45 protein-coding genes and 1 pseudogene (1 of these 46 cut by a window edge) are annotated in these 57,671 nt (G+C 66.9%); 24 read left to right on the top strand and 22 right to left on the bottom strand.

All coding sequences use genetic code 11. The annotated features are described in order from the left end of the window. Positions 1–24 precede the first annotated feature (24 nt). A complete protein-coding gene (locus HWX31_RS21435) occupies positions 25–1,605 on the bottom strand; it encodes an amino acid permease (RefSeq protein WP_174963908.1) in 1,581 nt (526 codons plus the stop codon). 636 nt (positions 1,606–2,241) lie between these two features. Here HWX31_RS21435 and amaB point away from each other — a divergent pair. Next, positions 2,242–3,753 (top strand): L-piperidine-6-carboxylate dehydrogenase, encoded by a 1,512-nt coding sequence (amaB, locus tag HWX31_RS21440; protein WP_059611894.1) that lies wholly within the window; start codon positions 2,242–2,244, stop codon positions 3,751–3,753. A gap of 252 nt (positions 3,754–4,005) precedes the next feature. Continuing rightward, complete coding sequence (locus HWX31_RS21445) at positions 4,006–4,377, top strand: hypothetical protein (RefSeq protein ID WP_208456085.1); 372 nt, start codon at positions 4,006–4,008, stop codon at positions 4,375–4,377. A gap of 165 nt (positions 4,378–4,542) precedes the next feature. Here HWX31_RS21445 and HWX31_RS21450 read toward each other — a convergent pair whose 3' ends face one another. Then, complete coding sequence (locus HWX31_RS21450) at positions 4,543–6,990, bottom strand: mechanosensitive ion channel family protein (protein WP_174963910.1); 2,448 nt, start codon at positions 6,988–6,990, stop codon at positions 4,543–4,545. Between the two features lie 386 nt (positions 6,991–7,376). On the opposite strand from HWX31_RS21450, the gene HWX31_RS21455 reads away from it, so the two are divergent. From HWX31_RS21455 to HWX31_RS21470, 4 genes are all read left to right on the top strand, one after another. Continuing rightward, positions 7,377–8,798: an MFS transporter gene (locus tag HWX31_RS21455; RefSeq protein ID WP_174963911.1), complete on the top strand. Its 1,422-nt coding sequence runs from the start codon at positions 7,377–7,379 to the stop codon at positions 8,796–8,798. 175 nt (positions 8,799–8,973) lie between these two features. Further along, a complete protein-coding gene (locus HWX31_RS21460; protein ID WP_415494223.1) occupies positions 8,974–10,047 on the top strand; it encodes a hypothetical protein in 1,074 nt (357 codons plus the stop codon). Positions 10,048–10,204: 157 nt separating this feature from the next. Then, positions 10,205–11,317 carry a porin gene (locus HWX31_RS21465; RefSeq protein WP_174963913.1) on the top strand — a complete coding sequence of 371 codons (1,113 nt, stop codon included), beginning with the start codon at positions 10,205–10,207 and terminating at the stop codon, positions 11,315–11,317. An 8-nt stretch (positions 11,318–11,325) separates the two neighbouring features. Next, entirely contained in the window at positions 11,326–12,378 is a 1,053-nt protein-coding gene (locus HWX31_RS21470; RefSeq protein WP_174963914.1) for a nucleoside hydrolase, read from the top strand. Positions 12,379–12,395: 17 nt separating this feature from the next. Here HWX31_RS21470 and HWX31_RS21475 read toward each other — a convergent pair whose 3' ends face one another. Continuing rightward, positions 12,396–13,307 carry a LysR family transcriptional regulator gene (locus tag HWX31_RS21475; protein WP_174963915.1) on the bottom strand — a complete coding sequence of 304 codons (912 nt, stop codon included), beginning with the start codon at positions 13,305–13,307 and terminating at the stop codon, positions 12,396–12,398. A gap of 118 nt (positions 13,308–13,425) precedes the next feature. On the opposite strand from HWX31_RS21475, the gene HWX31_RS21480 reads away from it, so the two are divergent. From HWX31_RS21480 to HWX31_RS21490, 3 genes are all read left to right on the top strand, one after another. Further along, positions 13,426–14,775, top strand: a complete 1,350-nt coding sequence (locus HWX31_RS21480; protein WP_174963916.1) for an NCS2 family permease — start codon at positions 13,426–13,428, stop codon at positions 14,773–14,775. A gap of 46 nt (positions 14,776–14,821) precedes the next feature. After that, positions 14,822–15,922 (top strand): adenosine deaminase, encoded by a 1,101-nt coding sequence (gene add / locus HWX31_RS21485; RefSeq protein WP_174963917.1) that lies wholly within the window; start codon positions 14,822–14,824, stop codon positions 15,920–15,922. A gap of 89 nt (positions 15,923–16,011) precedes the next feature. Then, positions 16,012–17,904 (top strand): WG repeat-containing protein, encoded by a 1,893-nt coding sequence (locus HWX31_RS21490; RefSeq protein WP_174963918.1) that lies wholly within the window; start codon positions 16,012–16,014, stop codon positions 17,902–17,904. Positions 17,905–17,911: 7 nt separating this feature from the next. Here HWX31_RS21490 and HWX31_RS21495 read toward each other — a convergent pair whose 3' ends face one another. Beyond that, a complete protein-coding gene (locus HWX31_RS21495; protein WP_244143796.1) occupies positions 17,912–20,146 on the bottom strand; it encodes a penicillin-binding protein 1A in 2,235 nt (744 codons plus the stop codon). 194 nt (positions 20,147–20,340) lie between these two features. Next, positions 20,341–21,873 carry a MocR-like pyridoxine biosynthesis transcription factor PdxR gene (gene pdxR, locus HWX31_RS21500; protein ID WP_174963919.1) on the bottom strand — a complete coding sequence of 511 codons (1,533 nt, stop codon included), beginning with the start codon at positions 21,871–21,873 and terminating at the stop codon, positions 20,341–20,343. A 123-nt stretch (positions 21,874–21,996) separates the two neighbouring features. Between pdxR and HWX31_RS21505 the strand changes: the two genes are divergently transcribed. Next, the gene (locus HWX31_RS21505; RefSeq protein ID WP_174963920.1) at positions 21,997–22,635 is read left to right on the top strand and encodes an FMN-binding negative transcriptional regulator; all 639 of its coding nucleotides are present in this window, start codon (positions 21,997–21,999) and stop codon (positions 22,633–22,635) included. A gap of 136 nt (positions 22,636–22,771) precedes the next feature. On the opposite strand, the pseudogene HWX31_RS21510 reads toward HWX31_RS21505, so the two are convergent. Further along, positions 22,772–23,005: pseudogene (locus HWX31_RS21510) on the bottom strand (transposase); the annotation flags it as partial. A gap of 44 nt (positions 23,006–23,049) precedes the next feature. Here HWX31_RS21510 and HWX31_RS21515 point away from each other — a divergent pair. After that, a complete protein-coding gene (locus HWX31_RS21515; RefSeq protein WP_174963921.1) occupies positions 23,050–23,256 on the top strand; it encodes a hypothetical protein in 207 nt (68 codons plus the stop codon). 46 nt (positions 23,257–23,302) lie between these two features. Here the strand turns inward: HWX31_RS21515 and HWX31_RS21520 are convergent, their stop codons facing one another. After that, positions 23,303–24,259, bottom strand: a complete 957-nt coding sequence (locus HWX31_RS21520) for a DNA adenine methylase (protein ID WP_244143797.1) — start codon at positions 24,257–24,259, stop codon at positions 23,303–23,305. Between the two features lie 33 nt (positions 24,260–24,292). On the opposite strand from HWX31_RS21520, the gene HWX31_RS21525 reads away from it, so the two are divergent. Further along, a complete protein-coding gene (locus HWX31_RS21525; RefSeq protein ID WP_174963922.1) occupies positions 24,293–25,120 on the top strand; it encodes a DUF7687 domain-containing protein in 828 nt (275 codons plus the stop codon). A 460-nt stretch (positions 25,121–25,580) separates the two neighbouring features. On the opposite strand, the gene HWX31_RS21530 is transcribed toward HWX31_RS21525, so the two are convergent. After that, positions 25,581–26,180: a thioredoxin family protein gene (locus tag HWX31_RS21530; RefSeq protein WP_174963950.1), complete on the bottom strand. Its 600-nt coding sequence runs from the start codon at positions 26,178–26,180 to the stop codon at positions 25,581–25,583. 249 nt (positions 26,181–26,429) lie between these two features. Between HWX31_RS21530 and HWX31_RS21535 the strand changes: the two genes are divergently transcribed. Both HWX31_RS21535 and HWX31_RS21540 read left to right on the top strand, forming a co-directional pair. Beyond that, the gene (locus HWX31_RS21535; RefSeq protein WP_042588636.1) at positions 26,430–27,170 is read left to right on the top strand and encodes a response regulator; all 741 of its coding nucleotides are present in this window, start codon (positions 26,430–26,432) and stop codon (positions 27,168–27,170) included. Then, positions 27,167–28,489, top strand: a complete 1,323-nt coding sequence (locus HWX31_RS21540; protein WP_174963923.1) for an ATP-binding protein — start codon at positions 27,167–27,169, stop codon at positions 28,487–28,489. Before HWX31_RS21535 ends, HWX31_RS21540 begins: the two co-directional genes overlap by 4 nt. A gap of 18 nt (positions 28,490–28,507) precedes the next feature. Here HWX31_RS21540 and HWX31_RS21545 read toward each other — a convergent pair whose 3' ends face one another. The 4 genes from HWX31_RS21545 to HWX31_RS21560 form a co-directional block, all read right to left on the bottom strand. Further along, the gene (locus HWX31_RS21545) at positions 28,508–29,119 is read right to left on the bottom strand and encodes an alpha/beta fold hydrolase (RefSeq protein WP_174963924.1); all 612 of its coding nucleotides are present in this window, start codon (positions 29,117–29,119) and stop codon (positions 28,508–28,510) included. Positions 29,120–29,183: 64 nt separating this feature from the next. Further along, positions 29,184–29,645, bottom strand: coding sequence for a GNAT family N-acetyltransferase (locus tag HWX31_RS21550; protein WP_174963925.1), 462 nt, complete (start codon positions 29,643–29,645; stop codon positions 29,184–29,186). Positions 29,646–29,758: 113 nt separating this feature from the next. Continuing rightward, on the bottom strand, positions 29,759–30,298 hold the full coding sequence (locus HWX31_RS21555) for a GNAT family N-acetyltransferase (protein ID WP_174963926.1): 540 nt from the start codon (positions 30,296–30,298) through the stop codon (positions 29,759–29,761). A gap of 26 nt (positions 30,299–30,324) precedes the next feature. Next, positions 30,325–33,054 carry a P-loop NTPase fold protein gene (locus tag HWX31_RS21560; RefSeq protein ID WP_174963927.1) on the bottom strand — a complete coding sequence of 910 codons (2,730 nt, stop codon included), beginning with the start codon at positions 33,052–33,054 and terminating at the stop codon, positions 30,325–30,327. A gap of 479 nt (positions 33,055–33,533) precedes the next feature. On the opposite strand from HWX31_RS21560, the gene HWX31_RS21565 reads away from it, so the two are divergent. The 3 genes from HWX31_RS21565 (at position 33,534) to HWX31_RS21575 (ending at position 37,529) form a co-directional block, all read left to right on the top strand. Beyond that, a complete protein-coding gene (locus HWX31_RS21565; RefSeq protein WP_174963928.1) occupies positions 33,534–34,727 on the top strand; it encodes a porin in 1,194 nt (397 codons plus the stop codon). Positions 34,728–34,766: 39 nt separating this feature from the next. Then, positions 34,767–35,198: a GFA family protein gene (locus tag HWX31_RS21570; protein WP_174963929.1), complete on the top strand. Its 432-nt coding sequence runs from the start codon at positions 34,767–34,769 to the stop codon at positions 35,196–35,198. A 414-nt stretch (positions 35,199–35,612) separates the two neighbouring features. Further along, positions 35,613–37,529 (top strand): SMP-30/gluconolactonase/LRE family protein, encoded by a 1,917-nt coding sequence (locus HWX31_RS21575; RefSeq protein WP_174963930.1) that lies wholly within the window; start codon positions 35,613–35,615, stop codon positions 37,527–37,529. Positions 37,530–37,556: 27 nt separating this feature from the next. On the opposite strand, the gene HWX31_RS21580 is transcribed toward HWX31_RS21575, so the two are convergent. The 6 genes from HWX31_RS21580 to HWX31_RS21605 form a co-directional block, all read right to left on the bottom strand. Further along, positions 37,557–38,516, bottom strand: a complete 960-nt coding sequence (locus HWX31_RS21580) for a c-type cytochrome (RefSeq protein ID WP_174963931.1) — start codon at positions 38,514–38,516, stop codon at positions 37,557–37,559. After that, positions 38,513–39,223 carry a c-type cytochrome gene (locus tag HWX31_RS21585; protein ID WP_174963932.1) on the bottom strand — a complete coding sequence of 237 codons (711 nt, stop codon included), beginning with the start codon at positions 39,221–39,223 and terminating at the stop codon, positions 38,513–38,515. The genes HWX31_RS21580 and HWX31_RS21585 overlap by 4 nt, the downstream gene beginning before the upstream one ends. A 61-nt stretch (positions 39,224–39,284) precedes the next feature. Continuing rightward, positions 39,285–40,367 carry a molybdate ABC transporter substrate-binding protein gene (locus HWX31_RS21590; RefSeq protein WP_174963933.1) on the bottom strand — a complete coding sequence of 361 codons (1,083 nt, stop codon included), beginning with the start codon at positions 40,365–40,367 and terminating at the stop codon, positions 39,285–39,287. 8 nt (positions 40,368–40,375) lie between these two features. Then, the gene (gene tetH / locus HWX31_RS21595) at positions 40,376–41,167 is read right to left on the bottom strand and encodes a thiosulfate dehydrogenase (protein ID WP_174963934.1); all 792 of its coding nucleotides are present in this window, start codon (positions 41,165–41,167) and stop codon (positions 40,376–40,378) included. A 183-nt stretch (positions 41,168–41,350) separates the two neighbouring features. Continuing rightward, positions 41,351–43,516 carry a TonB-dependent siderophore receptor gene (locus tag HWX31_RS21600; protein WP_174963935.1) on the bottom strand — a complete coding sequence of 722 codons (2,166 nt, stop codon included), beginning with the start codon at positions 43,514–43,516 and terminating at the stop codon, positions 41,351–41,353. Positions 43,517–43,699: 183 nt separating this feature from the next. Next, positions 43,700–44,449, bottom strand: a complete 750-nt coding sequence (locus tag HWX31_RS21605) for a TetR/AcrR family transcriptional regulator (protein ID WP_415494254.1) — start codon at positions 44,447–44,449, stop codon at positions 43,700–43,702. A 170-nt stretch (positions 44,450–44,619) separates the two neighbouring features. Between HWX31_RS21605 and HWX31_RS21610 the strand changes: the two genes are divergently transcribed. The 7 genes from HWX31_RS21610 (at position 44,620) to HWX31_RS21640 (ending at position 53,325) form a co-directional block, all read left to right on the top strand. Beyond that, a complete protein-coding gene (locus tag HWX31_RS21610; RefSeq protein ID WP_174963937.1) occupies positions 44,620–45,801 on the top strand; it encodes an isovaleryl-CoA dehydrogenase in 1,182 nt (393 codons plus the stop codon). Between the two features lie 41 nt (positions 45,802–45,842). Then, on the top strand, positions 45,843–47,450 hold the full coding sequence (locus tag HWX31_RS21615) for a carboxyl transferase domain-containing protein (protein ID WP_174963938.1): 1,608 nt from the start codon (positions 45,843–45,845) through the stop codon (positions 47,448–47,450). A 17-nt stretch (positions 47,451–47,467) separates the two neighbouring features. Then, the gene (locus HWX31_RS21620; RefSeq protein ID WP_174963939.1) at positions 47,468–48,253 is read left to right on the top strand and encodes an enoyl-CoA hydratase/isomerase family protein; all 786 of its coding nucleotides are present in this window, start codon (positions 47,468–47,470) and stop codon (positions 48,251–48,253) included. A gap of 49 nt (positions 48,254–48,302) precedes the next feature. Continuing rightward, complete coding sequence (locus HWX31_RS21625; protein ID WP_174963940.1) at positions 48,303–50,300, top strand: acetyl-CoA carboxylase biotin carboxylase subunit; 1,998 nt, start codon at positions 48,303–48,305, stop codon at positions 50,298–50,300. A gap of 159 nt (positions 50,301–50,459) precedes the next feature. Continuing rightward, positions 50,460–51,602, top strand: coding sequence for a DUF2827 domain-containing protein (locus HWX31_RS21630; protein ID WP_174963941.1), 1,143 nt, complete (start codon positions 50,460–50,462; stop codon positions 51,600–51,602). Positions 51,603–52,072: 470 nt separating this feature from the next. Next, positions 52,073–52,873, top strand: a complete 801-nt coding sequence (locus tag HWX31_RS21635; RefSeq protein WP_174963942.1) for an EAL domain-containing protein — start codon at positions 52,073–52,075, stop codon at positions 52,871–52,873. A 62-nt stretch (positions 52,874–52,935) separates the two neighbouring features. After that, complete coding sequence (locus HWX31_RS21640) at positions 52,936–53,325, top strand: hypothetical protein (protein ID WP_244143798.1); 390 nt, start codon at positions 52,936–52,938, stop codon at positions 53,323–53,325. A 27-nt stretch (positions 53,326–53,352) separates the two neighbouring features. Here HWX31_RS21640 and HWX31_RS21645 read toward each other — a convergent pair whose 3' ends face one another. From HWX31_RS21645 to HWX31_RS21660, 4 genes are all read right to left on the bottom strand, one after another. Further along, on the bottom strand, positions 53,353–54,489 hold the full coding sequence (locus tag HWX31_RS21645) for a DUF2827 family protein (protein ID WP_174963943.1): 1,137 nt from the start codon (positions 54,487–54,489) through the stop codon (positions 53,353–53,355). A 23-nt stretch (positions 54,490–54,512) separates the two neighbouring features. After that, positions 54,513–55,667: a DUF2827 domain-containing protein gene (locus HWX31_RS21650; protein WP_174963944.1), complete on the bottom strand. Its 1,155-nt coding sequence runs from the start codon at positions 55,665–55,667 to the stop codon at positions 54,513–54,515. Positions 55,668–55,681: 14 nt separating this feature from the next. Beyond that, positions 55,682–56,827 (bottom strand): DUF2827 domain-containing protein, encoded by a 1,146-nt coding sequence (locus HWX31_RS21655; RefSeq protein ID WP_174963945.1) that lies wholly within the window; start codon positions 56,825–56,827, stop codon positions 55,682–55,684. Positions 56,828–57,263: 436 nt separating this feature from the next. Beyond that, positions 57,264–57,671: the 3' portion of an OmpA family protein gene (locus HWX31_RS21660; protein ID WP_174963946.1), read on the bottom strand. It continues 267 nt past the right edge of the window; 408 of the gene's 675 nt are visible here — the last part of the coding sequence; its start codon lies beyond the right edge, outside the window; its stop codon occupies positions 57,264–57,266.

Below are 57,671 nucleotides of genomic sequence, written 5' to 3' on the forward strand. Positions count from 1 at the left end.
CGGCAGCCGGCGCGGCGGGCAAGGTCACGCGCCCGGCGTCGGGTTCGCCGGCCCGGCGACGTAGGCCGGATAGGCGGGGGCGGCGGCGGGCGCCGGTTCGGGCACCGCATTGCGCTCGACCCACGGCGCGATCTCCATGTCCTCGTAGCGGACCAGCCGGCATTTGCGCACGAGCGCGTAGCCGAGCCAGATCGCGAGGAAGAACGGCAGTCCGATGTAGGTCGCGGCGACGCTCACCCAGTCGATCCGGGCGGCGAAAAACGCCTGGTAGTCCTGGCCGAGCGCGACGACGACGCACAGCACGAACGCGAACAGCGGCCCGAACGGAAACCACTTCGCGCGATAGGGCAGCTGGTCGAGCCGGTAGCCCTGCTTCAGGAAGCCCTTGCGGAACCGGTAGTGGCTGACCGCGATGCCGAGCCACGTGATGAAGCCGGCCATTCCCGACGAGTTCAGCAGCCACATGTAGACGGTCTTGTCGCCGTACAGCGAGGTCAGGAAGCACAGCGCGCCGATCGCCGTCGTCGCATACAGCGCGTTGCGCGGCACGCCGCCCGGCGACAGCTTCGCGAACAGCTTCGGCGCGCGGCCCTCGACCGCGAGGTTGTACAGCATCCGCGTCGACGCATACATGCCCGAGTTGCCGGCCGACAGCACCGCGGTCAGGATCACCGCGTTCATCACGCCGGCCGCGAACGCGAGGCCCGCATGACGGAACACCAGCGTGAACGGGCTCACGCCGATGTCGGTCACGTCGCTTTTCAGCAGGTTCGGGTCGGTGTACGGAATCAGCAGGCCGATCACGAAGATCGCCAGCACATAGAACAGCAGGATCCGCCAGAAGATCTGGCTCACCGCGCGCGGGATCGTCGTGCGCGGGTTCTCCGATTCGCCGGCCGCGACGCCGATCATCTCGGTGCCCTGGAACGAGAAGCCCGCGATCATCGCGACGCCGAGCATCGTCGCCCAGCCGCCCGCGAACGGCGCATCGCCGATCGTGAAGTTGCCCAAGCCGGTGCTCGGGCCGCCCTGCATGATGCCGAAGATCATCAGCAGGCCGACGCCGATGAACGCGAGCACGGTCAGCACCTTGATCAGCGCGAACCAGTACTCTGCCTCGCCGAAGCCGCGCACCGACAGCGCGTTGAGCGCGAAGATCAGCGTGAGGAACAGCGCGCTCCACCAGACGCCCGGCACGTGCGGGAACCAGTAGTTCATCACGAGCTGCGCGGCCACCAGCTCGACCGCGAGCGTCACCGCCCAGCTGTACCAGTAGTTCCAGCCGAGCGCGAAGCCGAAGCCTTCGTCGACGAATTTCGCGCCGTAGGTCGCGAACGAGCCCGACACCGGCATGAACGATGCCATCTCGCCGAGGCTCGTCATCAGGAAGTAGACCATCAGGCCGATCACCATGTACGCGATCATCGCGCCGCCGGGGCCGGCCTGCGAGATCGACGCGCCGGACGCGACGAACAGGCCGGTGCCGATCGAGCCGCCGATCGCGATCATGCGCAGGTGGCGCGCCTGCAGGCTGCGGTGGAGATGGGGCTGGGATGCGCGCGAGCCGGCCGGGCTCGCGGAATCGGGGTGGGAATCTGGGCGCATGGGTGTTGGGCGCTGTCTCCGGGATTGTTTTGAGGAGACGAAGCGCGGCATGTCCGCCCGCCGCCTCTGCCGGGCGGCGTCGACACGCGCGGCTCGGGGTGACCGGCCGGGATGCATGTCGACTTCGTCTGAGGTCCGGCCGCGCCCGGCAATGCGGGACATGGCGGCCATCGGTGCGTCGGGTGCTGTGCCGCACGCCTTGACGCTGGTCAAATTGTGTGGGGTCGAAGCGCAAGCGGCAAACGATATTTCCGAACTAGTTGATGCGTCTTCATCATCAAGTGATGATGCACCGCAGCGTGCGCCGAAGTCGCGCGGCCGGCCGTGCCGCAAGGCTTTTGACGCGTCCGATTCGCACTCGGGAAAGGTCGGACTTGACCCAACGCCATGATGCGTTTTGGGAATGAAGTCGTGAGTTAATATCAATAGCCGCCCGACTTGTGGCCATCGACAATGCTGGCCATGGATCGCACGCCGCGACCCGGGCAGACGCGCGGCGGCGCGGCCGGGCCGCCGGGCGGCCGCAAGGCCCGCCGGACGCGCATCCGCTTGCACAGGGCGCGCGAACGCGCTCCAATCGAATCACGCGGGCGGCGTTGCCGCCGCACCGATCAATCTGTCCCTGAAGAGGAAGTGATGCAATTCAACGACATTCTTGCCGCGCTCGACATCGATCTCGCCCAGTGGAAAGGCAATGCGCTGACCGCGCGCTCGCCGCTCGACGGCGCGACGCTCGCGACGCTGGCCGTCGACAGTCCTGCCGACGCCGAGCGCAAGATCGACGCCGCGCACGCGGCATTCCTCAAGTGGCGCACGGTGCCCGCGCCGGTTCGCGGCGAACTGGTGCGCGTGTTCGGCAACGTGCTGCGCGAGCACAAGGCCGCGCTGGGCCGGCTCGTCACGCTCGAAGCCGGCAAGATCACGTCGGAAGGGCTCGGCGAAGTGCAGGAAATGATCGACATCTGCGATTTCGCGGTCGGCCTGTCGCGCCAGCTGTACGGCCTGACGATCGCGTCCGAGCGCCCGGGCCACCGGATGATGGAAACGTGGCACCCGATCGGCGTGTGCGGCGTGATTTCGGCGTTCAACTTCCCGGTCGCGGTGTGGGCGTGGAATGCGGCGCTCGCGTTCGTGTGCGGCGATCCGGTCGTGTGGAAGCCGTCCGAGAAGACGCCGCTCACCGCGATCGCGTGCCACGTGCTGCTCGGCAAGGCGCTGCGCGAGTTCGAGAAGACGCACCCGGGCGTCGCGCCGGAAGGCCTGAGCCAGCTCGTGCTCGGCATGCGAGACGTCGGCGAGGTGCTGACGTCGTCGAAGAAGGTGCCGGTCGTCAGCGCGACGGGCAGCGTGCGGATGGGCCAGGAAGTCGCGAAGGTGCTGAGCCAGCGCCTCGGCCGCGGCATCCTCGAGCTCGGCGGCAACAACGGGATGATCGTCGCGCCGAGCGCGGATCTCGATCTCGTCGTGCGCGCGGTCACGTTCGCCGCGGTGGGTACGGCCGGCCAGCGCTGCACGACGCTGCGCCGCCTGATCGTGCACCGCAGCGTCGTCGATCAACTGCTGCCGCGCCTCGAGAAGGCCTATGCGTCGGTGACGGTCGGCAGCCCGCTGGAAGCCGGCACGCTCATCGGCCCGCTGGTCGACCGCGCGTCGTTCGACGCGATGCAGAAGGCGCTGGCCGATGCGCGCGAGCAGGGCGGCGAGGTGAAGGGCGGCGAGCGCGTCGACTTCGGCCACGCGGATGCGTACTACGTGCGTCCGGCCATCGTACGGATGCCGAAGCAGACGGCGGTGGTCGAGCGCGAGACGTTCGCGCCGATCCTCTACGTGATGGTGTATGACGACTTCGCGGATGCGATCGACGTTCACAACGCGGTGCCGCAGGGCCTGTCGTCGGCGATCTTCACGAACGACATGCGCGAGGCCGAGCAGTTCATGTCGGCGGCGGGCAGCGATTGCGGGATCGTCAACGTGAACATCGGCACGAGCGGCGCGGAGATCGGCGGCGCGTTCGGCGGCGAGAAGGAAACGGGCGGCGGGCGCGAGTCGGGTTCGGATGCGTGGAAGGCTTATATGCGTCGCGCGACGAACACGATCAACTACAGCCGGGAGCTGCCGCTGGCGCAGGGCGTGAAGTTCGACGTGTAATGCGGTGCGCCGGATTCGGCGCTGCGCGTGAGTGAGACGGGCCGGTTGCCGCGATGCGGTGGCCGGCCCGTTTCGTTTGCGGCGCTCGCCCGACGGTCCGGCACTGGGCATTCTGACAGTGGCATTTCCGGATCGGATCAAGCACCATGCGCGGTTTGCCGCCCGCTTCCCCGAAAACGAACCTCGCCCGGTCGTGCCGTCATGAATGGACATGAGATTCTTGCGAAATTGGCGGGGCACTCGCCAGTCGCGATGCAGCGCTATGCCTCTTCCTGTTTGCGCCGCTACTGCGAGGTCAAGGGGCTCTCGCATCCGGCCGTCGATGCGTTGCTGGCTCATCTCGATTCGATCGCGACGAGCCGGGACCTGGCCGAGTGGGAGCGAAAGGGGGCATTGCTCGATTTGAATGGAAGGGGCGATCCGATCCCGGCGGACATCACGTTCGCGTTGTCGGAAGAGGAGCGGAGCGCGTTTGCGGAGCTGGTCGAGAGCGTGGTGGAGGTCGGCATCGTCGACCTGTATGGTGCGAAGACGGATTTGCCGTTGCGCTTCCTGGACAAGGCGATGCGCATCCTGGAGCGGAACGGGATTCCTTTGCCGGCATGGATCGAGTCATCCGTTTGAGGGCCGCTTCAGCGGGCCGCGGCTCGTCCGATTGACGATTTTTACAGCCGCGGCCTGGGGTTCCCGGTAACGGACAGGCGGGAAGTCCGGCTCGGAGACGGCGGCCAGGCGCGTGGACGGTGGTATCGCTTTCTGCTCAGGGCTGCGAAATGGGGGGCCGGGGCGTTACGCCTCCCCCGCCGGCATGTTCTGCACCATCAGCATCCGCGGGCTCGACAGCGAGATCTGCGCGGCGCGCAGCCGCTTCAGGATCTCGAACAGCAGGTCGCTCTTCGTCGACCCCGCGATTCGCGGGCTCCCGACGTAACCCGTCACGCTCAGCGTGATGCCGTCCGGCGTGAGCTGGCTGAACGTGACCGACGGCGCGGGCTTCTCCAGAATCGACGGATGCTCGCGGTACGCATCGAGCAGCAGGTCGCGCACCTGCTCCGGATCGGTGTTCAGCGGGAACGTCAGCACCAGCGTCGCGACGCCCTGCGTGCTGTTGCCCATCGTCACGTTGCGCAGGTTCTGCGAGATCAGCTGCGAGTTCGGCACGATCACGGTCGAGCGGTCGCTGAGCTGGATCTCGGTCGCGCGCACGTTGATCCGGCGGATGTCGCCCTCGACGCCGCTGATGCTGATCATGTCGCCGACCTTCACCGGCCGCTCGGTCAGCAGGATCAGCCCCGACACGAAGTTCTTCACGATCTCCTGCAGGCCGAAGCCGATACCGACCGACAGCGCGCTGACGATCCACGCGAGCTTGTCCCACCGCACGCCGAGCAGCGCCAGCGTCATCAGCGCGATCAGCGCATAGCCGACGTTGCTGAACAGCGTGACGAGCGACGCGCGCATGCCGGGGTCCATGCCGAGCGCCGGCATGAACTCGTTGTCGAGCCAGCGCCGCACGGAGCGCAGCAGGTAGAGGCCGATCGCGAAGCCGATCACGGCGTTGATGATCCGGTCCGGCAAGATGTCGAGGCTCTGCAGCTTCTGGCCACCGACCACCGCGACCAGGCTGTCGAGCAGGTCGCCCGGCGTCGTGCCGAAGCCGCCCGTCAGCAGCGCGATCACCGCGAACAGCATCAGCAGGCTCGTGCCGAGGCCCGACAGTACGGTCTGCGCCTGTTCGAGATGCTTGTCGCCGAGCCCGAACAGGTGCTTGATCTGCCTGCCGCTCGACAGGTTCGGGTTGAACAGCGTGGCGCATGCGTCGCGCGTCAGTTGCGTCAGCACGTACACGCTGCACAGGACGATCTCGAACCAGACCAGCTCGAAGGTGATGAAGCGTGCGACGGTGATGTAGCCGATCATCAGCGCGAGCAGCGACGCGACGATCGCAAGCGACACGCCGGCGTGGATCAGCCCCGCGAGCGTCGAGCGCTGCTCGGGCGCTTCGCCGGCCGCCGCGAGCGCGCTGCGCACGCGGTTCGCGCGCAGCAGCGACGCGCCGACCGTCAGCGTGACGACGAGCGCCACGATGCCGCGCCCGAACAGCGTGACCGACAGGCTCGTGTCGACGATCCGGTTGATTTCCTCGAGCGTGCCGGACACGAGCAGCAGCCCGGCCAGCACGCCCGGGAACGGGCGCATCGCGCGGGCGACCGGATCGGCGAGCGCGGGCAGTCGCCACGACGGATGGCGCGTGCACAGCAGCGCACGGCCGAGGCCCGCGATCAGCGCGCAGGTCAGCGCGAGCTTCGCGAACTCGTCCCACAGGTCGTTGAGCGTCGGCGTGAGATCGTAGCGACGCGCCAGCGCGACATACAGGAGTTGCACCGCGACGCCGGTGGTCAGCAGCGTGGTGACCGCGGTCGACAGCGCGAGCGCGCTGCGGCGCAGGCGGGTTTCGGGCAGGCGGTTCACGCAGAACCACGCGAGCCCGCGTTCGATGAGCCGCCGGCCCACGATCCAGACCGCCAGCGCGGCGAGCAGCAGCAGCGTGGTCACGACGCGCTGCCCCGGCTGCCAGGCCGACTTCAGCATTGAGACGAGCTGATCGTCGAAGTCGCCGAGCCGCTGCGCGTCGCCGGGCGGCACCCGGAACAGCGGCAGCCAGAATTGTGCGCCGAAGATGCTGCCCGAGCGCAGCACGAGCTGGTTCTTCAGCATGCTGCGATTCAGCTTCGAGAACTGGTCGGTCAGGTTGGCGAGATTGCCCTTCTGGTCGGCGGCCTGCTTCAGCGCCGCATCGATTTGCGCCTTGCGTGCGTTCAGCGCCGCGCGCTGCTGTGCGACGGCCGGGGTCTCGGGCGCTGCGCCCGGCGCGGGCGGCGGCCCGAGCACGTCGAGCTGCGCCTGGATCTTTGCGCGCTGCGGGACCAGTTGCGCGCTCAGCTTGTCGACGGCGGTGCTCAACGCCTGGGTCGATTCGGCCAGCGAGTCGAGCACCTTGCCGTTCGTCGCGGCGGACGTCTGCTGCTTGATGCGGTCCTGCTGGACCTGCATCTGCTTCAGCTCGGCGACCGCGTCGCTCAACGAAATCGTCGGGGCGGATGCGCCGTCGGCGGTGGCCGCGCCCGGTTCGGAAGCCGGCGACGGGAACGCGGACGCCGCCGCGGCCGGGATCAGGACCAGTAACGCGATCAGCGCGACCCGGCGTGCGAAAGTGGAAAGTTGTTGTATGCGCATGGAATCCTTACGATTTGCCGACATGGCCGCTGCCGGCAGATCGTCCACGGGTTGTCACGGTTGGGCAGAAGGCATGTTACCGGTGTGCGCCGGCGTCGGCCGCTGTCGCGGAATCTTCCGAGGATAGCGGCATGCGGCGTGCGATGTGTCGAGGTTGTGCGGCGGCGGGGCGGTTGCGCCGCGCGCAGACTGGCGTGACGCGCTTGCGCGGCGCGACGCGGCGGTCGATCCGCCGTGCGGCGCGGCAGTGCGCCGGCCGACAGATGGTTACGAAATTTACACAATGTGCGGGGCCGCTACAATGGAACCGATTCGCTTGACGGCCGCGCGACGGCCGCCTGGCGACGAGACGACACGACAAGACAACATCAGGAGACGCGCACACGATGGCTTCAACGGACACTTTCCCACGGGCGCCCGCAACGCCGAACTCCACGCTCGACGCCGGCTCGATTTCCGCCCGCCTCGACCGCCTGCCGCCCACCCGCAGCGTCTGGAAGCTCGTCGTGCTGCTGAGCCTCGGTTTCTTCTTCGAACTCTACGACCTGCTGTACAGCGGCTACGTCGCACCGGGCCTCGTGAAAAGCGGCATCCTCAGCGCGACGACCCACGGCCTGTTCGGCACGACCGGCGTCGCGAGCTTCATCGCCGCGCTGTTCGCGGGCCTCTTCATCGGCACGATCGCGTGCGGCTTCCTTGCCGATCGCTTCGGACGCCGGGCGATCTTCACGTGGTCGCTGCTGTGGTACACGGCCGCGAACGTCGTGATGGCGTTCCAGGACACCGCCGCCGGGCTGAACTTCTGGCGCTTCGTCGTCGGCCTCGGGCTCGGCGTCGAGATGGTGACGATCGGCACGTACATTTCCGAACTCGTGCCGAAGCAGATCCGCGGCCGCGCATTCGCGTGCGAGCAGGCGGTCGGGTTCGCCGCGGTGCCGGTCGTCGCGTTCCTCGCTTACCTGCTCGTCCCGCGCGCGCCGCTCGGCCTCGACGGCTGGCGCTGGGTCGTGCTGATCGGCGCGCACGGTGCGATCTTCGTCTGGTGGATCCGCCGCGCACTGCCGGAAAGCCCGCGCTGGCTCGCGCAGCAGGGCCGGCTCGACGAGGCGGACCGCGTGATGCGCGCGCTCGAGGCGAAGGTCGAGGCGGAATACGGCCGCCCGCTGCCGCCGCCCGCGCCTGCCCAGCCGGTGCATGCGCGCGGCAGCTTCCGGGACATGTGGGTGCCGCCGTACCGCAACCGCACGATCATGATGACGATCTTCAACGTGTTCCAGACGGTCGGCTTCTACGGCTTCGCGAACTGGGTGCCGACGCTGCTGATCAAGCAGGGCATCACGATCACGACGAGCCTCGCGTATTCGAGCGTGATCGCGCTGGCCGCGCCGATCGGCCCGTTGATCGGACTCCTGATCGCCGACCGCTTCGAGCGCAAGTCGGTGATCGTCGCGATGGCGGGCGCGGCGGTGGTCTGCGGGCTGCTGTTCAGCCAGACGACGGCGGCCGCGCTCCTGATCGTGCTCGGCATCGGCCTCACGCTCGCGAACAACATCATGTCGTACAGCTTCCACGCGTACCAGGCCGAACTGTTCCCGACCGCGATCCGGGCGCGCGCGGTCGGCTTCGTCTATTCGTGGAGCCGCTTCTCGGCGATCTTCACGTCGTTCGCGATCGCCGCCGTGCTGAAGGGCTTCGGCACCGCCGGCGTGTTCGTGTTCATTGCGGGCGCGATGGCGGTCGTGATGGCGGTGATCGGGCTGATGGGGCCGCGCACCAAGGGCATCGCGCTCGAAGCGATCTCGAAGTAGCGGCCGCGCGGCGCGCAAGCGCCGCATTTCCCACGCGCGTAGAATGAAAAGTCAGACGACTCTCGCACCCCCATCGGCCTGATCGCGCTGCGCGCGACCGGGCGCGCAGCGGCGAGGCGTCGGCGTTCGATGCGTCGTGGCCTCACGCGGACTGTGCGCTCGTTCAGCACGCGCGATGGCCGCTCCGGCCGATGGCATCGATCTTATGACGTTTCCTCGCGTGATGCGGCGGCTCATGTGGCCGCGCCGTCTTGCCGTTTCCTTTGCCGCGTGCGCATGTGCCGCGGTTCCGGCACTTCCCGTGCTCGCTGCGTCGCCCGCGTCCGCAGTGTCGCCGACGGCAATTGCTGCACCATCGTCGGCTGCATCGGGCGCATCATCCTCCGCGCCCGCCGCCTCCTCCGGCACGCCGGCGAGCGAGGTGGCGATCCCGTTGCCGAGCATGCATCCGCCGCTGTCTCCCGCCGACGCCGCGAGCGCGACCGCTCGCGCAGTCGACATGCGCAAGCTGTTCGCGCAGGAAGTGACGCGCCGGCTGAACGTGCCGTCAAGCGAGCAGCGCGCCTATGGCCAGCGCCTGCAGCAGGCGCTGGCAGACGACGATCTCGCCGGCCTCGCCGGCGAATACGTGGTGATGGTCGATCGCGCGCCGGCCGTGCAGGCGCTCTTCATCTACTTCCGCGCGACGTCGGCCAATGCGTGGCTCATGATCGGCGCGGCGCCGGTCGCGACCGGGCTGCCCGGCAAGTACGACCACTTCGTTACGCCGCTCGGCGTGTTCACGCACACGCCGGACAACATGGATTTCCGCGCGGAAGGCACGACCAACGACATCGGCATTCGCGGCTACGGCCGCCGCGACATGCGGATCTACGACTTCGGCTGGGTGGACAGCGAGCGCGGCTGGGGCAAGGGCGGCGTGTCGGCGATGCGCTTCCAGATGCATGCGACCGATCCGGAGCGCCTCGAACCGCTGCTCGGCATCCGCCATTCGAAGGGCTGCGTGCGGATTCCGGCGTCGCTGAACACGTTCATCGACCGTCACGGGATGCTCGACGCCGACTACGAGGCGCGCGCGGAGGAGGGCAAGTCGTTCTGGGTGCTGCACCCCGGGCGCGACATCACGCCGATCGAGGGCCGCTATCTCGTCGTCATCGATACCGCGCGCAACACGCGCCCGGCTTGGGCGCCGATGCCGGGCCGCAACGCGTGGGCGAAGGTGCCGAAGGGCGGGGATACGGCGGATTGACGGCCGGTCCGGCCGCCGGCGCGGGTGAAGATGAGAATAAATCCGTTTTATTGATGCATAAGAAAACAAAACTTTTATGATCGCGACCGGGTTCGTATAGTCGAGGCCGGTATCGCGGAACCCGCCGCGCCCGGACTCAACCGACCTCACGACCCGCATGAAAACTCTCTACAAGCTCGCTCCGCTCGCGATGCTCGGCGCATTCGCGACCCATGCCTGCGCGCAAAGCAGCGTGACGCTGTACGGTCTCATCTCGGCCGGCGTCGGATTCGCGACCAACCAGGGCGGCAAGAGCGCGTGGCAGGCGCTGTCCGGCACGAACCAGAACCCGCGCTGGGGGCTGAAGGGCAAGGAGGATCTGGGGCAGGGGCTGTCGGCGATCTTCCAGCTCGAGAACGGCTTCAACGTGATGACCGGCGCCGCCGCGCAGAACGGCCGCGAATTCGGGCGCCAGGCGTATGTCGGCCTCGCCGACCGCGCCTACGGCACGCTGACGTTCGGCCGCCAGTACGACGCGATCCACGACTACATCGGCCCCGTGATCATCGCGAGCAATGGCGTGAACATCGGCGACAACGACAACGGCTACAACGACATTCGCGTGCAGAACTCGGTGAAGTACGTGAGTCCCGACTACTACGGACTGAAGCTGACCGCGCAGTATGGCTTCAGCAACGCGACGGGCTTCGCGAACAACAACGCTTGCAGCTTCGGCATCGGCTACGAGCACGGCCCGCTGCGCTGGAGCGCCGTGTATGCGCAGTACAACCATCCGTACAGCGGCACGAACCCGGACGGCGCGATCGCGAACGACTACGCGTCGCCGCTTTTGATCTTCAGCAAGAGCGCGACGTCGCCGGCGGTGTTCGCGCGCCGGCAGCGGATCGCGGGTACGGGCGGTTTCTACACGATCGGCCACGCGCAGTTCGCGGCGATGTTCACCGACGTCCGCTACGATTACCTCGACAACTCGCACCTGCACCTGCAGAACGTCGGCGTGAACGTCGTCTACACGATGACGCCGCAGCTGTTTCTCGGCGCCGCGTATGCGTTCACGAACGGCAAGTACGACGTGATCGGCAAGCGCCCGAAATGGCACCAGGTGAACCTGCAGGCCGATTATTTCCTGTCGAAACGCACGGACGTCGCACTGACGGTGATCGCGCAGCAGGCGGCGGGCGACGCGGACCACGCGCAGATTTTCGCGTATGCCCGCTCGACCGGCACCCGCCAGATGATCGCGACGCTCGGCGTGAGGCACGTCTTCTGATCATGACCATGACGAACACAGCCTTTCCCCGCCGCAGCTTCCTGAAACTGTCCGCCGCGCTGGCCGGCACCGCGCTCTTGCCCGATGCCGGCGCGTTCGCCGCCGGTCCGGGCGCCGCGCGTCGCACCGTGATCATCGATACCGATCCGGGGCAGGACGATGCGATCGCGATCCTGTTCGCGCTCGGCGCGCGGGATCGTCTCGACGTGCGCGCGCTGACCGCGGTCGCGGGCAACGTACCACTCGACCTGACCGAGCGCAATGCGCGGATCATCCGCGACTGGGCCGGATGCACGAACACGCTGCCGGTCTACGCGGGCTGCCCGCGGCCGCTCGTGCGCGAGCTGATCACGGCCGCGAACGTGCACGGCAAGACCGGCCTCGAAGGCGTCGAGCTGCACGAGCCGAAGGCGACGCTCGCGTCCGGTCATGCGGTGGCGTATCTCGTCGATACGCTGCGCGGCGCCGCACCGAACAGCGTGACGCTGTGCGCGCTCGGCCCGCTGACCAACCTCGCGAGCGCGCTGATCGAGGCGCCGCAGATCCGCGCCGGCCTGCGCGAGATCGTGCTGATGGGCGGCGCGTTCTTCGAGCGCGGCAACATCACGCCGGCCGCCGAATTCAACATCTACGTCGATCCGCAGGCGGCCGACGTCGTGTTCGGCAGCGGTGTGCCGATCGTCGTGCTGCCGCGCGACGTCGCGGTGAAGGCGCCGATCACGCCCGCGCGGGTCGCGCCGTTTCGCGCGCTCGGCAACCGCTGCGGCGCGATCGTCGCGGACATCATGGCGGCCGAGCTCGCGTACAACAAGAAGCGCCGGGGGATCGACGAAGCGCCGATGTACGACCCGACCGCGGTCGGCTATCTCGTCGATCCGTCGATGTTCAGCGGCCGCAACGTGAACGTCGTGGTCGAGACGGCCGGGCAGTGGACGCTCGGCGAGACGGTGGTCGACTGGAACGGGCGCAGCGGCCGCACGCCGAACGCGACGTGGATCAACGAGGTCGATGCGGACCGCTTCTATGCGGTGCTTGCCGAGCGCATCGCGAAGCTGCCTTGACCACGCGCCGGGGATCGTCAGATGTGCTTCGCAAGCCATTCGCGACACGCGCTCACGTGCGGGCCGCGATCGTCACCCGTGAGCGAGACCAGCGAGATCGCGCGCGTGAGGCGCGGCTTCTCGACGCGCAGCGCGACGAGCTCGGGATCATGCAGATGCATCGTGTAGAGGCTCGGCAGCACGACCGTCGCGAGGCCGTTGCGCGCGAGCGCGTAGAGCGGCTCCGTGTATTCCATCCGGTAGGTGACGTTCAGGCGCAGCTTCTCGGCGCCGCCGGCGCGATGCAGCGACTCGCTGACGCTGCCGCGCACGAACACGGCCAGCTCGCGGTCGACGAGCTTCGCCCACGTGACGGCCTTCGCACCGGCGAGCGGGTCGTCTTGGCGCACGACGATCACGATCTCGTCCTCGAACAACTGCCGGTAGTGCAGCGCGCCGTCGTCCTGGTCGGGTTCGCGCACGCCGATGCCGAGATCCGCGACACCGTCGCGCACCGCTTCGACGAGCGCGCTGTTGGGCAGGTCGGTGAGCGTGAAGCGCAGCGTCGGGTGCGCGTCGCGCAGTGCGTTGAGCGCAGGCAGCAGGCGACCCGCGACCGACGGGATGAACGCGATCCGCACGGTCTGGATGCGCTCGCCGATGACGCGCGTCATGTCGTCGAAGGTGCCGCGCGCCTGGTTCAGCAGACGTTCGGCGAGCGGCAGCACGGCCTCGCCGGCGGAGGTCAGCGTGAGCCGGTGCGCGGAGCGCGCGAACAGCCGGCCGCCGAGCAGGAACTCGATTTGGCGGATCGACGCGGTGAGCGCGGGCTGCGTGAGCGACAGCGCCTGCGCGGCCTGCGTGAAACTGCGCGCATGCGCGAGCACGACGAAATGCTGGACCTGCCGGAGCGTGAGCGCGGGCAGCAGGGACGAGCGGTCGGACGACATCGGGCGATAAGGTACGAAAAAGCGGGCGAAAGGACGGCCGGAAGGCGGTACGCGGCAGTATAAGACCGCGCAGCGCGGGCCGACACAGGACAATATTCGGAATCGACAGGAGAACAGGATGTCATCGACACACGCAGCGCCGGCCCGCATGCCGGCCCACTGGCTCGAGCGCCGCTTCGCGCTCGCCGCGCGCGGCAGCAGCGTGCGCGTCGAGGCGATCGCGGGCGTCACGTCGTTTCTCGCGGCCGCGTACCTGCTCGTCGTGATCCCGTCGCTGCTCGCCACCGGCGGCATGGAACGCGGCGCGGCGACCACCGCGACGATCGTCGTGTTCGTGCTGTTCACGCTGCTGATGGGCTTTTACGCGAACCTGCCGTTCCTCGTCGGTCCCGGCATCGGCGGCTCGGTGATCATCGGCGTCACGCTCGCGACGACCGAGCACGTCGGCTGGCAGACGGGCCTCGGCATCGCGTGCGTGTCCGGCGTGCTGTTCTTGCTGCTGACGATCGTCGGCGCACGCGGCGTCGTCGTGCGGTTGATCCCGGTGCAGATCAAGCTCGGGCTCGGCGCGTCGATCGGCCTGTTCGTGACGATGCTCGGGCTGCGCAACGCGGGGATGGTCGTCGCGAACGCGAAGACCAACGCGTTCGCGCTCGGCGATTTCTCGCGGCCGGGCGCGCTCGTCGCGTTGGTCGGGCTGGCTGTCGCGATCGTGCTGCAGGCGCGCAAGGTGCCGGGCGCGATCCTGATCGCGATTCTCGTCGCCGCCGCCGCGGGCGTGCCGCTCGGCGTCACGCACCTGCCCGCGTCGTTCGTGTCGCTGCCGCACAGCATCGCGCCGATCGCGCTGAAGCTCGATCTCGGCGGCGCGCTCACGCTCGCCGCCGCGCCGTACCTGTTCGCGTTCTTCGCGGCGGAGTTCTTCTCGACGCTCGGCACCGCGCTCGCGGTCGGCGCGAAGGCTAACCTGCTCGACGAGCACGGCAACCTGCCGGACATCAACCGGCCGTTCCTCGTCGATTCGCTCGCTGCGACGCTCGGGCCGGTATTCGGCATTCCCGCGCTGACCGCGTTGATCGAGTCTGCCGCGGGCGTCGAGGCGGGCGGCCGCACCGGCCTGTCGTCGGTCGCGGCGGCCGTGCTGTTCGCCGCGATGCTGCTGTTTGTGCCGGTCGCGCTCGCGATCCCGAAGGAGGCGACCGCGCCGGCGCTGATCCTGATCGGGCTGTCGATGTTCGCGACGATCCGCCATACGCATTTCGACGACTTCACCGATGCGCTGCCCGTGATGGCGATGGTGCTGCTCACGCTGATGTCGAACAGCTTCGGCACGGGCATCGCGGGCGGCCTGTTGTGCTACGTGCTCGTCAAGCTGCTCGCGGGCCGCCGGCGCGACGTGTCTTGGGGGCTCGTCGCGCTGGCGGTGCCGCTCGGCTACTACTTCTGGACCGTCGTGAAGCCGCACTGAGAGGCGACTTCGGCGACGCATCGGCAACACCCCGAACGAGAGTGACATGAAGGGAACACCAGGTAACGTCCCGGCCGCGCGCACGGGCATCGAGATCATGCCGGCCCACCGGGCCTTTTTCCACGCGATGCCGAAGGTCGAACTGCATTGCCACCTGCTCGGCGCGGTGCGCCACGACACGTTCGTCGAGCTCGCCGATCGCAGCGGCGCGCCGATCGCGCGAGCGGAGATCGACGCGTTCTATGCGCGTGGAAAGCGGCCGGTTGGCGTGCTGCACGTGCTGCGTGCGCTGGACCGGTATCTGCTGAAGCGGCCCGACGACCTGCACCGGATCGCCTACGAATACCTGCAGGATGCGGCCGCGCACAACGTCCGCCACTGCGAATTCTTCTGGAATCCGACGGGAACGGTACGGGTGTCGGAGATCGCCTATCCGGACGCGCAGGCCGCGATCGTCGCGGCGATTCGCGACGCGGCGCGCGACTTCGGGGTCAGCGCACGGCTGATTCCGAGCATCGACCGCGAGCAGGACCCGGACGAGGCGGTCGCGATCGTCGAATGGATGACGGCGCATCGCGCGGACGAAGTGGCGGGGCTCGGGATCGACTATCGCGAGAACGACCGGCCGCCGGAGCTGTTCTGGAAGGCTTACCGGGATGCGCGCACGGCCGGGTTCCGCACGACCGCGCATGCCGGCGAGTTCGGCATGCCGTGGCGCAACGTCGAGACCGTGGTGGACCTGCTGCAGGTCGACCGGGTCGATCACGGCTACACGATCGTCGACAACCCGGCGCTGTGCGCGCGCTATGCGGAGCGCGGGATCGTGTTCACGGTGGTGCCGACCAACTCGTATTACCTGCGGACCTTGCCGCCGGACGAGTGGGCGGAGCTGCACCCGCTGCGCAGGATGCCGGGCCTCGGGCTGAAAGTGCATCCGAACACCGACGATCCGACGCTGCACAAGGTCGATCCGAGCGAGGCGTGGGAACTGATGTTCAGCCATTTCGGCTTCACGGTCGCCGACCTGAAGCAGTTCATGCTGAACGGGATCGACGGCGCGTGGATCGACGACGCAACGAAGGCCGCGTGGCGCGCGACGTGGTCGCAGGAGTACGACCGGCTCGCCGCGACGCTCGCGGCGGGCTGAGCGTGATCGATTGCCGCGACGGGTCCCTATAATGCGTGCGCGGCGCGTCCGCCGCAGAACCGACGACAACGACAGGGACGAACATTCCGATGGGCAATCGAGCATGGCTGTACCTCCAGGCAGGCGAGGGAGATGACGCGCGAACGATCGAGTTCGCGGAGGCCAACAACCACTTTCCGGTGCTGTGGCGCGTGCTGCTCGCCCGCGGCAATGCGGGCGAAGCGATCACGTACCAGCGCGTGTTCGGCGATGCGGGCACGCCGAACCTCGTCAGCGACGCACGCGCCGCGCACGCGCGGATCAGCCGGCTCGCGGCGTTCGTCGCCGCGTATCCGCTGAAGGGCGATGACCCGGCGCTCGCGCGCCAGTTCGACGCGGTCGTGCGCCACCTCGGCGAGCAGATCGACGCGCTCGGCGACGCGCAGCGTACGCCGCTGCTGTCCGCGAACCTGGACGAACTGTCGTGGTTCGACGACGGCGACCCGAACGACTACATCGATGCCGAGCGCGATGCGTGCACGCGCCTGTGGTGGCGCGTCGCCAACTGCATGGACTTTCGCGACGTGCGCGGCGTGCGCGACGCGCTGGAGATCGAGCGAGCGTCCGGCTGGGGCGCGTGGGCGTGGCATTTCGGGTTCGGCGGGATGTCGCACGTCTACTTCGGACGCCAGAACCCGCCGCGTGGCGCCGCCTACGCGGACTTCGTCGGCGAAGGCGAGGTGCACGGCGACTATCTCGACCATGCGCTCTACAGTTTCCGGGCGCGCAATGGGTTGTGGGGCGCGCGCCGCGACGCGGGCGACGCGTGGGAGATCGTCCTGCCGCCCGAATGGACGGGCCTGTGGCGCAGCGGCGCGCGCGACCGGAGCCTGATCTGGGCCGCGCGCGACGGCCGCGTCGGGCTGATACGGTTCGACGACGACGACGGCCCGCAGATCGTGCGAGAACCGACGTTCGACGAAGTGTGGGATTTCGACGACGACGTTGCGTGCGTGCGCGTCGGCGACAAGTTCGGGCTCGTTCGGATGGATGGCGCATGGGTGCTCGAACCGTCGCTCGACGATTTCGGCGGGTTCGCCGGCGGGCTCGCATCCGCGAGCGTCGACGGCCGCTGGGGCTTCGTCGACATGCGCGGCGCGTGGGTCGTCCCGCCGCGCTTCGACGCCGCGCAGGAATTCGTGCGCGACGGCGCGGCGGTATGCGACGGCGATCGCTGGGGGCTCGTCGGCCGCGACGGTCAATGGCGCGCGCAGCCGGAATGGACGTCGCTCGAATGGTCGGCCGAGTGCAACGCGTACCTCGCGCAGCGGGACGGTCATGCGGGCCTCGTCGACATGACGGGCCGGGTCGTCATCGAGCCGCGCTATGCACGGGTGGCGCCGTTGGCGGACATAAACCGGATGGAGACGCTGCACGAACTCGGCGCGATGCGCTACATCGTGCAACGCGACGACGCGCGCTGCGCGATCGTCGACGGCGACGGCCGGGTGCTGACGCCGTTCGATTTCACGAACGCGGGTGCGCTCCAGTGGCTGCCCGACGACGAAGACGTGCCGGCCGAGCTGTTCACGCGCCATGCGGTCGGCGTGATGCCGGGCGAACCGGCGTCGCTGGCGGTCTGCGACTTCGACAGCGGCGCGACGATCGCGCTCGGTCAGTATGACGAAGTAATGGGCCTGTACTGGGGCGCCGATCACGGCTGGCTCGCCTGCCGATACGCGGAAGGCGGCGACGACGTGCACGCGGCGGTGTTCCGTGCGGACGGCACGGTGCTGCACCCCGCGCGCTATACGCGGATCGGCGATGCGGCGCTGTTCGACGACGAAGGGCAGCACGCAGCGGATGCGGCGCTGCAGCCGTGGTTCGTCCGGCGCGTCGAGCTTGCGCAGAGCTGGAGCGTCGACGAGCCGGTTGCCGCGTTGCGCGACGACGGCGTGCCGGTGTGGCTGTACGCGGACGGCCGAGTCGACACGCACCGGTGACGCCGCGTTACCGGAACAGCCTGAGCCAGTCGAACAGACCCGGACGCGGATGTCGCTTCGGCGGCGGCGGCGTGTAGGTCCTCGGCCGGAAATCCGGCGACAGCTGCGCGCGCGGGTCGATCACGCGCGCACGCAACGCGGCGTCGTAGAACGTGCCGACGATCGGCAGCGCGCTGTGCGCGCCTTCGCCCCAGTAGTCGCTGCCGAGCGTCACGTGGCCGTCGTCGAAGCCGACCCACGCGCCGGCCACCAACTGCGCATGCATCAGGATGAACCAGCCGTCGGCGCTGTCCTGCGTCGTGCCCGTCTTGCCGGCCACGTCGGCGCGAATGCCGTAGCGCGAGCGGATGTCCGCGCCGGTGCCGCGATCGACGACGTCGCGCATCACGTCGACGAGCGTCAGCGCCGCATTCGCAGGCAGCGCCCGTTCCGGCGGCGGGCTCGCGAATGCGGCCAGCACCTTGCCGTCGTGATCCTCGATGCGCGTGACGATCTGCGGTTCGACGTACATGCCGCGGTTCGCGATCGTGCCGTAGGCCGACACCATCTCCTTCAGCGTGACCGGGCTCGTGCCGAGCGCGAGCGACGGCACCGCGTCGAGCGGACTCTCGCGCACGCCCATCGCGCGCGCGAGCCGCACCACCTTCGCCGGGCCTTCGTGCTGCATCAGCTGCGCGGTGATGCGGTTGCGCGAATGCGCGAGCGCGTCGCGCAGCGTCATCGGCAAGCCCGTCGGCGGTTCCGCGTCGGTCGGCCGCCACACCGAGTGAGCGTCGAGCGGGATCGCGACATTGCGGTCGACGAACGTGTCGCCCGGCCGCAGGCCGTCCGCGAACGCCGCGCCGTAGACGAACGGCTTGAACGTCGAGCCCGGCTGGCGGCGCGCCTGCTGCACGTGATCGAACGGTTCGTCGCCGAAGTCGGGGCTGCCGACCCACGCGCGGATCTGGCCGTTGCGCGGATCGAGCGCGACGAAGCCGGCCTGTACCTGCGTCTTGCTCCGGCACAGCGCGCGCATGAAGTCGCGATTCGCGCCGAGCCTGCGCAGCGCGACCGGGTCCGTCAGGCCGGCATCGCGCGCGCTGCGATAGTCGGGCGTCTGGCGGATGAAGCTGCGGAACAAGTCGTTGCGCAGCCCGCAGCCGTTCGGGCCGCGCCACGCGTCGTTCGCGATTTCCTGCAGCCGGTCCGTCTGCCGTCCGACCGCCTGCGTGGCGATCTCCTGCAGGCGCGAATCGATCGTCGTGCGCACGACGAGCCCGTCCGAGTAGATGTTGTAGTTGTTGCGGTCGGCCCACGCGATCAGCCATTTGCGCAACAGCACGGTGAAGTGCGGCGCGAGGCCGGGCGACGTGGCCTGCGGTTCGAAATCGACGCGCAGCGGCCGGCGGATCAGCGCCGCATACGCATCGGGCCGCAGCTTGCCGTACTTCTCCATCTGACCGAGCACGGTGTTGCGCCGCTGCAGCGCGCGCTCGGGGTTGAGCACCGGGTTGTAATAGCTGTTGGCCTTCAGCATGCCGACGAGCGTCGCGCTTTCAAGGATGTCGAGCTGGGCGGCCGACTTGTCGAAATAGGTACGCGCGGCCATTTCGACGCCGTATGCGTTGTACAGGAACGGCACCGTGTTGAGGTAGGTCTCGAGGATCTGATCCTTCGTGTACACGCTCTCGATCTTGAACGCGGTCACCAGTTCCTTCAGCTTGCGCGTGAGCGTCGGCGCGCGGCCGACTTCGTCGGGATACAGGTTGCGCGCGAGCTGCTGCGTGATCGTCGAGCCGCCCTGGCGGTCGCCGGAGAACGTATGCAGCGCGGCGCCGAGCGTGCGGCGCCAGTCGATGCCGTGGTGGTCGTAGAAACGGCGATCCTCGGTCGCGATCAGCGCGTCGACCATGTGCGGCGAGATTTGCGACAGCGGCACCCATTCGCGGTTCACCGGCCGGAATTCGGCGATCACCTGGCCGTCCGCCGACATGACCTGCGCGGGGCGGTCGATGCGCGCCTTGCGGATGTCGCCGATGCTCGGCGTGAACGGTACGAACGCGAGCAACGCCAGCAGCCCCAGCACGGGCATCGCGGCGAGCGTCAGCGCGATGCCGCGCCGCGTCGGATGCCGCAGGCGGCGCAAGCCGGCGGCGAGGGCGGAGCGGATGGCGGCAGCGCAGGCGGCAGCCGGCGGCCGGACGCGGGCGAGCCACCTTGCGCACTGCTCGCGGAAAAACGACACGGTTCGGCGATTCACGTTGGCGGGGCGCGGGCGGAAAAGGCGCGATCGTAGCAAACGGAACCGGCGCGCCGCCGGCCAAAACCGGCTCCCGCTTGCAGGATTTACAGACGATTACACTTGTTTCCCGCCACCAACGTCTCGTCGCCCGATCGACGGCGATTTGCCTGACGAATCGCCGCGTTCGCGAGCGCGCGCCGCACCCGCCGTGGTCAGCGCCTCGACGGCCGTGCGGTGGCCGTCGCCACCATGGCGATCACGTCGGCGAGCCGTTGCGCGGCGGCTTCCATCTGCGCGCGGTCGAAGCCGCCGAAGCCGAGCACGAGGCCCGGGCGGCCGGTGCCCGGCGCGAACATCGGCGACACCGCGCGCACCGCGACGCCGGCGTCGGCCGCCCGCGCGACGACCTCGCGATCGTCGAGATGCGCGGCGAGCCACAGCACGACGTGCATTCCCTGATCGCCCGGCTGCAGCCACGCGAGCGCGCTCGGCAGCCGCGCGCCGAGCGTGTCGATCAGTTGCGCGCGATGGTCCGCGTAGACGCCGCGTACACGGCGGATGTGGCGGTCGAGATGGCCTTGCGCGATGAACGCCGCGAGCACGTGCTGGTCCGAGGTCGGCGCGTGGCGATCCATCAGCACGCGTGCGCCGCAGAACGCGGCGACCAGGTCGTCGGGCGCGATCACGTAGCCGAGCCGCAGCGACGGGAACAGGATCTTGCTGAACGTGCCGAGATAGATCACGCGCTCGGGATCGAGCCCGTGCAGCGAAGGAAACGGATAGCCCTCGTAGCGCAGCTCGCTGTCGTAGTCGTCCTCGACGATCCACGCGTGGTTCGCGCGCGCCCATGCGAGCAGCGCGTTGCGACGCGCCATGCTCATCGGCATCCCGAGCGGGTACTGGTGCGACGGCGTGACGAACGCGGCCCGCGCGTGCGGCGCCATCCGGATGCCGGCCTCGACGTCGATGCCGTCCGCGTCGACCGGCACGCGTACCATCGCGTCGCGCCGGCCGGTGCTTTCCAGCAGTGCGGTGATGCCTCGGTACGCGGGGTTCTCGACCCAGGTCTGGTCATGCGCGCCGAGCAGCACCTGGCACGCGAGATGGAGCCCTTGCTGCGTGCCGCTCGTGATCATGACCTGGCCGGGTTCGCAGCGCACCGAGCGCGACTTGCGCACATGGTCGGCGATCGCTTCGCGCAGCGGCAACGCGCCGAGCGGATCGGCGTAGCCGGACGGCGCGCCCGCGCCCCGCGCGCGCAGCCGGTTGCCGAGCCGGCGCCAGATGTCGTCGGGCGCCGTCGGGCCGACGGGCACCGAGATCGCGAACGGTACCGCCGGCAGCGGGCTGAACTCCTGTGCGATCCGCGCGAACGTTGCCGCCGGATCGGGCAGGCCGCGCGGGCGGTCGGCGCGGGCCGGGCGCCGGCGTGCGGTTGCGGCGGCCGGTGCGGCGGCGAGCGGTGGCGGCTCGGCCAGCGCCTGTGCGACGCGCGTATCCGCGCCGCCGCGCGATTCCAGGAAGCCCTCGGCGACCAGTTGCGCATAGGCATCGACCACGGTCCCGCGCGCGATCCGCAGCGCCGCCGCGAGCAGGCGCGTGGACGGCAACGCGTCACCCGGCCGGATGTCGCCGTTGTGGACCGCGTCGCGCAGCGCCTGCGCAAGCTGGCGGCTCAGGTTGCCGGCGGCGCGGTCCAGCGCGCCGAGCGACGGGATTTCGATGTGGCGGGTGGTTCGCGCCATGATTCTGGTTCGCTGAAATTGTGTCAAACCGGCTCTACAGCATAAACCAGTTTGCGGCCACAATCGGGGCGTCACGGGGCGATCCCGTGAGCCTCTGGACCTTTACCCGACCGTGGAGCCGCCATGTACGTCCCAGCCCATTTCGACGAACCCCGCATCGAGACGCTGCACGCGCTGATCGCGCAGCATCCGTTCGGCAGCCTGGTCACGCACGGCAGGGGCGGGCTCGACGCGAACCACCTGCCGTTCGAGCTGATCGCCGGCGACGGCGGGCTCGGCGAGCTGCATGCGCACGTCGCGCGCGCGAATCCGGTCTGGCAGGACGTCGCTGACGGTGACGAGGTGCTGGTGATTTTCCGTGGGGGCGATGCGTATATCTCGCCGAGCTGGTATCCGAGCAAGCACGCGACGCACCGGCAGGTGCCGACGTGGAATTACGTCGCCGTGCATGCGCACGGGCGCGTCACGGTGCGCGACGACGAGCGCTTCGTGCGCGGCGTGGTCGCGCGGCTGACGCGTACGCATGAAGCGGCGCTGCCCGAGCCGTGGAAGATGGGGGATGCGCCGCAGGACTATATCGATACGATGCTGCAATCGATCGTCGGGCTGCAGATCGAGATCACGCGGCTGGTGGGGAAGCGGAAGCTGGGGCAGAACAAGGCGGTGGAGGATATTCGCGGGGCGGGGGAGGCGTTGGTCGCGCGGGGGGAAAGGGTGATTGGGGAGGCGATGCTTGGGGAGGTTGGGGGGGAGCGGGGGTAGGGCGGAGGAAACGCTCGATGTTATCGGCGCATTCTCGTCGGGCTGGCTGGTGATTTCGCGGCTCGGTGTGAATTTCGGGCCAGTTTCGACCTGCACCAAATTTGCACTGCAAGGGGCCGGTAAAGGAAAAGGTTCTTCACGGATTACCGGGATAGGCAGCCTTGATCTTGAGAAGGAAGTAGGCGCTGTTGCGGGAACCATAGGCCATACGCTTTATGACTTTGATGCAGTTGTTGATGCCTTCGAGCTGGCCGGTGTGCATCGGCCAGCGCACCCGCGAGAGGATGCCGTGCCAGTACGCGGCCAGTTTGTTAGCAAAGCGCTGGAGCGGTTCGGTGCCGCTCGCCCGAGCCTGCGCCAGCCGTGTTCGTGCACGCGCTCGCTATTGCGGCCGCAGCCCGAGCGTTGCGCGGGATGGCCGACCTGCGGCAGCAAGGTGATGTGCGTCACGCTGCGCGTGCGCTCGAGTTCGGAAACGCTGAAACCTTCCCGGAACGGGAGGTCGAGTTTATGATCGGCCATGAAAGCGGTGGTCGTTGGAATCGTCTGATTGGTCGCGCAACCAGTCTATTCCTTCGGGCACTGCTTTCCATTTGGGGCTGCTTTCACGCTAATCTGTGAAGAGCCTAAAAAAGCCCCAGAAGGGGGGCAGTAAGGCCTATCAATATCAGTAGGTCAAAAGCAATCGATCAGTTACTATGTGATTTTCCAATGTCTCCCCTTCCATTTGAAAGCGTTTCAGCATTGATCGGCCGCAATTCACATAAGCTTCTTCTTCAAAAACACCATGAGGAATATTCAAATGCAATAAACAATCGTTGGTCTGCTTTGAGCCGTCAATACTGAGTGCGACATAAACTCCTCGCTTTTTTGCGTGAGCAATCATGTCGAAAAGTTCTTGCAAGGAAAAATCTTGCGCACCGTACAGGATTGCTTGGCTATGACTATAAGGGGGGTCGCAATAAATCAAGTCGCCAGCTTTTGCGGCCTGAAATGCAGATTTGTAATCTTGGTGAATGAATTGGACATGATGAGTCCGTTCGTGCCACTCACGCACACGCATTGCAAACTTTTCTGGCGGCATAGGTTTGTGAGGGCCGCAAGGGGTAGACATATAGCCGTCATTCTTTCTGAATCTGACAACGCCGCCATAACAAGTACGGGTCAAGAATACGAAATCTGCCCCATTTGGGTTTTTGTTGTAGCTATCAAGAACGGTTGAATAAACTTCTTCCTTGTTGTTGGAAATCAATTCATGTCGATTTTTATACCAATCGATCAGAGTGGTGGGCTCATATTTAAGAGCGTGCCAGATTTGCATTAGCGGTTCAAAAACATCCGAACCGACAGCGTTTGTCGGTGCAAGAGTTCCCAAAACAGCACCACTACCAAGAAACGGTTCAAAGTAAGTTCCGTAGCTCTTGGGAAAGTAGGAAATGATCTCGTGGGCGAACCGCTGTTTGTTCCCTACCCATTTCAGCAGTTGCCCCTTGAACGGCTTGACCGAGTGTGACGGGGCAGGCACTGACGAAACAGGGGCGAGGTCTTCATGTGCGAAGAGTTCAGCTGTAACGGGGAGAGACTGCATGGGGCTGGGCTGGCTTTCTGGTGGACTGGGCGTCATACTAGCGTACTTTTTTCCGTCACAGTTCACTCTATGCAAGCCAACCCGACGTATGCTACCAAAGACCGAAAATTTTGGGCACAAGTGAAGCTGATCAGCCAGCTTGTCGGGTACACGGATAGGAGGACCAAGACGATTAAGCGGTTCACCTTGCTCGAAGTGCGGCAAGCTCTCTTGGCTGACGGTCTTTCCGTTGACTGGATGGGAACACTTGCGAATCCGAGCCAAGAGGCGATAGATTTGATCAAGTACTCGGAATACCGTTCGGATGTTTTGACCAATGAGGTTCGGCAGAACCTCATGAACTTGGAACAAGCAAAGGCTCTTTTCTACGACCTTAAGGGAAAATACAACCCAACTTGCCCTATTCCCTTGAATAAGCAATCTGGAGTCATGAAGGACTATAATTTCTTCACGGGCATTGTTAATATTCTGATTGACGAATCAACGGGTAGATCTGGTTGCGATTTTGACCCGCGAGCACTTACTGTTATCACCAGAGATAGCGAACCGCTGCGCACCTTGTCTCGCAGAGTGGACGGTGCATATCCAAGCACTGTTAATCCCAAAGCAATCTGGGAAATTAAAGAATATTATTACACCACTACTTTCGGTAGTCGGGTAGCTGATGGTGTCTACGAAACCCTGCTGGACGGCACTGAGCTTCAAGAGCTATACGATAACGAGGGAGTCGATGTCAAGCATTACCTATTCGTGGACGCGTATAAAACTTGGTGGGAAGACGGTAGATCGTATCTATGTCGAATGATTGACATGATAAATATGGGTTTGGTTGATGAAGTGATTTTCGGCAGAGAGGCGGTGACCAGAATTCCACATATTGTTAAGAATTGGGGTTGATTTTATTGATTTATGAAATAAAAAATCCAACCAGAGGGCCGGATTTTTTGATGGCGATAATAAGAGTGATTCGCTGAAACCTTACCGTCGTTGGTGCGATGTGTGCGTACGAGGCTGCGCGTACCTGGACGAACTCGGTGCGGAGGATGGTTCCGGTGAATGCACTGTAGATTGAGCCATGCGCGAGTTGGAGTTGGGTAGTCTCGATATCGAGTTCGCTGCGAAACAATCCATGCCAGCGTGAGGAGGTATCCATGCCAGCGTGACGGCGACTCAGCATAGCTGCTTGATAGGCCGGTGGGACCGCGCAACAGGCCTCTCCGCCGCTGTCGGCTGTGGCGCTGGCTAACCGGTTCCTAGGCAGACAGACTGACCTGCGGATTATGATGTCGAGGCGCGCGTCGAAGCGCGCGCTTGGCGTCCCGCCGGCGCGCCGCAGCTCGGATGGCGCGAACAGCGGCTACTGCGTCCGCGATACCCCCTGCGGGTTTTGCGCCATCGGCGCCGTTTTCACCGTCCGCGCCAGCGCATCCCGAATCGCCGCTTCTGTCTTGTCATACCCCCCTTCACCAAAGCGTGTGTAAACGATCTTTCCATTCCCATCGATCAGATACAACGCAGGCCAGTAGCGATTCCCGTACGCATTCCACGTGTCATAGCGGTTATCCTGCGCAACCGGATAGTGGATGCCGAAGCGGCCCAATGCATCCGCGACATTGCGCGCATCGCGCTCGAACGAATACTCGGGCGTATGCACGCCGATCACGACCAGCCCCTGATCCCGGTACTTGCGATACCAATCGTTGACATACGGAATCGTATGAATGCAGTTGATGCACGAATACGTCCAGAAATCGACGAGCACGACCTTGCCGCGCAACTGCCCGAGCGTCAGCGGCGCGCTGTTGTGCCAGCGCTCGATGCCGGCGAGCTCGGGCGCCGGCGCGCCGGCTTCCGCCATTGGCGGGACGGTCTGGCCGCGCGTCTCGGCGAACGCCGCGAATGCGGCGGCGGCGGCGAAGGCGGTAACGGCGGCGGCGGTCTTGAATCGGCTGAACATGGGGCATCCTCCGTGGATCGGGGCCGCGGCCGGCACGTGCGGGCCGCCGCGGTCGTTCGGGTTTCGACAGACCGTATTGGGCCGTGCGGCCGTATCCGGCATGTGTCCGCCACCCCGCCTGTTTGCAATGTCATGTATCCGCGGCCGGGCCGGATACACGGGGATACAAACCGGCGCGCGACTTGCGGTATAAAACGGACATCGCCCATCCGGAATCCCGCGGCACGCGCCGCACACTCGATCGCCTTCATGGACAAGACCGACCACGTACTGATCGTCGACGACGATCGCGGCATTCGCGAACTGATCGCCGACTACCTCGAAAAGAACGGCATGCGCGTGTCGCTGGCCGCGAACGGCCGCGAGATGCGCGCGGTGCTCGACAGCGGCGCCCCCGACCTGATCGTGCTGGACCTGATGATGCCGGGCGAGGACGGCCTCGTGCTGTGCCGCGAGCTGCGCGTCGGCAAGTTCCGCGCGGTGCCGGTGCTGATGCTGACCGCACGCGGCGAGGAAACCGACCGCATCGTCGGCCTCGAGATGGGCGCCGACGACTATCTCGCGAAGCCGTTCGCGGTGCGCGAGCTGCTGGCGCGAATCCGCTCGGTGCTGCGGCGCACGCGGATGCTGCCGCCCGGCATGCAGGTGACGGAAGCGGCCGGGATGCTCGGCTTCGGCGAATGGCGGCTCGATACGACCGGGCGGCACCTGCTCGACGCGGAAGGCACGCTGGTCGCGCTGAGCGGCGCGGAGTACCGGCTGCTGCGGGTGTTCCTCGATCATCCGCAGCGGGTGCTGACCCGCGACCAGCTGCTCAACCTGACGCAGGGGCGGCAGTCCGATCCGTTCGACCGCTCGATCGACCTGCTCGTGAGCCGCCTGCGGCAGCGCCTGCGCGACGGCGCGCGCGAGCCGCGCTACATCAAGACGCTGCGCAACGAGGGCTATGTGTTCTCGGCGGCGGTGACCGTCATCGAAGGCACGTCATGACGCCGCGCGCGATAGGGCGATGGCCGCGCACGCTGTTCGCGCGGCTCGCGCTGATTCTGTGCGTGGGCCTCGCGCTCGCGCAGACGCTGTCGTTCTGGCTGACGCTGACAGAGCGCGACCAAGCCACCACCAACCTGATGATGGGGTACATCGAACGCGAAGTCGCGAGCTCGGTGGCGCTGCTCGACCATCTGCCGCCCGCCGAGCGCACCGAATGGCTGCCGCGGCTCGCGCGGCGCAGCTATCAGTTCATCCTCGGGCCGGGCGAGACCGGCACGCCGCCGCAGGCGCGGCTGTCGGCGCGCGTCGAGCGGTCGATCTCGGACGGCATCGGCGGCGAGTACCCGTTGACCGCGAACGCGATGCCCGGCGATCGCGAGCATCTGCAGGTGCATCTGCGCCTGACCGACGGGTCGCCGCTGACGATCGACATCCATCCGATGTCGACGGTGCCGCTGTCGGGCTGGCTGCCGTTCGTGCTCGCGCTGCAGCTCGCGGTGCTGGCCGCGTGCTGCTGGCTCGCGGTGCGGCTCGCGACGCGGCCGCTCAAGCAGCTCGCGCAGGCCGCCGATGCGCTCGGCCCGGACCTGAAGGCGGAGCGCCTGAGCGAGGACGGCCCGTCCGAGGTCGCGCGCGCGGCGCGCGCGTTCAATGCGATGCAGGACCGCATCGCGCAGTACATGGCGGAGCGCATGCAGATCCTCGCGTCGATCTCGCACGACCTGCAGACGCCGATCACGCGGATGCGGCTGCGCGTCGACGTGATGGACGACGACGCGCAAGGCGCGAAGCTGCGCCAGGATCTGATCGAGATGGAGCATCTCGTGAAGGAGGGCGTCGCGTATGCGAAGACTTTGCACGGCACCGAGGAAGCCGCGCGGCGCACCGACCTCGATGCGCTGCTCGACAGCATCGTGTGCGACTACGCGGACGCGGGGCAGGCCGTCACGCTGCACAGCCGCGCGCCGATCGCGCTCGTCACTCGGCCGAAGGCGCTGCGCCGCATCGTCGGCAATCTCGTCGACAACGCGCTGAAGTTCTCCGGTGCGGCCGAGATCGACGTGACGGTAGCCCCCGACGGCGGCGCGGTCATCGCGGTGCTGGACCGCGGACCCGGCATTCCGGACGATCAACTCGACGCGGTGTTCGAACCGTTCCGGCGCGTCGAGACGTCGCGCAATCGCGAGACGGGCGGCACGGGGCTCGGCCTCGCGATCGCGCGGCAGCTCGCGCTCGCGATGGGCGGCGTGCTGACGCTGGCGAACCGGCCGGAAGGCGGGCTCGAGGCGCGGCTGACGTTGCGCAATCTCGCGGGCTAGGGCGGGCCGTTGAGCGGATCAGATCCGCGGCAGATGCGCATCGACGAGCGGCGCGAGCGCGCGCGCATGCACGGCGGCGAGATCATGCTGGCCGCCCGGCACGACGTGCAGCCGCGCATCGGGCAGCCGTTCGAGCAGGCGGTGGCCGGCCGCGACCGGGCTGATCGGGTCCGCGTCGCCCCATAGCAGCAGCGTCGGCTGCGCCACCCGGCCCAGCTCCGCCGACAAGTCGGCGCGAAACGATACGAACCAGTCGGGCAGGTGCGGATTCGCCGCGACGAATCCGGTGCGCCAATCCTGCGCGCCGAGACCCTGCATGTCGAGGCCCCCGGACGTGACCGTCAGCACCAGGTGCGTGACCCGCTCGGGCCGGTCGAGCGCCGCGCGCAGCGCGATCACGCCGCCCATCGACTGCGCGATCAGCGCGGTGGGCCGGTCGATGTGCCGCAGCACGCGCCGCACGAGGCCGTCGAAGTCGCGGACGTCCGGATCGGCGGGCTCGTCGCCGAAGCCGGGATAGGCGACGATGCGCCGCTCGGCGGGATGCGTCAGGTTGTCGATCAGCGGCTGCCAGAACGCGGTGCTGCCCGAGGCGCCCGGCAGGAAAAGCAGTTGCGATGGAATCGGCATGTCGGTTTGATCTCCGATGATTGAAGTGATGTGAGGGCTGCGCGGGCGTCGTTCGCTCTGTCCATCAGGCGCCGGTGTCTGCCTCCATCACGACGACAGAAGTGACGCCAATCTGCGCCGTGTCCATGGTTCGCCAACCAAGGCGCGCGTACAGGGACTCATTGCGGGGCGTAAACAGGAAAATCTTGCGGTGCCCCATACGCGATGCTTCGATACGCGCTCGCATCGACAATGCCGAAGCGATGCCTTTGCCGCGATGGGCGGGCGGAACGAACACCGCGGATAACCAGGGGCCAAGATGTTGGTGCGTCAACGTACTCTGAACCAGACTGGCGGTTCCTTGTGCTTCGCCATGGTCCGACAACGCCAAAAGCGTCAAGGGTAACGAATCGTCGGTAAGTTGGCTAAGGCGCGCCACCCGTTGTTCAAGCGTGACGACGGGATTCAGGTAACCAAATTGTTCGTCGTGCCATGCCGCAATAGTTGGAACAAGTTCAGGATGGCGTAGCAGGTGATCAATGTGCATCGTGTTCTCTCAATGTGTGTCCGTTGGCCATTGTTATGCCGGTTCGATGCCTGGCCAGCCCATCCGGCCGTGAGATCGGTGCGGGCCGTCCAATGGTCGGCGGGCGCCGCGCGTCAGTCGGTCGCGACGCGTGCGTACATCGCGAAATCGCCGGGCGTGCCGCGGACCATGCGATACGCGCGCAACAGTCCTTCGTAGCGGAAGCCGCACTTCTGCAGCACGCGCGCCGAGCGCGCGTTGGTCGCGAGGACGACGCCCTGGATTCGCACGAAGCCGTACTCGGCGAACGCCCATTCAGTGACGGCCGCGCATGCCGCGCTCGCGATGCCGCGCCCCCAATGCGACGGCGCGAGATCGTAGGCGATTTCCGCCGAGCGGTTCACGTCGGAAACGGTGTGCAGCCCGATCGTCCCGATGAGCGCGCCGCCGGCGTTGTCGTCGACGATCGCGAGGCGCCGGATCGAGTCCGGGTCCGGCGATTCGAAGCCGTCGAACAGCGGCAGCAGATCGTCGCGCGAGCGCAGGTTCCAGCTCGTGTGCCGGACGACGTCAGGGTTCGACAGATACGCGTACCACGCGTCGAGGTCCGGGCGAGCGAGCTGGCGGAGCGACAGGCCCGGACAGGGCAATCGGGGCGGCGTATCGATTTGCATGGTGGAGCATCTTCGTGCCGGGCAGATCATTCGACCTGTGCGCTGTCTTCCCTGTCGGCGACGTTCGTTGATTTGTCACGTTGGTGCCGGGAATAGGATTCCAGGAAATAAGCGCGGAGCGATTCGTTCGCGAATGTCTCTGCGGCAAAGCGTTCAGCTTGCTCTTGCTTGCTGCCTTCGTCGTAAAACGAGTGGTATTTGAACTGGAAGGTCGACGGCAATCGGTCCAGTATCCGGTGGACGAACGCGATGTGATCGGTCAGCCCGTTCAGCGTCTCGAATACAGTGAGGTTGGCCAATGCGTCGCACATCGAATCGATATCGGTCTCTTCCAGCGTGGCCGCATTGGCTAGCCAATCGCGAATGTGGCGCAAGCCATCATCCTCCGTTTGGCCGTTCGCGACGCCATCGTTCCAGGACCACAGCACGAGCCATGCTGCGGTGAAACATGCGCTCCTTTCGGCCGAGCGCCGTGCGCTGAGTCCAATGAATTTCGTAAGATATCCCGCTTCTGCGAGTGGACGGATCAGGGGCTTGGCAAGTCCGGGATTAGCGCGGACGAGTGAAGCTAGCAACTCGATGGACGAAATCGTGCCTAGGTAGTCGCTTCCGCTCGCTTGCTTGAATTCTTCGGTGACTGTATCGCCTACCTTGCGGAATGCGTCATGATCTCGCTTGCCGAGCAGGTGCAAAATCTGCCGGGATTCCATGTTCCATTGCGCATCGGCGAATTTGATCAGAAGTCTGCTTAGCTCGGTATCGCCACCTTGGCACGTGCAGTTCTCAAGCGCGTCCGGACGATATTCCGTTCTGTTCAGGATTTTGACAAGCGACGCAAAAGACTCTGAACTCAGCGGAAGCATGAGCAACTGAGGAAGATCGAGTATCGCGTCCGCGACGACCGTGTTCGAGAGAAGAAGGGGAAGGCCCTCAGGGACGCCCAAGTTGAGGGTCCACGGGGACGAGATTCCTGCGCTTTCAGCGTCCAGCTTTCTGCAAATTTCCTGCGCGATGGACTCCGGTTGTGGCAACGACGAAAGCGCTGTCGTGATGGACTTGATTGCGGACGCGTTCGCGAGCGGCAGGCGCTCGTATTCCGAGACGGCCCGCGTTGCGTTTTCCGCCAGCGTGATCAGAATGTCTTCGAATACCTGATTGAGCGCTTCGTCGGCGCTGCGCTTTTGATCGATGAATGTCCTCGCGGTCTGGGCGAATGCGGCAAGAGGGCCGGGAAACGCGGTGCATCGATGCAACGCGAAGCTCAGCAATTCTTGGTCCGCGTTTAGCATGTCGACAATGAACGCCTCGATTTTTCTGAGTCGCTGATCAAGCACTTCATCGGTCAACTCGATGGAGAAGATGTCCGCGAGGTCCTGTTGCGCATTGAGGTAGCCGATATGCCTCCGGTCCGGCACGCGGAGTCGAATGACGTTGAACGTCTTTTCAAGGTCGTCGCGGCCCGTCAGGCGCTTCATATAGTCCGCTACGTCCAACGCGGTGCCGTCGGCGTTCAAGCCCCGCTCCCAAAGCAGATAGGCGGCCAGCACTTCGATGCTGATCGCATCCTTGTCAGAGCCTTCCTGGTCCTCCTGCAGGCCGCGTTCGACATAGAGCGCGACCAGGCTGTTGATATAGCCGATGATCGCGCGCGGCGTCAGCTTGCTCGCGTCCAGATCTTCCGCATACAGATTGATGACGGTGTCCCGGCTCTTCCTGTTCAGCTTTTCGAACGCGACAGCCATGCGATCCTCGAAAAACGATCGCCAGAAGTGCTTCGTCATGTCAGGAACCGTGAAGCGAACCTGAAACACCTTCTCCAGTGCATAGTTCTTCTCATGCGCCGAATCGGGATTCACTCGATCGGCCCGCGCCATCGGCACCAGCAGCCACAGCCGTTCGTACCACGGTTCCTTCCGGAACGTCGGATTGTCGAGAAAGGAACGCAGCAGCGCCCAGGTCGCCTGCACTTCGGCGGCGTCCACGCGATCGAGGTTGTCGACGACGATCACCAGCTTGCGATTGGGCCGTGCGGGATTGCCCAATACCGAGCCGAGCAGCGCGAGAAAAGCGCTCTGGAATTCAAGCGACGTCGGTTCCCCGGCTTCGGTTACCGTCACGGTTTCGCGGTCCGGTTGCCGTCGCAGAAAGAGACTCAGCGTGCGGCCGGTCAGCGGCCGCAGCAGCTTGTAAGCCCCGAAGCCCAGCACGGCGGCCCATGCGACGGAAGCAAAGAAGCCCTTGCCCTGCGCCAGCGACGAGATCGCGGAATTCAGCAGCGGCGCGACCAGCCCGACGCAGAGCAGCGACGTAATGATCGTCTGGTCGCTGTCGTTGAAGACGAGCTCGCTGCGCTTCGACGTTTTCTTGAGCCGCTTCGCCAGGAACTCGATCCGCTCGGTCCATTCGTCGGCTTCGTCGTGCAACTGGAGATCGGGAATCCATCGTCCGCGCAATTTTGCGACCAGTGCTTCGAAGAACGCGCGCCGCAGCGGGTCGCCCGTATGCACCCACGCGTCGTATTCGAACACGACGACATCCGGATCGTTCACGCCGGGGGGATTCGCCTGCCGCGATTCGAACTCGTGTGCGAGCAGCCGGACGACGGTCGACTTGCCGACGCCCCAGTTGCCGTCCAGTCGGATGCTCTGGCCTCCGTTGCAACTCCTGATCAGCGTCGCGATGGTCGCGGCGATGCGATGGTGCGGCCCCTGGATCGCGTTCTTTCCTGCGGGAATATCAGCCAGAAGTTGCGGCATGTCGGCTCCAGCGTGAACGTGCGGTCTTGATTGATTGGTATGAGCATCGACGCGCGGCTTAATGCCCGCTTTTATTCGATGCGTAATGGACGTATCGAGGACGTATCGACGAGCCAGCCAGTGTACTCGACACCGCGTCCGCCGAAACCCGTCATTTCTTGCGGTAAACGTTATCGGCGGATGGCGATGATGATTTGTCCGCCAACCGTAAAACGATCGCGCCTATTCAATCGAATTCAATGTGAAATCGGTCGCGCCCGCGCGTCGCCGCCGACTATCTCGTTTTCCACAAGAAACTCTTTTCATTCTTCCGCTTTCAAATGGAATCGGTTCCATCTACCATGGCGAGCCGTTTCGGGCGCGCTCCGGCATGCCTGACGCGCGTCACGTTCGTAGAAGCCGGCGACCAAGCATCGTCGCGCACCCTGTCAACTCGCACCTAGAACAACGGGTTTCACGCCCGGAGACAAGCCATAACCATGCACAAGCAACTCGTCGCAGCGTCGCTGCTGCTTCCGCTCGCGGGCATCGCCACCGCGCAGAGCGCCGTCACGCTGTACGGCATCGTCGATGCGGGCGTCACCTATCGCAGCGACGAACGGGTCGGCGCCGCGGGCAATTACACGGGCCACTCGAACGTCGGGCTCACGACCGGCAACCTGTCCGGCAGCCGCTGGGGCATCAAGGGAATGGAGGATCTCGGCGGCGGCCTGCGCGCGCTGTTCGTCCTCGAAAACGGCTTCGACATCACCAACGGCACGTCCGGGCAGGGCGGCCGCCAGTTCGGCCGCCAGGCGTTCGTCGGCGTCGGCAGCGACCGCTACGGCACGGTGTCGCTCGGCCGCCAGTACACGTCGCTCGACGACTTCGTGAGCCCGGTCGGGCCGTCGGCCTACATCGGCGGGTTCGGCGCGCATCCGGGCGACATCGACGATCTCGACCAGACCGCGCGCGTCGACAGCTCGATCAAGTACACGAGCGCGAACTACGCGGGCTTCACGTTCGGCGCGCTGTACGGCTTCGGCGGCCAGCCGGGCAGCATGAAGCAGCGCAATACGTGGAGCGTCGGCGCCGCGTATGCGGCGGGCCCGCTGCGCGTCGGCGTCGGCTACGAGCGCGCCGACAACAGCAAGACCGGCGCGAACGACAAGACGGCCGGCAAGTGGCAGAGCACCGACGACGGCCTGTTCAATTCGTCGATCAACGAAGGCTACGCGAGCGCGCAGTCGCAGCAGGTCATCGCGACCGGCGCGACCTACGATTTCGGCCCGGCGCTTGTCGGCGTGAACTACAGCAACGTGCAGTATCGCGGCGGCGATCGCTCGCTGTTCTCCGGGCACGCGACCTTCAACGTCGCGGGCGTCTTCGCGCGCTGGAAGGTGCGGCCGCAGACGCAGCTGTTCGCCGGCTACAGCTACACGCGCGGCAGCGAGATCGAGGGCGCCGACGGCCGCGCGCAGTATCACAACGTGACGCTCGGCGCGGTCTACGACCTGTCGAAGCGGACCAGCGTGTACCTGCTCGGCGCATACCAGCACGCGTCCGGCACGACGCTCGATGCGCAAGGGCGGCCGGTGGCGGCGACCGCGTCGGTGTCCGACAAGGCGAACAGCCACTCGTCCGATGCGCGTTCGCAGGCGATCGTCAGCATCGGCATGCGTCAGCGGTTCTGACGGACGGCCTATACTCGGGCCTCTTCACAAGGAGGCGAAATGACTCGAGAGCGTTCCGTGCGCTGCCTGTGCGGCGCGGTGACCGTCACGCTGCAGGGCGAACCCGCGGCAAGGGCGAATTGCCATTGCGGGACGTGCCGCGACTTCTACGGCACGTCCATGCTGTCGGCCACCGCGTGGGGCAGCGAGCAACTCGCCGTCACCGGTGCGAATGCGACGTTCGCGCATCCGACGAAAGCGATGTCGCGCACGTTCTGCGCGTCGTGCGGCGAAATCGTGTTCGGCACGAACCGGCTCGGGATGCGCGTCGTGCCCAACAGCCTGAACGCTCGCGCGCACGATGGCCAACTGCCCGGCGAACTGCAGCCGACGATGCACCTGTTCTATCGGCAGCGGGTGATCGACGTCGTCGATCCGCTGCCCAAGTATCTCGACGGCTGGGACGGCCCGACGCTGGAAGCCGCGAGCTGATCGTCCCCGGGGCGGGATGTCGTCGCGGCGCTCGCACGCGATTCCCGCCCCCTTCGCAGCCGGTCATCGGCCGCGGCAGAATGCAATTCCGCAAGAAACATAATTATTCGAACATTAATTTTTGCTTTCATTCGAATTTCGATTCGCAATGATTGAGTCAGGCTTCGTCGAAATCGGAAAAACGCGTGGCAGTGCGAAAAAATGACGCGCTGCTTTCGAGCGATCCGGGAGAAAGTGCCGAAAAATCGGCATTGAAATGCGAATGCCCGCGGCCGGACGAAAAAAACTGGCGTAGCCGGATGCGCGTGATGAACAATTCATTGCGCCACCGGCACGTGATGCGCGGCCAATCACCAATGTTTCATGTCCTGCGATTTACATTGTCGAGGGACGATCGTCACGGGAGCATTATTCATGTCCATGAAACAAATTCGCGCGGCATTGCTCGGCGCATTGCTCGCGGCGATCGCATCGGCCGTTCACGCGCAATACTCGACCGACTGGATCGCGAACACGTTCGGCACGATCGCCGCGCACGTCGGCAACGGCGCGCGGTCGATGTGGGTCGCGCCGGAAGGCGTGATCTACACGTCGTCGCGCTGGGACGAAAACGCGGGCGGCGTCGCGATGTACCAGAACGGCCAGGGCATCGGCACGATCGGGCTGCACGACGAGTTCCAGGGAGGGGCCATCACCGGCAACGCGTCGTCGCTGTTCGTCGCGCTCGGCTACAACCGGACGTTCGGCAGCGGGTCGGTGGGGCGCTACAACCGGTCGACGAACACCCGCGACCTGCGCATTCCGGTCAGCGTGTGGACGGGCGTGCAGTACGCGGACGTGATCACCGGGCTCGCGACGGCCGGCACGCTGCTGTACGTGAGCGATTTCTACGGCAATCGCGTGCGCGTCTATACGACCGATGGAGTCTGGCAGCGCGACATCAACGTGACAGGCCCCGGCGCGCTCGCGCTCGACGCCGCGGGCAACCTGTGGGTCGCGCGCAAGAGCGCGGGCGTGGTCGTGCAGTACAGCCCGGCGGGCACGCTGATGAACACGATCCAGATGGGCGCCGCATCGCGGCCGTCGGCGCTGTATTTCGACGCGTCGACGGGGCTGCTGATGGTCGGCGACGAAGGCCCCGACATGAACATCAAGAGCTACGGCCTGGTCGGCATCCCCGCGCAGGTCGGCACGTTCGGCGTGCAGGGCGGCTATCTCGACACCACGTCGGGCATCAAGGGGCAGGTGGGCGACAAGCGCTTCACGCGGGTCGCGGGCATCGGCAAGGATGCGGCCGGCAACCTGTACGTGCTGAACAACGCGTGGGGCGGCGGCTGGGATCTCGGGCGCAACGGCAGCACCGACCTGCATTCGTACAGCCCGGCGGGCGCGCTGCAATGGAAGCTGCAGGCGCTGAACTTCGAGGCGATCGCCGCGCCGGACCCGGCAACGGACGGCGCGTTCTTCTACAGCGGCGCCAACATCTATACGGGCACCGCCGGCGGCACGTTCGTCGCGAACACGATCGATCCGTTCACCTATCCGCGCGATCCGCGCCTCGACATGAAGGACTATCAGCGCGGCCAGCATTTCGGCCAGCTCGTGACGGTCGGCGGCAACCGGATTCTCGTCGCGTCCGGCCAGAACCCCGGCAACTTCAACTTCTACTACTTCAACGCGGCGAGCGGCTACATCGCGATTCCGGCCGGCTCGCTGCCGGGCAAGCCGTTCAACACGACGCTGCAGGTCACCGCGGGCTTCGCGATCGACGGCAACGGCGACGTGTGGGCCGGCCTCAACGGCACGAACGCGATCACCCACTATCTGATGACGGGCTTCGACGCGACCGGCAAGCCGTCATGGGGCAAGCCGACGACGATTCCGGTGCCGGCCACCGTCGCGCCGGTCACGCGCATCGTCTACCAGTCGGACAGCGACACGATGATCCTCGCGCAGGGGCTCGCGGGGAACTGGGACTGGACGGCGATGAACGGCTACATCGAGGTCTATCACGGCTGGAAGGCCGGCAATACGAGCGCGCCGAACCCGGTGATCACGCTCACGAGCCCCAACCCGAAATCGATCGCGGCGGCCGGCCATTACCTGTTCGTCGGCTACGTGCACACGGTGCCGAACATCGACGTGTTCGATCTCGATACCGGCAGCCTCGTCACCACGCTGACGAATTCGAACCCGGCGGCGATGGACGTCGGCAACGACGTCGACTCGATGTACGGGATTCGCGCGTATCTCCGCTCGACCGGCGAGTACGTGATCACGAAGGACAACTACAACGGCTCCAGCATCGTCGTGTATCGCTGGCGTCCGTGATCACGTCCGCGCGGCCATGCGGCCGCGTCAGCGCGGGCCGGGTGCGCCGAGCACGCGGCCGTTCACGGTCCGGCCGTACATCGAGTCGGGGTTGTCGTGAAAGCGCGCACGCGTGGCCTCGACCGACCCCGTGAAGCGCGGGTCCTGCGGCCGTTCGTGGCTGTCCATGAAGGTCGCGACGTCCCACGCCTGCTGGTCGGTCAGCGTGCCGCCGAGCCCGAGCGGCATGTTGGCCTTGATGAAGCCGGCCGCATTCCGGATGTCGCCCATGCCCGCGCCCCAGTTGAACGAGCGCGCGCCCCACAGCGGCGGGAACACCGTCTTGCCGCCGCTCGACTGCCCCTGTCCGTCCGCGCCGTGGCACAGCGCGCAATGCTGCGCGTAGACGGCGGCGCCGCGCGCATAGTCGGGTTTCTGCGCGGGCGGCGGCAGTTTCGGAAAGCCCTGGCCGGGCAGCTTCCCGCCGATCGGCGCGCCCTGCGCGAGCCAGTACGCGTAGGTTTCGAGCGCGACCAGGATCGGGTCGCCGTTCGGCGGCGCCTTGCCGTTCATGCTGTAGCGAAAGCACCCCTGCAGGCGTTCGGCGAACGTGTTCACGTGGCCGTTCTTGATGCGGTAGGCCGGATACAGCGGATACGCGCCCCACATCGGGCTCGAATCCGCGCGGCGGCCGGCGTCGAGATGGCAGCTCGCGCAGGTCAGCGGGTTGCCGACGTATTTGCCCGCGAACTCGGGCGTGTGCATGAAGATCCGTTCGCCGAGCTTCACGGTCTTGCCGAATTCGTCGTCGGGCAGCGCCGATTCGGCGGGCGGGGTAAACGGCTGGGCGGGCGCTGGCGTTGCGGTTGCGGCCGCGGTGTTTGCGGCGGGCGCGGGTGCGGCCGACGGATCGGCCGCCGCGAACGCCGCGCCGCAGGCGGCCGCGCCCAGCAGCGCGGCCAGCGCGCGACGATAAGGATGGTGAGCCGGGCGGAATCGATCGGTCATGGCTGGCCTCCTTGTGATGCCGAACCGGCCGACGGCGCGGCGGCGCGGGTGTAGTAGGCGGTCACCGCGTCGATGTCGGCGTCGGACAGCTTGCTCGCGACGAGCGGCATCAGCGCCATCGGCCCGGGCGGGCGCGCGCCGTGTTTCCAGCCGTGCAGCTGGTTCGCGAGATAGGCGGCCGGCTGGCCGGCCAGCGGCGGAAACGCGCTGCCCACGCCGATGCCGCCGGGCCCGTGGCATTGCGCGCAGGCGGGCAGCCCCTGCGTCCAGCGTCCGCGCGTCGCGAGCCATGCGCCGGTGTCCGACGGCGCGGCGGGCGCGTCGTCCTTGGCCGCGATGCCGGGCGGCGCGGGCAGCGACGCGAAGTACGCCGACACCGCGTCGCGCTCATGGGCGGACAGCGCTTTCGCGATCGGCTGCATGATGGGGTTCGGGCGGCTGCCGTCCGCGAACGCCGCCAGTTGCGCGGACAGATACGCGGCCGGCACGCCTGCCAGGCGCGGGAACGCGGCCGCCGCGTTGCCCTCGCCGTTCGCGCCGTGGCAACTGATGCACGCGGCGGCACCGGTTGCCGTGCCCTGGGCCGCGATGGTCTTGCCGAGCGCCGCGTCGTCGGCGTGGGCGCCGGGCGTGGCCGACAGCAGGCCCGCCGCGGTCAGCCACACGGCGGCGAAGCGGCGGCGCGGCTTCACGATCGAATCGTTCAAGTCTCCTCCATTGCGGGGTTCGCGTTGTGTTGCTTGTTGTGCGTTGTCGTGCGGCGGGCGCTCAGCCCGGGTCGGCTTGATCGTGCGGCCGTGTTCGCGTGCCGGTGTCCGTAGCCGTATCCGTGCTCGAAGCCGGGCCGGTGCGCGTGGCCGATGCCGCATCGTACCGGCCGAAGCCGTACCGCTGGAAGATCCGGAACGCGTCGGGCGACCGGATGAACGCGAGCCATTCGCGGGCCGCTTCCGGATGCGGCGCGCCGTTGACCAGCGCGGCCGCATAGATCTCGGTGGTGTTCTGGCCGGCGGGGATGTCCACGTGTGCCAGCGGATGCCCGGCCTGTTCGTGGAAGATCGCTTCGGATTTCCACAGCACGCCCGCATCGGCGCGCCCCTGCATCAGGAACAGCGCGGTCTCGCGATGGTGGACGCGGGTCAGCTCGGCCGTGCCCGCCTGCACCTTGTCCTCGTAGACGGCGCGCGCGAGCGCGTCGCCGCCCGCTTTCACGAGCGACGCCTTGATCTGCCGCGCGACGCCTTCGAACGCGGGGTTCGGCATCGCGAGCCGCAGCGCCGGCCTTGCGAGATCGTTCAGCGACGCGATGCGCTCCGGGTTGCCCGCGCGCACCATGATCGTCAGCTGGTTCGTCACGTACGGCACGGCTGGGCCCGTCAGCGTGCCGTCGGCGATCAGCGCGTCGACCTGCGCGAGGCCCGCGAAATACGCGTCGGGCTTGACCGTCCACGTCATGTTGCCGACGGTGATCGTGCCGCCGGCCTTGATCTGCGTGACGAGCAGGCCGGGCGGAATCGTTTCCCAGAAGATCTTGCCGCGATAGTCGGGGTGATCCTCCTCGAACTTCGCGACGAGCGGCGCCATCGCGAAGAAATAGTTGCCGCCGACGAACAGCACGAGCTTCGGCGCGCTCAGGTCGCCGTGGAAATCGGCGAGCACGTCGACTTGCGGCACCGTGAATTCGAGGCCGCGATGCAACGCGTCGTTGTTTCGGCCGTGCTGCCATGGCGGGAAGATGTCGGCCGGTGCGGGGAGTGCGACGGGGGCGGCGGCGCACAGCCAGCCCGCCAGCATCGCATGCAGGATGCGGCGGGTCCGGCGCGGCCGTGCAGGCGTATGGGAAGAAGCCATGTCGATCCTCACTTTGCGTACGAGAAGCCGACCCGCTGCAGCTCGGGCAGCGTGCCGACCGCGCCGGGCGTGATGATCGCGCTCGGGATCACGTGGTTGGTCAGGTCGGCGGCGAGCGCGTCGAGCGGCAGCTTGTCCGGGTTCGCGTTCACGCCGTCGAGCCGTTCCGCGAGTTCCCAGATCGCGTTGTGGCACGCCAGGAACACGACGCCCCGCTGCAGCAGCGCCGCGACGCTGTTGTCGTGCGCGGAAAACGCGCCGCCGGCGTTTTCGTGATCCTGTGGGGCTTGGGACTGCGCGGGCTTCGCGTCGAGCAGCGTGTTGGCCGGGAACGCGTTGCCGGCCAGCTTCGCGAGCCCGTATTTGTCCCACGCGGCCTGATCGTACAGCGCGAGCTGCGCGCTGCCGTGCGTTGCCGACACGACCAGGAAATCCGGGTGGCGGAACGACCAGACCTGCGCGTTCAGCGCATTGCGCATCAGGTTCAGCCACGGGCCGCCGAGCTCGGTGTTGTCCCAGACCTGCTTCGGGCCGCCGCGATAGCCGATCACTTCGGACAACGCCGCGTGGTCCCATTGGTCGGGGTGCTCGAGGATCATCGGCACCGTCTTGAAGTCGCGCCGTCTCGGTATGGCGGCGAGCCGCCGCGTGAGGTCGGCGAGGCGGGCGCCGCCGCCGGGCAGCAGCGATCCGGTGTCGGACTGCGCCGCCTGCGTTCGGTTCGCCGCCGCCAGGACGGCCGTGCCGGCCGCGAGGCCGAAGGTCTTCAGCGCGCTGCGGCGCGCATGCCGCTCGGACATGGCATCTCTCCCGATATCGTTCTTCGTGGATGCATGTCGCGGCGACGAAGCGTCGCGACTGCGTAGCCAGTCTAGAGGGGCGCGATCGATACCGGAAATCGCGATATCGGATGGGAGATATTCGAGGGTCCGATGATTGATCGGGCGAAGGGCGCGCGGCGCGCGCCCGCCGTTTGCGCGTCGTCAGAACGACACGGTCGTCGTCAGCGTGACGAGACGCGGCTCGCCGACCGCGATGATCAGGTTGCTGTTGCTCGACGGGTAGTAGGTCTTGTCGAGCAGGTTCTTCACGTTGAGCTGGATGCGCGTCGGGAACTTGCCGATCGTCGTCTCGTAGGCCGCGAACGCGTCGACGGTCACGTAGCCGGGCAGCGTGAAGCGGTTTGCCGTATCCCCGGGCCGCGCGCCGACGAAGCGTGCGCCGCCGCCGAAGCGCCAGCGGCCCGGCAGGTTCGCGATGGCCGTGTCGTACACCGCGAACAGGCTGCCGGTGTGATGCGCGACGTTGATCAGCGGCTGGTTGGCGTCGCGGTCGTTCGCGTTCGTATACGCATAGCTGCCGATCACGCTCCAGTGGCGCGTGAGCTGCCCCGCGACGTCGAGTTCGATCCCGCGCGAGCGTGCGGTGCCGATCGTAGACGTCACGTTGTCGACGGTTACCGCGACGTTGCGCTTGTCGATCTGGTAGACCGCGAGCGTGCCGGTGATCGCGGGCTTCAGGCTGAACTTGAGCCCGGCTTCGACCACGCGGCCGAATTCCGGCGCGAGCGGCGCGGCGGCGTTCGACGATACGTTCGGCTTGAACGAGCGGCTCACGTTCGCGTACGCGGTCAGCGCCGGCGTGAGCGCATAGGCGAGCCCGAACTGCGGCAGCCACACGTTTCCGTGCGAGCGGTCCGCGAACACGAACGGCCGCCCCATCCCGGATTCCTGCTGCCAGTCCTCCCAGCGCAGCCCGGCCACCGCGGTGAGCCGGTCGGTCAGGTTCACCGAGTCCTGCAGCACGATCGAATACGCATGCACCTTCGACAGGTTGTCGCTTTGCGTCTTGCTCGGCGTGCCGCCGGGCGCGAGCAGGCCGTAGACGGGATCGAACAGGTTGAAGCCCGGCGTCGCCTTGCCGCGGATCGTGTCGCCGCGGAAGCTGCGCTGCCGCTCGTATTCGCCGCCGACGTAGAGCGCGTGCTTCATTCCCGCGAGCGTCACGTTGCCGAGCAGGCCGAGCGTCGCGATCTGGTCCGAATCGTTGCGCCCGAGGTTCGCGTCGGACGAGCGCATCATCGCGCCCGTCGCGCCGTTCAGGCCGGTGGCGCGCGTGATGAATTGCGCGTAGCGGTCGCGGCCCCAGCCGTAGGTCGCGCGCAGCCGCCACGCGTCGGACAGGCGATGCTCGATGCGTGCGCGGAACGTCTCCTGGATGCCGCTGCTCTGCGACCACGCTTCCTCGTAGCGGCGATCGCGCAGCGCATCGTCGAGGCGGCCGTTGACGAGCGCCGTGCCGCGATCGAACGGCGTCGTGTAGTCGACGTACTGGTAGCTGACGTCGATCGACGTATTCGCGTCGCGCCACGACAGCGCGGGCGCGATCAGCGCGTCGCGGGTGCGGCCGAAGGTGCGCCAGTAGCGGCTCGTGTCGTATTCGCCGGTGAGGCGGAACGCGAGCGTGCCGCCCGCGACCTGGCCAGGCTTGCCGAGCGGGCCGGTGAGATCGAACGTCGCGCCCGCGCCGCCGTGGCTCGTGCGCGTCGCGGAGATCGAGCCGCCGAACGTGTCTTCCGGCTTGCGCGTGACGAGGTTGATCACGCCGCCCGGGTCCTGCATGCCGTAGAGCAGCGACGCGGGGCCCTTCAGCACTTCGACGCGGTCGATCGTCGCGAGATAGCTGTGCAGCACCGGCGTGCGCATGCCGTCGACGAGCACGGAGCCGTCGTTGTTCGAGCCGAAGCCGCGCTTGATGAACGCGTCGCGCGTGCCGCCGAGCGTGTTGGTCTGCGTGACGCCGCTGATGTTGCCGAGCACGTCGTCGAGCGAGCGGGCCTGCTGGTCCTGCATCACGCTGCCGCTGACGACGGCGACGGATTGCGGGATCTTCTCGAGCGGCGTGTCCTGCGCGCCCGCGACCGACGTGGTGCGCGGCTGGTAGCCGATGGTCGGGTCGGCGACGGCCGACGCGTTGACGCTGATCGTCGGCAGAGCGGGGGCGGCCGGGGAAGTCGAAGTGGCCGGCGCGGCGGATTCGCCGGCGGCGGCATGCGCGCCGCTCGCGACGCACAACGTGATCAGGGCGGGCAGGCTCGTGCGCAACGGACGGAAGGCGCCGGTGCGCCGGGACGGTCGGCGGACATGCATGGATCGGTGACGAGTGGAGTACTAAGGATCGGATACAGGAGTGCCGGTGCTTGGGGCGACCGGAGGCGGCATCATATTGCTAATGAGAATCATTTGCAATAAAAGATTACACGATCGAAGCTAGTGTGTCGGTTAGTGCGACCCGTTCGCGGCACGATGGGATGCGCCGGCGACGGGGCGCGCTCACGCGCGCTTGCCGTTCCCCTCCAGCCTCCGCACCGCCTCCGTTACCTCGTTCCTGAACCGCACGAGCGCCGCCTGATCGGGCGCCGGCGGTTGTACGGCCGCCCACAGCATGTCGATCAACTGCGCGGCCGTCGTTTCCGTATCGAGCTTCCGGTGCCCGAGAATCGCGTCCCACAGCACGTGCTCCATCGGCCCGAACACCATCGAGCGCAGCAGGCTCAGCGGCATGTCGGTGCGCACCTGGCCGGCCGCCTGCCCGCGCGCGAGCACGTCCATCAGCGGCGCCGTGTAGCGCCGCTGCAGCGCGGTGAGCTCGTCGCTCAGCGCATGCTGCTTCGCGCGCCCTTCCGACAGCACGAGCGCGCACAGCCCGGTGCCGTTCACCAGCATCAGCCGCAGGTGGGTGCGCACGATGAACGCGAACTGCTGCTGCACCGGCGCATCCTGCGGCATCCCCAGCTCGAACGCCGCGATGATTTCGTCATACCAGTCGGCGATCACCCGTGCGCACAGCTCGCGCTTGCCGCGGAAATAGCTGAACACGGTCGCCTCGGACACGCCCACCCGCTGCGCGATCTCGGCGGCGGTCGCGTGCTCGTAGCCCTTCTCGGCGAACACGTCACGTCCGGCGCGCAGGATGTCCTGCACGCGCTGCTGCGATTTACGGCCGGCGGGCGCGCGGGGCGCGTCGGCGCGTTCAGCCTTGACGGTGTCGGTCATGATGTCGGTCGGATGCACGGCTGTCATCCGGCCATGATATCTGAGTATCACTCAAAAAACTATTGACGACGTCCCGTCCGAAGCGCGAAACTACGCAAAATTTCCGCAGTATTGGCTAACGAATCGGCGCAACAACCGGTTTTGAGCAAAACTCAGAAATCGGTGCGCGCAACGCACTTTCTGGAGACGGAGGAGACATGATCAACTTGCCCGGCGTGCAATTCATGCTCGGTGAAGACATCGAGATGCTGCGCGACGCCGTCGCGAACTTCGCGGCGAAGGAAATCGCGCCGCGCGCGGCGGAAGTCGATCGCACCGACCAGTTCCCGATGGATCTGTGGAAGAAGTTCGGCGACCTGGGCGTGCTCGGGATGACCGTCTCGGAAGAATACGGCGGCGCGAACATGGGCTACACCGCGCACATGGTCGCGATGGAGGAGATCTCGCGCGCGTCCGCGTCGATCGGCCTGTCGTACGGCGCGCACTCGAACCTGTGCGTGAACCAGATCCACCGCAACGGCACCGAAGCGCAGAAACAGAAATACCTGCCGAAGCTCGTCTCGGGCGAGCACATCGGCGCGCTCGCGATGAGCGAGCCGAACGCCGGCTCCGACGTCGTCAGCATGAAGCTGCGTGCGGACAAGCGTGGCGACCGCTACGTGCTGAACGGCACGAAGATGTGGATCACCAACGGCCCCGACTGCGACACGCTCGTCGTCTACGCGAAGACCGACATCGAAGCCGGCCCGCGCGGCATCACCGCGTTCATCGTCGAGAAGGGGATGAAGGGCTTCTCGGTCGCGCAGAAGCTCGACAAGCTCGGGATGCGCGGCTCGCACACGGGCGAGCTCGTGTTCGAGGACGTCGAGGTGCCGGAAGAGAACATCCTCGGCCAGCTCAACGGCGGCGTGAAGGTGCTGATGAGCGGCCTCGACTACGAGCGCGCGGTGCTGTCGGGGGGCCCGACCGGCATCATGGCCGCGTGTCTCGACGCGGTCGTGCCGTACATCCACGACCGCAAGCAGTTCGGCCAGGCGATCGGCGAGTTCCAGCTCATTCAAGGCAAGGTCGCCGACATGTACACGACGTTCCAGGCATGCCGCGCGTACCTGTACGCGGTCGGCCGCCATCTCGACACGGCCGGCAGCGACCACATTCGCCAGGTGCGCAAGGACTGCGCGGGCGTGATCCTCTACACGGCCGAGAAGGCGACGTGGATGGCGGGCGAGGCGATCCAGATCCTCGGCGGCAACGGCTACATCAACGAATACCCGGTCGGCCGCCTGTGGCGCGACGCGAAGCTCTACGAAATCGGCGCCGGCACGAGCGAGATCCGCCGGATGCTGATCGGCCGCGAGCTGTTCGCGGAAACGCTGTAACGCCCACGTCACGCCCACGCCACGCGAACGGAGCCCCGTCGATGCCGATCATCGAATCCAAGCTGAACCCGCGCTCGGAAGAATTCCGCGCGAACACCGCGGCGCTCGAGGCGGTCGTCGCCGACCTGCGCGCGAAGATCGAACAGCTCGCGCAGGGCGGTGGCCCGGCCGCGCGCGACAAGCACCTGTCGCGCGGCAAGCTGCTGCCGCGCGACCGCATCGCGCAGCTGCTCGATCCGGGCACGCCGTTCCTCGAGTTGTCGCAGCTCGCGGCGAACGGCATGTACAACGACGACGCGCCGGGCGCGGGGATCATCACCGGGATCGGCCGGATCGCGGGCCGCGAGTGCGTGATCGTCTGCAACGACGCGACGGTCAAGGGCGGCACCTATTACCCGGTCACGGTGAAGAAGCACGTGCGCGCGCAGGAGATCGCCGCGGAAAACCGCCTGCCGTGCGTGTACCTCGTCGATTCGGGCGGCGCGAACCTGCCGAACCAGGACGACGTGTTTCCCGACCGCGACCACTTCGGCCGCATCTTCTACAACCAGGCGACGATGTCGGCGGCGGGCATCGCGCAGATCGCGGTCGTGATGGGCTCGTGCACCGCGGGCGGCGCCTACGTGCCGGCGATGAGCGACGAGTCGATCATCGTGAAGAACCAGGGGACGATTTTCCTCGGCGGCCCGCCGCTCGTGAAGGCGGCGACCGGCGAGGAAGTGAGCGCCGAGGATCTCGGCGGCGGCGACGTGCACACGCGCCTGTCGGGCGTGGCCGACCATCTCGCGCAGAACGACGCGCATGCGCTGTCGATCGCGCGCAACATCGTCGACCACCTCGCGCCGAAGCTCGCGTCGCCGGTGACGCTGCGCGCGCCGAGGCCGCCGCGCTACGACGCGCAGAGCCTGTACGGCGTGATCCCCGTCGACACGCGCAAGCCGTTCGACGTGCGCGAGGTGATCGCGCGCATCGTCGACGATTCCGAATTCGACGAGTTCAAGGCGCGCTACGGCACGACGCTCGTCACGGGCTTCGCACACATCTGGGGCCATCCGGTCGGGATCGTCGCGAACAACGGCATCCTGTTTTCCGAATCGGCGGTGAAGGGCGCGCACTTCATCGAGCTGTGCTGCCAGCGCAAGATTCCGCTCGTGTTCCTGCAGAACATCACGGGCTTCATGGTCGGCCGCAAATACGAGAACGAGGGCATCGCACGGCATGGCGCGAAGATGGTGACGGCCGTGTCGAACGCGAAGGTGCCGAAGTTCACGGTGATCATCGGCGGCTCGTTCGGCGCGGGCAACTACGGGATGTGCGGGCGTGCATTCGGCCCGCGTTTCCTGTGGATGTGGCCGAACGCGCGGATCTCGGTGATGGGCGGCGAGCAGGCCGCGTCGGTGCTCGCGACGGTGCGCCGCGACGGCATCGAGGCGAAGGGCGGCGCGTGGTCGAGCGATGACGAAGAGGCGTTCAAGCAGCCGATTCGCGACCAGTACGAGCGCCAGGGGCACCCGTACTACGCGAGCGCGCGGCTGTGGGACGACGGCGTGATCGATCCCGCGCAGACGCGCGACGTGCTCGGCCTCGGGCTCGCCGCGTCGATGAACGCGCCGATCGACGACACGCGCTTCGGCGTGTTCCGGATGTAACGAGCAAGGAGCCGACGATGCGATACGAAACCATCAAGGTCAACGAAGCAAACCGCGTCGCGACCGTCACGCTCGCGCGCTCCGACGTGCGCAACGCGTTCAACGAGACGATGATCGCCGAGCTGACGACCGCGTTCGAATGGCTCGACGCGCACGCCGGCGTGCGCGCGGTGGTGCTCGCGGCGGAAGGCCCCGCGTTCTGCGCGGGCGCGGACCTGAACTGGATGAAGAAGATGGCCGGCTACTCGGACGACGAGAACCGCGCCGACGCGCGCAAGCTCGCGCGGATGCTCGAGGCGATCCACCGCTGCGGCAAGCCGGTGATCGCGCGCGTGCATGGCGATGCGTATGCGGGCGGCGTCGGCCTCGTTGCCGCCGCCGACATCGCGATCGCGGCGGACGGCGTGAAGTTCTGCCTGTCCGAAGCGCGGCTCGGGCTGATCCCGGCGACGATCGCGCCGTATGTGGTGCGCGCGATGGGCGAGCGCGCGGCGCGGCGCTATTTCACGACGGCGGAAGTGTTCGACGGCGCGCGCGCGGCGGCGCTCGGCTTCGTGCACGAAACGGTGCCGGCCGATGCGCTCGACGAGACGGTCGAAAAGCTCGCGGCGACGCTGGTCGCGAACGGGCCCGATGCGGTGCGCGCGTGCAAGCGGCTCGTGGCCGACGTCGCGGGCCGTCCGCTCGACGCGGCGCTGATCGAGCAGACCGCCGAATGGATCGCGCGGACCCGCGCGGGCGCGGAAGCGCGCGAGGGCATCGCCGCGTTCCTGGAGAAGCGCACGCCGTCATGGCGGGCGTGACCGCAGCGCGAAGCGTGAACCCCATCCCTTACCGGACGACATCGAAGCCATGTTCGACAAGATTCTGATCGCCAACCGCGGCGAAATCGCCTGCCGGGTCGCCGCGACGTGCCGACGTCTCGGCATCGCGAGCGTCGCCGTCTATTCCGACGCGGACGCGCACGCGAAGCACGTCGCCGCGTGCGACGAGGCCGTGCATATCGGCGGCGCGGCGGTCGCCGACAGCTACCTGCGCATCGAGCGCATCATCGAAGCCGCGCGCGCGACCGGCGCGCAGGCGATCCATCCCGGCTACGGGTTCCTGTCCGAGAACGAGGACTTCGCGCATGCGTGCGAGAAGGCCGGCATCGTGTTCATCGGGCCGCCGGTCGACGCGATCGCCGCGATGGGCTCGAAGGCCGCCGCGAAGGCGCTGATGCATGCGGCCGCGGTGCCGCTCGTGCCCGGCTATCACGGCGACGAGCAGGACGCGGCGCTGCTGCATCGCGAGGCCGATGCGATCGGCTATCCGGTGCTGCTGAAGGCGAGCGCGGGCGGCGGCGGCAAGGGGATGCGCGTCGTCGAGCGCTCCGACGATTTCCCGGCGGCGCTCGCGTCGTGCCAGCGCGAGGCGGCGAGCAGCTTCGGCAATGACCGCGTGCTGATCGAGAAGTACCTGACGCGCCCGCGCCACGTCGAAGTGCAGGTGTTCGGCGACACGCACGGCAATACGGTCTACCTGTTCGACCGCGACTGCTCGGTGCAGCGCCGTCACCAGAAGGTGCTCGAGGAAGCGCCGGCGCCGGGCCTGCCCGATGAGGTGCGGCAGGCGATGGGCGAGGCGGCGGTCGCGGCCGCGCGCGCGGTCGGCTATGTCGGCGCGGGCACCGTCGAATTCATCATGACGGGCGACGCGTTCTACTTCATGGAGATGAACACGCGCCTGCAGGTCGAGCATCCGGTCACCGAGATGGTGACGGGCCTCGATCTCGTCGAGTGGCAACTGCGCGTCGCGGCGGGTGAACCGCTGCCGCTGCAGCAGGCGCAACTATACGTGACCGGGCATGCGATCGAGGCGCGCCTGTACGCGGAGAACCCCGCGCGCGGCTTCCTGCCGTCGACCGGCACGCTGAAGCACCTGCGCCTGCCCGACGGCGTCGAGTTCGCGACCGGCGCGCCGGTGCGCGTCGACAGCGGCGTGCGCGAGGGCGATGCGATCACGCCGTTCTACGACCCGATGATCGCGAAGCTGATCGTGCACGGCGCGGACCGCGAGGAAGCGCTCGGCCGGATGATGCGCGCGCTGCGCGAATGCGAGGTGGTCGGCCTTCATACGAATGCCGCGTTCCTGCAGCGGATCGTCGCGTGCGGGCCGTTCGCGACGGCCGATCTCGATACGGGGCTGATCGAGCGCAACCACGACACGCTGTTCGCGCCGCAACAGCCGCCGCGCGCGGCGCTCGCGCTCGCCTGTGCGGCGCTGCGCGCGCGTGAGCGCGATGCGCTCGCGGACCTTGGCTCGCCGTGGGCGGCGCTGTCGAACTGGCGTCTGAATGCCGGCTACCGCCGCACGCTCGAATGGCGCGCGATCGATCGCGAGTCGGACCTCACCGTGACCGTCCACGACGACGCGGCCGGCAAGCGGCTCGCGATCGGCGACGCGCCGGCGCAGCCGTTCGCGTGGACGCGCGGCGCGAGCCCGCTCGACTTCGACGTGACGCTCGACGGCGTGCGCAGCAGCGGCCGCGTGTATGCGGACGGCGACACGTTCCACGTGTTCACGCAGGGCGCGTCCGAATCGTTCGAATGGCGCAACCTGCTCGCGCACGCGGGCGACACCGAGCACGGCGGCGGGCGCCTGACCGCGCCGATGCCGGGCAAGGTGATCGCGGTGCTGGTCGAGGCCGGGCAGGCGGTCGAGCCGGGCACGCCGCTGATCGTGATGGAAGCGATGAAGATGGAGCACACGATCGGCGCACCGAGCGCGGGCGTCGTCGCGGAAGTGCTGTACGGCGTCGGCGACCAGGTCGCCGACGGCGCGCAATTGCTCGTGATGGCCGAGGCTTGAGCAGCACGTCGGGGCCGGTCGCCGGTCGGCGCGGGCCCTGACCATCCCTGACAGTCCGGCGGCCGGAAGTCCGCTAGACTGGCGGTTAGCGCGCAGCGCCCGAATGGGGCGCGGCCGCGCGCGACACTGCGACCCTCCAACTTCCCATCCTCGCCGACGATGACGTCTCCTGTCCTGAACGGCCTGCGCATCGGCATCACGATCGGCCTGCGCGCCCCCGACGAAAGCCTGTGGATCAACGGCATCAAGCAGAACGCGCTGTTTCTCGCGAAGCTGCTGATGGCGTCGCCGCACGGCTACCGCGTGACGCTCGTCAACACCACCGACGTGCCGCTGACCGATGCGCTGCCGTGGGATCGCGCGGTGTACGACACGCGCGCGTTCGCGGACGCGAAGGACTCGCTCGACGTGCTGATCGAGCTCGGCGGGCAGATCGACGCCGCGCAGACCACGTACCTGAAGGCGCGTGGCGCGAAGCTCGTCAGCTATTGCTGCGGCGTCGAGTACATCAACGCGATGGAGTCGATGCTGTTCGGCCGCCGGCTGTGGGATTCGCTCTTCATCAACCGCGGCTTCGACGAGGTGTGGGCGATCCCGCAGATCGCGCCGTCGTCGCTGCCGTTCCTGCAGTCGCTGCGCCGCTGCCCGGGGCGCGTCGTGCCGTTCGTCTGGGATCCGATGTTCCTGGCCGAGCGCGCCGGCACGCTGCCCGGGCACGGCGAATACCGGCCGAGCGGCGCGAGCGCGAAGCGGCTCACGGTGATGGAGCCGAACCACAACGTCGTGAAGTTCTGCGTGTATCCGCTGCTGATCATCGACGAGGCGTATCGCCGCGAGCCGGACGCGATCGCGTTCACGCACGTGACGAACGCGGACCGTCTCGCGCGCGAGAGCCAGGAGTTCGTGATGCTGATGAACTACCTGGAGGTCGTGCGCGCCGGCAAGGCGAGTTTCGTCGGCCGCTTCGATACGCCGGTGTTCCTGTCCGAGCTGACCGACGTCGTCGTGTCGCACCAGTGGGAAAACCCGCTCAACTACTTCTACTTCGACGTGTGCTGGCAGGGCTATCCGCTCGTGCACAACGCGAGCCTCGCGCCCGATCTCGGCTACTACTACCCGGACAACGACGTGCAGCAGGGCGCTGACGCGCTGCTGCGCGCGCTGCACACGCACGACGACGACTGGGAAGGGTATGCGTTGCGCCAGCGCGAGATCCTGCGGCGCTATACGTCCGCGAACCCGGCGCTCGTCGCCGAGTACGACGCGCTGCTTGCACAATTGATTGGCGCGACGGCGGCGTAGCAGCGTCGCGGGAGCAAAAAAAAACCGCCGAAGTGGGGACTTCGGCGGCTTGCAAGGCACAAAGATGACGGATCCGGGGTGGTCCGTCGGAATTGATTTTAATGTTAACTATCTTGTAAGACTGTTAAAGACAGTCAGTTTTAATTGCCGGTGTGTGATGAATTGATAATCCGGAAAATCAACCTTCATTGAAAATCATAATGAACGAATGGTTGATTCTCCGGGCCTGGTCGAGCCGCACGGCGTGCGTGATTTCAATTCATATGTTCATATGAATAAAGCGCGATCCGGAGAGCCGAATAATAAGATATCTCGGCTTTCATTTATGTAATTTCAATATCGTTAACAGTATTCGAATTTGCTTGTATCTAGAATGGCTTCCGGGTGCGGGAGGGTTCTTTTTCATTCTCCCGCGTTTATTGTGACGAATGGGCCGGTTCGCGCGGCTCGACGTTTTCCGGAGCGCCGGAATGAATGTGGTCGACGCTCGCCTCGAGGCGCAGATGCAAGAGAATCATGACGACGCCGGCCAGCTGTTCGAGCCGACCGCCGCTCATCCCGACCCCGTCGCGGTATGCCGCTTCATCGAGCGCCGGCTCGCGTTTGCGCGCGAGCCCGTCTGCAGGACCGACCTGTCGGGCGGCGTGCTCTACCGCGAATGCCTCGCGCGCCTCGCACGCGGGCAGCGCGACGTGTTGCGGCCCGTTGCGTTCCTGCCGGGTCTCGTATCGATGGGGCTGATGCGCTGGTTCGACCAGCTCGTGGTCAGCCGGACGATCGACAGCCTGCGCGCCGATGCGCAAGCCGTCTACGGCTGCAACGTATCGGCATCGAGCGCGACGGAAGACGCGCAGTGGCAGACGATCTTCGAGCGGCTCCGCGTCGAGCCGGCGGTCGCGCAGCGGCTGGTGCTCGAGATCACGGAAACCGCGCCGCTGGACCCGCTATCCGGTCGTGCGTTCGTCCATCAGGTGCGGCAGACCGGCTGCCGGATTGCGATCGACGATTTCGGCGCGGGCCACAGCGCGCACAACCATTTCGTGGTCGGCCGTCCGGACATCGTGAAGCTGGACCGGTCGATGCTGGCGATGATCCGGGACAACGCGGTCGGCCGGTATCAGGTGCGCCGGCTGGTGGCGCTGACGCACGAGAACGCGGGGCACGTCGTCGTCGAAGGCGTGGAGACCGAGCTCGATCGGCAGATGTCGATCGACGCCGGCGTCCGGTGGGCGCAGGGCGATCACTTTTCCCGGCGTTCGGATGGCGCGTGATGAGATCCGCTCGACGCGATGAAGCCGGGCGGGCTGACGTAGTCTTGAGAGGTGGGGCGGCCGTGGACGCACACAGCAGGATGGCGATGAAGCGCGAGCCGGCGGCGATCCGGGAGGTGGCGGCCATTCTCGTCCGCCTGAGCACGGGGTCGGCCGGCCGGCAGGTCGACATGATCCGCTACTTCGACGGCCTGGAGGCGGTCGCGCGCCGCATCGCGGCGGCGCGCCTGCCGGATTCGGCCAGCCGCGAACTGGCGGCCCGCTATTACTGCGCGGGGATTCTGACGAGCGTGTACGGGCGCGAATCGGCGATTGCGCACGGCATCGCCGGCAGCCTCGAGCAACAGGTGAACGGCCGCGCATCGCGGCGCATCTTCGCGTTGCTGATGCGCGCCGGGCGCAAGCAGGGGCAGGCGTTCATGGACGCGTGCGGGCATCTCGTTCGCGGGTAGCGCTTCCCGAGTTCCCGCATTCCCGCGTCAGCCGATCGCGCGGTCGCCGAACAGCTGCAGGATCTGCTCCGAATGCGCGCGGACGTTGTGCTCCGCCAGCGCATCGACGCCGGCCAGGTATTGCCGGGCCGCCCGCGCGTAGTCGTCGAGCCGCGCATCGTGGGTCTGCGCGGCGGTGGCGATCGCCCGCGCCGCGTCGAAGATGTCGAAGTCCGCGTAGTAGTAGCCGACGTCGCGCAGGAACGGCGAGTTGTGCACCAGCGGGTAGTTGCCGTACAGCGCGTCGTAGAGCAGGTAGTTCAGGCCGTTTTCCCAATGGTGCGACACGACGATGTCGGTGTGGTGCGCGGCCCATGCGACGAACGGCGCGCGCACGTCGGCGGTCGCCTTGCCGTCGCGGACCATTTCCAGCCCGAGCGCGAGATGCTTGAAGGCGGCGTTTTCCTTCTTGTCGAACGTATTGGTCATGTAGACGTGCTCGACCAGCTCCGGATGGGCGACGTAGCACGCGTTCGCCGCGAGCATCGGCACGACCGCGCTCTTGACGACGTTGAGGTTCGGCTCGAAGAACGCGATGCGCTTTGCAGGCCCGTGGTTCCGGTAGCCGAAACGCGCCTTCAGCTCGGGATCGGCGTCGAGGCTGCGCTCGATGAAGTACGGCGACCAGATGTGCGGCAGCACGAACACGGGCGCGCGGTAGACCGCCTGGAAATAGGCCGCGCAGGTGTGCGCATGCTGCGGGTTGGTCCAGATCTCGTCGAACTGCACGCGATGCGGGTTGGGCCGCCAGTCGTTCTTCCCGAAGGTGATCGTTTCGACCGCGATCACGTAGTCGTTGCCGAAACGGTACGACACGCACTTGCCGCCGCGCTGACGGACCGCGTCCGCATGGCTCGGATGAATGAACGCGTTCATCTCGATCAGCAGGTCGGTCTGGTGGACGATCGCCGACAGCGGCCGCAGCGCGTCGCGGAATTCGCTCATCATCAGCGCTTCCGGATAGTCGGCGATGCCGTCGTCGTGCGCGAGCCAGACGTCGCCGACGAGCGGCGACTGCTTCAGCAGCATGTATAGGTACACGCAGTGCTGGTTCGCGCCGTTGTACCAGATCGACTGCGCCGCGTCGCGCTGCACGTTGATCGTTATCGCGACATTGATCTTCATGTCGGTTCTCCGTCGGCGGCGCGTCAGGCGTCGCGATAGAGCGACGCGATCGCGTCGGTATACGCGGCGACGTTGTCCGGGTTGTAGATGCTGACCGAATCGAGCACGCGCTTCGAGCGCTCGCGGTACGCGTCGAGGTTCGCGTCGTGCTCCGCGAACGCCTGCAGCAGCGCGCGGCCGCCGGCCTGGCAGTCGAAGTCCGGATAGAAATACCCGGCATCGCCGAGGAACGGCGAGTTGTGGATCAACGGATAGTCGCCGTACAGCAGTTCGTAATACAGATAGTTCTGCGCGTTTTCCCACGTGTGCGACACCACCGCGTCGCCGAACGCCGCCATGAACTCGTATACCGCGTAGCGGCTCTCGAACGTCGTGAGGCCGTGATCGACGATGTCGAGGCGCTTCGCGAAGTGGACGAAGGTCGTGTGGTCCTTCAGGTGCAGCGTGTTGCACACGCGCACGATCTCCAGAAAGTCCGGCTGCGCGCGATACGCTTCCTCGGCCACAAGCATCGGGATGATGCTCGTCTTCACCATGCAGATGTTCGGCTCGAACATCGTCACGCGCCAGCGCGGTTTGCCGGGCTGGTAGCCGAACGACAAACCGGCGCCGAGCGTCGCGCGCGCCTTGTCGAACAGCATCGGATGCCAGATGTGCGGGACGATCGTCACCGGCGCGCGCAGGCCCGTCTGGTAATAGTGCAGGCACGAGCGCTCGAATTCGGGAATCGTCCACACCGCGTCGTACGGCGCGCCGGAGAACAGGAAGCCCGACGGCTTGTTGAACATCGCGCGCTCGATGTCGATCACGTAGTCGTTGCCGACCCGCATCGTCACCACCTTGCCGCCGCGCTCGCGGAACGCGCGCAGGTAATCGGCGTTGAACTGCGCGCTCATCTCGATCAGCACGTCGCAGCGCTGCATCGCCTCTTCCATCGACAGGAGCGGCACGTTCCATTCGCCGAGCATCATCTGCGGATCGGCGACCTGTTCGCCGCCGTTCACCATCACCGCTTCCGCGACGAGCGGCGATTGCCGCAGCAGCAGGATCAGCAGCAGGCAGTTCTGGAAGATGCCGTTTTCCCACAGCGACTGGCCGGCGCCGCGCACGAACAGCGAGACCCCGACGACGAGACGCTTGCCCTCACCGGGCGCTTGACGGGCTTTGGAGTCCGACATGCGTTTGCTCCGGTTCAGGCGACCAGACGCGCGACGAACGCGTCGAGGTTCGCGGGGTTGTCGATCGAGACCGACTTCAGCAGCCGGTCGGCCTTCGCGCGGTAGTCGTCGAGCCGCGCGTCGTGATGCTGCCATGCGTCGAGCAGCGCGCGGCCGCCCGCCGCCGCATCGAAATCCGGGTAGTAGTAGCCGGCGTCGCCGAGCAGCGTCGAGTTGTGGATCAGCGGATAGCCGCCGTACAGCACGTCGTAGTACAGATAGTTCTGCGGGTTTTCCCAGTGATGGGAGACGACCGCGTCCGCGTGGCGCGCCATGAAGCCGGGCAGGTCGATGCGCGGCTCGAAGGTCGCCTTGTGCTCGCGCACGAGGTCGAGGCTGTTCGCGAAGTGCAGGAAGGTCGGGTGCTCCTTCAGGTGCATCGAATTGACGACGAACAGGTGCTCGACCGCTTCCGGCCGCGCACGATAGAGCTCCTCGCACGCGAGCATCGGGATATGGCAGGTCTTCACGACCGAGATGTTCGGCTCGAGCGTCGCGAGACGCCACGCGGCGCGGCCGGGCTGGTAGCCGAACGTCGCGCCTTCGCTCGCGAGCGCGGCGATGCGCCGGTCGAGGAAGTACGGCGACCAGATATGCGGGATCGTGTAGACCGGCGCGCGCGTGAGCGTGCGCAGCAGCGGCACGTCGATCGTTTTCGACTTTTCCAGCACCCACACTTCGTCGAACGGCGCGCCGTTGAAGATGTGCCCGGACGGCTTCTCGAAGATCGGCGTTTCGGCGAGGCCGCTGTAGGTATGGCCGACGAAGCACGCGATGCGCTTCTTGCCGAGCGCCTGCATGTGCTTGAGCCATTCGACCGGCAGCTGCGCGCCCATCTCGATCACGACGTCGAGTGCGTGCGTGACGTCGTTCGGCTGCACGAGCGGTATGTCGAGGCCGTCGAGGTCGAGCCCGGCGGGCAGCGCGCGCGCGTCGCCGCCGTTCAGGAAGTAGACGGGGCCGACGCGGTCGGAGCGCTTCAGCATCATCGCGAGGTACGCGATGTTCTGGTGGATGCCGTTTTCCCAGATCGCCTGGCCGTCTCGCGCGAACAGCGAGATGCCGACGGCCGGGCGTTCGTTGCGGGCGCCGCGCGAGGCGGCTTGATTGATGTCCGTCACCAGCAAAATTCCTGTGCGGCGCCGCGGGTCCGGCGGCGTCGAACGCCGACGCGCGGACCCGGCGGGCCGGTGGTTGTCACGTGTGCGCCTGCGGCGGCGCGGCCCGCGGAAACGGGCCGGACGGCGCGGATGGCGACATGGGCGGCCAACGCCGGTTCGACGCGTTGTCGCGTTCTGCCGGGCCGGCCGCCAGCGGCGATTGTGGCACGGAAATCGCCGGTTTGTGGAGTCGGGGCGGCCCTGACGAAGGCCGACGCGTTACCGATTGCTGCCAATCGGTATGACAGCCGGCATGACGGCCGGGGAAGATCCGCGCGGCAGCCCGCGAGCGGCCCGGGTTCCGTCGTGCGTATTCCGAAACATCGCCGAAACATCGCCGAAAAATCGCCGAAACTTCACCGAAACATCGGCACGGGTGGCGCGCGACGCAGCGGGTTCAGCGTTCCAGCGAGATCTCGACGCGCCGGTTGCTCGCGCGTCCTTCCGCCGTGGCGTTGGAGGCGACCGGATCGGCGCTGCCGCGCCCCGTCACGGCCAAGGTGCCGGCGTTCAGGCCATGCGACTTCAGATAGCCGGCGACGGCTTGCGCGCGCCGCTGCGACAGCGCGAGATTGGACGCGTCGCCGCCGACCGAATCCGTGTAGCCCGTGACCGACACACGCGTAAACGCCGTATTGCCCTGCCTGGCCAGCAGTGCGTCGAGCGACGCGCGGGCGGTCGGCGTGAGCGTCGCCAGCCCGGTGGCGAACAGCGCGTCGCCCGCGAGATTCACATGTTCGACGGGGGCGGGCGCCGCTGCCGCGGGCGACGACGCCGGCGCCGGCGCAGCGGCTTCCGGCGCGCC

The organism is Burkholderia ubonensis (assembly GCF_902833085.1).
GTDB lineage: Bacteria > Pseudomonadota > Gammaproteobacteria > Burkholderiales > Burkholderiaceae > Burkholderia > Burkholderia ubonensis.

Bases quoted from the DNA above. Each gene is read 5' to 3' on its own strand.
- HWX31_RS21520 (WP_244143797.1), bottom strand. From the start codon at position 24,259: ATGACGCCCAGTCCACCAGAAAGCCAGCCCAGCCCCATGCAGTCTCTC.
- HWX31_RS21650 (WP_174963944.1), bottom strand. From the start codon at position 55,667: ATGTCGGACTCCAAAGCCCGTCAAGCGCCCGGTGAGGGCAAGCGTCTC.
- add (WP_174963917.1), top strand. From the start codon at position 14,822: ATGAAGGGAACACCAGGTAACGTCCCGGCCGCGCGCACGGGCATCGAG.
- HWX31_RS21465 (WP_174963913.1), top strand. From the start codon at position 10,205: ATGAAAACTCTCTACAAGCTCGCTCCGCTCGCGATGCTCGGCGCATTC.
- HWX31_RS21615 (WP_174963938.1), top strand. From the start codon at position 45,843: ATGCCGATCATCGAATCCAAGCTGAACCCGCGCTCGGAAGAATTCCGC.
- HWX31_RS21490 (WP_174963918.1), top strand. From the start codon at position 16,012: ATGGGCAATCGAGCATGGCTGTACCTCCAGGCAGGCGAGGGAGATGAC.
- pdxR (WP_174963919.1), bottom strand. From the start codon at position 21,873: ATGGCGCGAACCACCCGCCACATCGAAATCCCGTCGCTCGGCGCGCTG.
- HWX31_RS21575 (WP_174963930.1), top strand. From the start codon at position 35,613: ATGTCCATGAAACAAATTCGCGCGGCATTGCTCGGCGCATTGCTCGCG.
- HWX31_RS21540 (WP_174963923.1), top strand. From the start codon at position 27,167: ATGACGCCGCGCGCGATAGGGCGATGGCCGCGCACGCTGTTCGCGCGG.
- HWX31_RS21620 (WP_174963939.1), top strand. From the start codon at position 47,468: ATGCGATACGAAACCATCAAGGTCAACGAAGCAAACCGCGTCGCGACC.
- HWX31_RS21625 (WP_174963940.1), top strand. From the start codon at position 48,303: ATGTTCGACAAGATTCTGATCGCCAACCGCGGCGAAATCGCCTGCCGG.
- HWX31_RS21600 (WP_174963935.1), bottom strand. From the start codon at position 43,516: ATGCATGTCCGCCGACCGTCCCGGCGCACCGGCGCCTTCCGTCCGTTG.
- HWX31_RS21480 (WP_174963916.1), top strand. From the start codon at position 13,426: ATGTCATCGACACACGCAGCGCCGGCCCGCATGCCGGCCCACTGGCTC.
- HWX31_RS21515 (WP_174963921.1), top strand. From the start codon at position 23,050: ATGGCCGACCTGCGGCAGCAAGGTGATGTGCGTCACGCTGCGCGTGCG.
- HWX31_RS21560 (WP_174963927.1), bottom strand. From the start codon at position 33,054: ATGCCGCAACTTCTGGCTGATATTCCCGCAGGAAAGAACGCGATCCAG.
- HWX31_RS21475 (WP_174963915.1), bottom strand. From the start codon at position 13,307: ATGTCGTCCGACCGCTCGTCCCTGCTGCCCGCGCTCACGCTCCGGCAG.
- HWX31_RS21630 (WP_174963941.1), top strand. From the start codon at position 50,460: ATGACGTCTCCTGTCCTGAACGGCCTGCGCATCGGCATCACGATCGGC.
- HWX31_RS21535 (WP_042588636.1), top strand. From the start codon at position 26,430: ATGGACAAGACCGACCACGTACTGATCGTCGACGACGATCGCGGCATT.
- HWX31_RS21505 (WP_174963920.1), top strand. From the start codon at position 21,997: ATGTACGTCCCAGCCCATTTCGACGAACCCCGCATCGAGACGCTGCAC.
- HWX31_RS21545 (WP_174963924.1), bottom strand. From the start codon at position 29,119: ATGCCGATTCCATCGCAACTGCTTTTCCTGCCGGGCGCCTCGGGCAGC.
- HWX31_RS21530 (WP_174963950.1), bottom strand. From the start codon at position 26,180: ATGTTCAGCCGATTCAAGACCGCCGCCGCCGTTACCGCCTTCGCCGCC.
- HWX31_RS21590 (WP_174963933.1), bottom strand. From the start codon at position 40,367: ATGGCTTCTTCCCATACGCCTGCACGGCCGCGCCGGACCCGCCGCATC.
- HWX31_RS21555 (WP_174963926.1), bottom strand. From the start codon at position 30,298: ATGCAAATCGATACGCCGCCCCGATTGCCCTGTCCGGGCCTGTCGCTC.
- HWX31_RS21580 (WP_174963931.1), bottom strand. From the start codon at position 38,516: ATGACCGATCGATTCCGCCCGGCTCACCATCCTTATCGTCGCGCGCTG.
- HWX31_RS21550 (WP_174963925.1), bottom strand. From the start codon at position 29,645: ATGCACATTGATCACCTGCTACGCCATCCTGAACTTGTTCCAACTATT.
- tetH (WP_174963934.1), bottom strand. From the start codon at position 41,167: ATGTCCGAGCGGCATGCGCGCCGCAGCGCGCTGAAGACCTTCGGCCTC.
- HWX31_RS21610 (WP_174963937.1), top strand. From the start codon at position 44,620: ATGATCAACTTGCCCGGCGTGCAATTCATGCTCGGTGAAGACATCGAG.
- HWX31_RS21570 (WP_174963929.1), top strand. From the start codon at position 34,767: ATGACTCGAGAGCGTTCCGTGCGCTGCCTGTGCGGCGCGGTGACCGTC.
- HWX31_RS21445 (WP_208456085.1), top strand. From the start codon at position 4,006: ATGCAGCGCTATGCCTCTTCCTGTTTGCGCCGCTACTGCGAGGTCAAG.
- HWX31_RS21565 (WP_174963928.1), top strand. From the start codon at position 33,534: ATGCACAAGCAACTCGTCGCAGCGTCGCTGCTGCTTCCGCTCGCGGGC.
- HWX31_RS21470 (WP_174963914.1), top strand. From the start codon at position 11,326: ATGACGAACACAGCCTTTCCCCGCCGCAGCTTCCTGAAACTGTCCGCC.
- HWX31_RS21645 (WP_174963943.1), bottom strand. From the start codon at position 54,489: ATGAAGATCAATGTCGCGATAACGATCAACGTGCAGCGCGACGCGGCG.
- HWX31_RS21450 (WP_174963910.1), bottom strand. From the start codon at position 6,990: ATGCGCATACAACAACTTTCCACTTTCGCACGCCGGGTCGCGCTGATC.
- HWX31_RS21460 (WP_415494223.1), top strand. From the start codon at position 8,974: ATGGCCGCTCCGGCCGATGGCATCGATCTTATGACGTTTCCTCGCGTG.
- HWX31_RS21455 (WP_174963911.1), top strand. From the start codon at position 7,377: ATGGCTTCAACGGACACTTTCCCACGGGCGCCCGCAACGCCGAACTCC.
- HWX31_RS21635 (WP_174963942.1), top strand. From the start codon at position 52,073: ATGAATGTGGTCGACGCTCGCCTCGAGGCGCAGATGCAAGAGAATCAT.
- amaB (WP_059611894.1), top strand. From the start codon at position 2,242: ATGCAATTCAACGACATTCTTGCCGCGCTCGACATCGATCTCGCCCAG.
- HWX31_RS21605 (WP_415494254.1), bottom strand. From the start codon at position 44,449: ATGACAGCCGTGCATCCGACCGACATCATGACCGACACCGTCAAGGCT.
- HWX31_RS21525 (WP_174963922.1), top strand. From the start codon at position 24,293: ATGCAAGCCAACCCGACGTATGCTACCAAAGACCGAAAATTTTGGGCA.
- HWX31_RS21435 (WP_174963908.1), bottom strand. From the start codon at position 1,605: ATGCGCCCAGATTCCCACCCCGATTCCGCGAGCCCGGCCGGCTCGCGC.